We start from the raw sequence: 57671 nt of genomic DNA, 5'->3' as shown, positions 1-57671 counted from the left end.
CGGGTAATATTGTGAACTTGTCGGTTCCCAAGGTGCAATTGCATGTTCATTTAATGATAAATCCCAGTTCGGGATAACAAGCTCTAAATCTACCTCTAGCTTTGAACCAAGTCCATCACAAGAAGGACATGCTCCGAACGGACTGTTGAATGAGAACATACGCGGCTCTAATTCTCCGATTGAAAAACCACAATGCGGACAAGCATGATGTTCACTAAATAGAAGTTCCTCTTCTCCCATTACATCAATTAACACTCGGCCTCCGCCAAGCTTTAATGCACTTTCAAGTGAATCAGCAAGACGGCTTGCGATTCCTTCTTTTACAACAATACGGTCAATTACAACTTCAATGGAATGCTTCTTATTTTTATCTAACGTAATATCTTCAGATACATCAAGCATTTCACCATCAACACGTACACGAACATATCCTTGCTTCTTAATATCTTCAAGTACTTTCACATGTGCACCTTTACGCCCAGACACGATAGGAGCTAACACTTGTAATTTCGTACGTTCAGGATATTCAAGAACACGGTCTACCATCTGCTCTACTGTTTGTGATGTAATTTCAATCCCATGATTTGGACAAATTGGCGTACCAATTCGCGCAAATAATAAACGTAAATAATCATAAATCTCCGTTACCGTTCCGACAGTTGAACGTGGATTACGACTCGTCGTTTTTTGATCGATTGAAATCGCTGGTGACAATCCTTCAATCGTGTCCACATCCGGCTTATCCATTTGTCCTAAAAACTGGCGCGCATACGCAGATAATGATTCTACGTATCTGCGCTGCCCTTCTGCATAAATCGTATCAAATGCTAATGATGATTTCCCCGAACCAGACAATCCCGTTACAACGACAAGCTGATTTCTCGGAATGGTTACATCAATATTTTTTAAGTTATGTGCTCTAGCACCTTTTACAACGATAAAATCCTTGCTCTTACTCACTTTTTTCACCCTTCCGCTTTTAATTCTAATAGTAAATCTCTTAGTTCAGCTGCACGCTCGAAGTCTAACGCTTTTGCTGCTTCTTTCATCTCTGCTTCCATCTTCGCAATTGTCTTTTCGCGCTCTTTTTTCGTCATTTTCTTAGAAGGAGTTGCTTCGTATGTTTCTGCCTCTTCAGCAGCTGTCGTTGCACGGATAACATCACGAACGCCTTTTTGAATCGTTTTCGGCGTAATACCATGCTCTTCATTGTAAGCTTCTTGTATACTACGACGACGCTTCGTTTCTTCAATCGCAATTCCCATAGATTTCGTTATACGATCTGCATACATAATAACGCGGCCGTTTTCATTACGCGCGGCACGACCAATTGTTTGAATTAATGAACGTTCTGAACGTAAAAATCCTTCCTTATCAGCATCTAAAATAGCGACAAGTGATACTTCCGGAATATCTAATCCTTCTCGCAATAAGTTAATGCCGACAAGTACATCAAATTTACCGAGGCGAAGATCACGGATAATTTCAATACGTTCTAACGTTTTAATTTCAGAGTGAAGATAGTTAACTTTAATTCCTACATCTTTTAAGTAATCCGTTAAATCCTCTGACATTTTCTTCGTTAAAGTCGTAATTAATACACGTTCATTTTTTGCAATACGATCTTGAATCTCTCCTAATAAATCGTCAATTTGCCCTTCAATTGGTCGTATATCAATTGGTGGATCTAAAAGCCCTGTTGGACGAATAATTTGTTCTATTACTTCTGGTGACTGCTCTAACTCGTACGGTCCTGGCGTTGCTGAAACGTAAATAACTTGATTCGTTTTCTCCTCAAACTCATCAAACATGAGCGGTCTATTATCTAAAGCTGATGGCAGACGGAATCCATGATCCACAAGCACTTGTTTACGTGCTTGGTCACCGTTATACATCGCTCTTACTTGCGGTACTGATACGTGCGACTCATCCATAACGATTAAGAAATCTTTCGGAAAATAGTCTAATAACGTATACGGCGTTGCCCCCGCTGGACGAAGTGTTAAATGACGGGAGTAGTTTTCAATACCTGAACAAAAGCCCATCTCGCGCATCATTTCTAAATCATAACGTGTACGTTGCTCTATACGCTGCGCTTCTAACAACTTACCGTTATCATTTAACTCCTTTAAACGTTCTTCTAATTCTTTTTCGATATTTTCAATAGCGACCTTCATTTTCTTCTTCACGTGTAACGAAGTGAGATGCTGGGAAGATTGCTACATGATCACGTTCCGCTAATACTTCACCTGTTAACGCATTTACTTCACGAATACGATCGATTTCATCACCGAAAAACTCAATTCGAATACAATGCTCATCAAGTGATGCTGGGAAGATTTCAACTACATCTCCGCGTACACGGAATGTACCACGCTTGAAATCAATATCATTACGTCCATACTGTACATCAACAAGTTCACGAAGCAATTGATTGCGGTCTTTTTCCATACCAACTCGAAGCGAAACAACTAGCTCGCGGTATTCTTCTGGGGAACCTAAGCCATATATACACGAAACACTCGCAACGATAATTACATCGTCCCGTTCAAATAATGCAGACGTTGCCGAGTGACGCAATTTATCAATTTCATCATTAATCTGCGCATCTTTTTCAATAAACGTATCTGTTTGCGGCACATACGCTTCTGGCTGATAATAATCGTAGTAACTAACAAAATATTCAACTGCATTATTCGGGAAAAAGTCTTTCAACTCACTATACAACTGCCCTGCTAACGTTTTATTATGAGCCATAACAAGTGTTGGCTTTTGCACTTCTTTAATGACATTTGAAATCGTAAATGTCTTACCCGTTCCTGTCGCTCCAAGCAACACTTGCTTTTTCTTTCCACTATTAATTCCCTCTACAAGCTTCTCTATAGCTACCGGCTGATCACCTTGCGGGGAATACGCTGAGACAATTTCAAATTGACGTTCCAAGAAAATCCGACCTCCTCATAAAAATCTGTATTATTATTTTACCACGAATACCTATAAAAAACCTAAAAAAACGAACAGATATTCGGTAAAGTTTTCGACAATATACACATAGAAAAAGGAAGGAGTAAATACCTCCTTCCTCTACTAATTCTATTTTTTAGGTACATATACTAAGTCATATCCATTGCGCCCAGCTTCATTCATACAATCTATTAACCGATAAGTACTTTCTGATTCGCGCTGCTCTTTAACAATACCTTTACAACTATCTTTATGTAACCCTTTATCCTTCCCAGCAAATTTGTCTTTTCTATTATCTGACACATAAAATATATCGTTCCCACTATACTCTAACGTTTGAAAAATCGGGTCCCCTTCAAGGGTATACTGTACAATTCTTATTTTATCAACTTCCCTTTGCTCGACATTCAAAACGAACTTTTCAAATTTATCTAGATTGAGAATTCCTGCTCCCTTTACAATGACATCATTCTTCTTATCAATTGTAGTGCTAGATGGTGAACATGCTACTAAACTAAAGAGAAATAGACTTATAAAACTGGTTCTTTTTCCTATTGTCATCCTCTCCTATAAAAATTATTTGTATACCAGAAAAGCTACTTTCAACTATGAAAGTAGCTTTTCTTTTCCTTTCTCCTTCTTCGGAAAAATCACATATGAAAATGAAATCGCTGTATCAACTAAAAATATAATCGCCCACACTTGACTCACGCGACTTGCAGCTTTATTTAAAACGATTCCCGATTCTAACCAATTACCCCATTGTTCAAATGGAATAAATCCATACGCGAAGAAAAAGAATATGTGCACACCAACGAATAAAACAAGATGTAATACCCAATTTTTTATTTCCTGCTTTGCATAGGCCATACCTGTTAATTCTACCTGTTCTTCAATAATAGGCGCCGGTTCATTACGCCATTTCGCAACTGATTTTTGTACAAATATATCAAGCTTCTTTAAATCCTTTTTCCCGTAGAAAACTGCATATAATAAAATGATTACAGTAATAATCTGAAAGTTAGAGAACTTTCCTGTTTGATAATAGTCCACTACCCCTAAAGTTAAAATAAATACTTCATTTACGAGGAGTACAATCCCCATAATAAAACTCGCTCTTTTCAAACGGAATCCGTAGCGAAGTAAAAAGAAACCGATAGCTGATAACCAAAATACAATTTCTGCCCCAATTAAAAAATACCAACGATATTCTGCGAGTATACTCATTTATCCTTCTCCCTTTCATCATAAATACGAAAAGCCTCATCCATATATACTAAAAGTTCTTCTTCAATTGGATACATGCTCATTTTCTGTGAATCTTCCTTCGATTTTCTAACTTCCCATAACTTATCTAAAAATGCTTCATCACCATTGGCCATTTCTAAACACTTCTGCATTAATCTCTTCGTTGCCCGTTGTACCTCATCATTTGCAGTTTCTTTACAATCTTTCATAAAAGTGCGAAATTGCTTTAATAAATCTACCCACTCTAAAACATTCGGATCTTCTTCACTCATATTTGGCAAATTATGAAGCAATTTTTGTTCTTCCTTTGAAAATACATCATTTTGAAATATTTCACGTATACGAGAAGACTGTTTCGAAAGCTGGATTAGTTCAAACATAACTTTCCAATCGAGCTCTCCCTCCACATCTACCGAATAAACAACTGCTTGTAAAACGCGCTCCATTCGATTGAATTTCTTTTGTTCTTCCTGTACAAATCGAAGTTGTTTTTCAAGCGAATCCTTTAAGTTAAGCTCACCTTTTACTAACATATTCGCAGACTCTTTTAATGAAAATCCCATTTCCTTTAAAAATAAAATTTGTTGGAGACGTATTACGTCAGCTTCACTATATAAACGATGACCGCCTTCTGTTTTCCCGCTCGGCTTTAATAAATCTATTTGATCATAATAACGTAATGTACGTACTGTTACCCCTGTTTCTTTCGTCAATCGTCGTATTGAAATCACTACCATCACCTCTTCCCCTTCATTATAAAAGATGACGTAACGTCACTTTCAATACTTTTGTTAAAAAAATACAAAAAGCTGTTTATACTCTTCGTATAAACAGCTTTTACGGAAGTAATCCTTTTTGTACAGCGCGCCCACAAAATAAAATAAGTGCTCCAACGACAACACTCGTTGCTGTTTTATGATAATGAGCTGACACTAATAAATAATATGATAAACCTACAGTGCCAAGCATAATACAAATACTCGGTACTGGATTACGAGAGAAGTTCTGCATTCCCCAAAACAAAGCAAAAATAGCCGTAGCGACACATAATACCGGTAATCCCATCCCAGTTCCCCTTTTTCTATCTATTATTCTTTGTTGCTAATACGCTCGTTGATGCGATACTAATTAATAAATCAAAACCAATCCTTATATATTTAAACGTTTACTCTAATTGAAATCTCTCAAACTTATCGTTCATTTTCTCTCCCCTTGCTCCAACGTAAAGATTTCCTCCACCTTCACTCCAAAATACTTGGCGATTTTTAAAGATAACTCTAGACTCGGATTGTAATGATGGTTTTCAATCGCCACTATCGTCTGCCGCGTCACTTGCATCGCCTTTGCCATTTCAACTTGCGTTATATGATTTTGCTTTCTTAACTCTTTTATTTTATTTTTTACACCCATAGGCTCCACCTTCAAAAGTAAAGATATCTTTACTTGAATTATAAATATTTTCCAGTTACAAGTAAAGATATCCTTACAAATTTTAGAAAAATGTTTCATTAAACATCTACTCTAACGAAGTACAAGAGTAATTCAATTTATATCAGCGATTTTTTTAATATATCAGCGCAACTTAAATTATATCGGCGATTTCCCAAATATATCAGCGCAACTCCATTTATATCGGCGATTTTTCAAATATATCGACTTACCGACAAATATCGACATCCGTAGCGCTACTATAATCATAAGAAAAAGCTGTCCCCAAATACCTTCGGGAACAGCTTTCTCCTCTACTACATAAATCCTAGCACATATACAAGAACGTATCCAAGAACCGATAAGCAAACCGAGCCAATCAGCCCCGCCACGAACGCTTTGCTTCCTAACTTACGGAACGTTTTAAACTCTACATTTAAACCAAGTCCTGCCATCGCCATTGCGATTAGCATATAAGCAATGACAACAATGTATCCCGCAACAACTTCTGGAATAATCCCAAGCGAATGCACTGCACTCATCGCTAAAAATCCGAAAATGAACCATGGAATTGGAAGGTCGCGCCACGATCTTTTTTCCTTGCTTCCTTCACTCTTTCCAAACCATAATCCAATTAAAATTGCTACTGGTACGAGCATTGCAACGCGCGTTAACTTCACGATAACTGCGATGTCTACAGCTGTACTTCCTCCTGGCGCTGCAGCTGCGATAACATGAGCAATTTCATGCAGCGTGGCCCCTGAGAATACACCGTAACCGTATGGAGATAGGCCAAGCACTGGATATAATAACGTATAAATAAGCGTAAATATCGTACCTAAAATAGCAATAATTGCAGCCCCAACTGCCGTTTCATCATCTTTTGCTTTCACTTGCGGCGCAATTGCCACGACCGCTGCCGCCCCGCAAATTGCTGTACCACATGCTGTTAAAATCCCAAGTTTCTTTTCTACCTTAAATACTTTCGTTAGTCCATATACAACGAAAATCGTAAATGTAATAACAACCGCTGCGATGACCAATACTTTCGGCCCTGCCTTTGCAATATCAACAAGATTTAATCGCATTCCAAGTAAGATGATTCCAAAGCGCAGCAACTTCTTACTCGCAAAGTTCGTCCCTGCAATCGCATCTTGAGGGACTCCAATTGCCGCACGCCAAACCATCCCAATTAGAATAGCAATTACTAATTGTCCCATAATATTTAAAAATGGAAGCTCTGCTAAATATTTCGCGGCAATTGCGATTAATAGCGTAATCCCAATCCCTTGCGAAAATCCAAAACGCTTCTTCTTTTGTATAACAAGTGTTTGTTCCATTTTGAACCACTCCAATAATCGTATTGGAACATGCATGTTCTTTCTACTTACATTATAAGAGAGTTTCTATAATAAGTTTAATACCAATACCAAATCTCTATCATCAGAAATACTTATGATAAGATGATAGAAAAAGAAAGGAGCCTATTATATGAACGTAGACATTTTAAAAATTTTTGTTACTGTCGTTGAACAGAAACACTTCTCCCGTGCAGCAGAATTATTAAACCTTTCACAGCCTGGAGTAAGTATGCATATACGCAACTTAGAAAACGAATTTGGCACTACACTTATTCAACGCTCCCCGAAGCACGTCCAAGTTACGGAAGCAGGAAACATATTATATATACATGCAAAGCAAATGCTCTCTCTTTACGAAGATGCTAAACAAGAAATTAATGAACTACATAACGTTGTAACAGGAACACTTCGCATTGGTGCTAGTTTTACAATTGGCGAATACTTACTTCCAAAAATACTGGCTAACTATGCGAATGAAAATCCACACGTCGAAGTTCATACTTTCATCTCAAATACAGAAGACGTTTTGCAAAGCCTTCGCTCTAATCAAATTGATATCGGCCTAGTGGAAGGACAAGTCGTATACGCCGACGTAGATGTTGAAACATTTATGCAAGATGAAATGAAGCTCGTCGTCCCGCCAAATCATCCATTACTCCGCACAAATGAAATAAATGAAAGTACACTCCAAGATCAAGTATGGGTATTAAGAGAAAGTGGTTCTGGTACACGCGCTTATAGTGACCGCTTTATTCATCAACACCATTTAAAAATGAAACGATTCTTTACATTCAGTAGTATACAAAGCGTAAAGGAAGCCGTCGCTGCCGGGCTTGGCATCGCTATCCTTTCCGATTGGACTGTACGGAAAGAGCTACTGGCAAAAGAACTATTCCACGTCGAAGTTCCCAATGAACAACTAATCCGTCCGTTCTCCATCGTGCGCGGTAAATATTTCATTCCATCTAAAGCCATTCAAGTGTTCTTAAATCATGTAGATTTTTTTGCAAAAAAACAGAGTTGACCTTCACATTAGTGTGAAGGTTTACAATACATGTAAAAGGAGTGAAATACATTGCGAATTGGAGAATTATCAAAAGAAACTGGCGTTAGTGAAAGATCACTAAGACATTACGAAGAAAAGGGATTACTCCCTTCTAAGCGCCTTGCAAATGGCTACCGTGATTTTGATGAAAGTGCCATCGAAAAAGTGGAGCTTATTCAAATGTACTTACAAATTGGCTTAAATTTAGAAGAGACGGCAAGGATGCTGCGCTGCCTTGAAATTGAACCGCACCTGTACGACAATCCGTGCAGCAGTATCCTTACGCTTTACGAAGATAAACTCAATGAAGTAACAAAGCAAATCTCATTGCTTTCCAACATCCAAACGAATTTGCAAAAACACATTTCACTCCTAAAACATGCAAAAGAAAAGGGATGATTACATGTTTGTTATACATGGCAGTTCAAGACAAAACGGAAATACAGAAGCTTTAACACATATGATGATAGAGGGCATTGAAACAGAACAAATTTATTTGCGTGATCATACCGTCTATCCTATTACAGACCAACGTCATGATGCAGCAGGATTCCAACCTGTAAATGATGACTATAAGCAGTTAACCAACCGCATGCTAGAGCACGACACAATTATCTTTGCTACACCGCTATACTGGTATGGAATGAGTGGACATATGAAAAACTTTGTTGATCGCTGGTCACAAAGCTTGCGCGATACATCCCTTCATTTCAAAGAAAAAATGAAAGGCAAAAAAATGTACGTTGTCATCGTTGGCGGGGACAACCCAAAGCTAAAAGCATTACCGCTTATTGCTCAATTCCAATATATCTTTGATTTTGTTGGCTCTTCATTTGAAGGTTATGTTATTGGGGATGCGAATGGACTGGATGAAATTAAAAACGATGCTGAGGCGCTGGCAAAAGCACAATTGTATAATAATAAATTCAAAAATAGCGAACAGAAATAAGTTTGACAAACCCTTTTGTATGCGCATACAATAAAAGTAATATTATGAAAGGAAGGTACTTTGACCAATGAAGTTCTAATTCTCTTATTTATTTCATCCATCACAAATAGTGAACAAAAATGATGAAAACTAGCAGGGGATTAGTCTGTCCATTTGTCGATACTTTCTTTCGAAACGATCATGTAAAAAATCGTTTATTTATGTACGATTTTTTACATACAAGGGCGACGTTTATCCTCTCTAGTGAAACTAGGGAGGTTTTTTTATGACTATTTTATTCGCAAGTAATATTGAAAAGAGCTTTGGTGATCGCACACTATTTACATTACCATCACTGGAAATTCAAGCACAGGATCGCATAGGAATTGTCGGAGTCAACGGAGCTGGTAAATCTACGTTATTACAAATATTAAGTAAAGAAATAGAAGCTGACAGAGGCATAGTAACTCATCATAGTTCTATCAGCATCATTCCTCAGCTTAGCGAAGAACTACCGGAAACCGCTTCTTCTCTTGCAAAAGGAAAATGGAGTATTTCAAACGTTACCGACGCAATGAGCGGCGGTGAACGAATGCGGCTAAAGATTGCCCATGCTCTCGAACAAAATGCAGGCATTTTATTCGCTGATGAACCAACAAGCCACTTAGATATGGTCGGTACAGAGCAATTAGAAAAGGCACTTTCTTCTTATAAAGGAGCACTTGTTTTAATATCGCATGATCGTGAATTTCTAGATAATATATGTACCAAAATTATTGAAATTGAAGACGGTACTATTCAAGAATACAAAGGGAATTATTCAAACTATCGAAAACAAAAAGAACGTGAACGAATACAAAAACAAGCAGAATATGAGCAATATGTACAAGAAAAAAATCGTTTAGAACAGTCCATTCTACAAAGAAAGCAACGTGCTTCTAACATGACAAAAGTCCCAACACGGTTCAGTTCATCTGAATCTAGACTTTATAGGTTAAGTGGGGCTCACGGCCAAGAACAGGTTAGCAAAGCAGCGAAAGCATTAGAGACACGTCTCGAAAAACTAGAAAAGAAGGAAAAGCCAAAGGATCTTTCTCAAGCTCAATTTGACGCGCAATACCATACCCCCATTCATAGTAAGGTGGCAGTACAATTCAATAAAGCAACAAAGAAAATAGACGATCGCACACTATTTAAAAATATGAATGGAACTATTGCCCCTGGTGCAAAGCTTGCCGTTTTAGGGGCAAATGGAAGCGGCAAAACCACTTTGTTCAACATGCTTCTCACAAACGAGCGTGGCATGCAACTATCGAAAAGTTGTAAAATTGGATACTTCGAACAAACATTATCTATTTTAAAAACAGATAAAACCATTTTAGAAAATGTTCTAGAAGAAACAAACTATACAGAAGCATTCGTTCGAACAATACTTGCACGACTTCTATTCCGCCGTGAGGATGTTCATAAACCTGTGCACGTTCTAAGCGGGGGTGAACGAATGAAGGTTGCACTCGCAAAAGTATTTTTAGGAAACTATAATATGCTTCTGCTAGATGAACCGACAAACTATTTAGACTTAGCAACGCAAGAAGAATTAGAAACCATGTTACAAGAATATCCTGGCACAATACTTTTCATTAGCCATGACCGTGCCTTTATTCGCTCTGTTGCAGACCATATTCTACAAGTAGATGAGAGTGAACCAAGAATCTTCCACGGTAATTACGAGCAATACACAAAAAGAACCACCGGAGCTTCTGTAAACGTTACTGAGCAAGAATTGTTACGATTACAAACAAAATTAACAGAAGTCATCGGCCGGATTTCCATTCCAAATCATCACGATGACATCACATCTCTCGAACAAGAATACGCAAAATTATTAACTCAAATTCAAAAATGTAAAGAAGCGCTCTAATGTCTTCCCTATATATCGACGGGGCCTTCCACATTTCCCAAGAAATATTGAAACTTCGACATACAAAGTAAAAAGCCGTGCATCAGCACGGCTTTTTACTTTATATGCGGACAGCAGTCCCGCTCACCGCAACCATTAACATACCTTCGCGAACTACTTCGTAATCCACGTCGATACCAACAATTGCATTTGCATTTTTTTGTCTTGCGAAAGTTTTCATCTCTTCCATTGCGATGTCGCGTGCTTCTTTTAATTTACTTTCATAAGCACCAGCACGACCACCGACAACGTCACGAACAGAAGCGAAAAGGTCACGAACGATATTCGCACCCATAATCGCTTCTCCATTGACGATATCGATATACTCAATAATTTCTTTTCCTTGAATTGTAGACGTTGTTGTTACAATCATACTTTATAGCCTCCCATATGAGATTTTTACCTACTTATGGTGCACTAATTCAGTACAAATTATATTTACGAACTAAACTGAGCTTCGTATAACCTACTGTATCCTCCGCCTTGCTCAATTAATTCATTATGTGAACCTTGTTCTGCAATGCCATCTTTATTTACAACGACGATGCGATCTGCATTTTTAATCGTTGCAAGTCTGTGAGCGATAACTAGCGTTGTGCGACCGACAGCTAATTCAGCAAGCGATTTTTGAATCGCAAGTTCTGTCTCTGTATCTAGTGCAGAAGTTGCTTCATCCAATATTAAAATTGGCGGGTTTTTCAAGAACATACGAGCAATAGCTAGACGCTGCTTTTGTCCACCTGAAAGTTTCACGCCGCGCTCACCGATAACAGTATCTAAACCTTCCGGCTGTGAGTAAATTAAATCTTCTAACTGCGCACGTTTTACTGCCTGCCAAATTTCAGGCTCTGATGCCTTTAAATTTCCGTAAGCGATATTTTCACGAATTGTTCCTGAAAATAAGAACACGTCTTGCTGCACGATTCCAATTTGCTTACGAAGTGAAGATAATGTCATATCTTTCGTATCAATCCCATCAATTTGAATTGATCCAGATGATTGCTCATAAAAACGTGGTAATAGGCTACATAACGTCGTTTTCCCAGCTCCTGATGGTCCAACGAACGCAACCGTTTCACCTGCATGTATTTTCAAACTAATGTCATTTAAAATTGGTTCTTTATTTTCATATCCGAACGTAATGTTGTTATATTGAATATCACCATGTACATGTTTAACTTCCATTGCATCTTTAGAGTCTACAATGTCAGGCTCTGTTTCAAGAAGCTCTACATATCTTTTAAAACCGGCGATTCCCTTCGGATAGCTTTCGATTACCGCGTTAATTTTTTCAATTGGGCGGAAGAAAATATTCGTTAATAGAACGAATCCGATAAATCCACCGTACGTTAATTCTCCTTGCAGAACAAACCATGTACCGCATATTAAGACGAAGAGCGTTACGAGCCGCATGAGCATATAACTAATCGATGAATTTAACGCCATAATTTTATACGCCATTAATTTCGTTGTACGGAAACGAGCGTTGTTGACAGCAAATTGCTCTTTCTCAAACTTTTCATTTCCGAATGCTTGTACAACACGAATTCCCCCAACATTGTTCTCAATGCATGCATTAAAATCAGCAACGTCTGAGAATAAACGTCTAAATGTACCTGTCATTTTTTTATTAAAGTAAAGTGCTAACCATAATAGGAATGGAATGACGAAGAACGTTAATAACGCTAACTTCCAGTTGATCATCATCATAAATGAGAATGCCCCAACTAAAGTCATTACGGCGATAAATAGATCTTCTGGTCCATGGTGAGCAATTTCCCCAATTTCCATTAAATCGTTTGTAAGGCGTGAAATTAAATGACCAGTTTTATTATTATCAAAAAATCTGAATGATAGCTTTTGAATATGATCAAATAATTTCTGCCTCATATCTGTTTCAATGTTAACACCAAGCATATGTCCCCAATATGTAACGACATATTGTAAGCCTGCATTTAACATATAAACTGCGAGTAAACCGAAACAAGCCCATAAAATAAGCGTCCAGTTTTGCCCTGGCAATAACTTATCAATAAATTGATTTACGATAAGCGGGAAGCCGAGTTCTAATAATCCTGCGACAACCGCACAAGAAAAGTCGAGTATAAATAAACCTTTATACGGTTTATAGTACGAGAAAAATTTACGCAGCATATCTTACCTCCATTTTCCAAAATCAAAAAGACTCCCTAAATGATAACCATTATCAAATAATTATTCAAGTTATCCGTCTATGAAACTGAAAATAAGCTTTGCGATAGTTGTCGTTTTTTGCTGGAAAGTCGATATATTCGAATAATCGCCGATATATTTCGAGTTGCGCTGATATATTTGCAAAATCGCCGATATATTTCAAGTTGCGCTGATATATTCGGATAATCGCCGATATAAATTTCATTTACTAACTACTCTCCCCGCCCCCAAAAATAAAAAAGGTACCACCACAAGGTGATACCATTCCTTCTATTACATCGCTTCCGAATCCCACTCATGCTCCTGTTCAACGAATACAATACCTAATTCGTGATGTCCACCAGCATATAATGCAGTTTGTGCAAGACGAAGCTCACCATTTGTATCTAATACTTCTAATTTACAAAATGCTCCTGTCGTCTTCGTTTGAAGCGCATCATAAAATTCCTCGGCGCTTTTTGGAATGACTCCATTTACTTTCGTAATAATTTCTCCAGGCAGTAATTTTAGCTCTGCTCCAATTGTATTTGGAATTGTATCTAGTACAACGAGCCCATCATTGCGTGCAGCAAAATATGCTGGTCTTGTTTCATCGGCAATTTTCTCTTGCATCGAGATTGTGAAACGCCCAAGCATTGCGACTCCCATCGCGATAATTGCAAGTACGTGCCACCAATAACTTGCGATTCCTAAAACGAGCACAAATCCTGCTAATCCATAAACACGTCTTCCTGTAAATAATAAAGCTTCCGTCGGCTCATAACTTTTAATCTTTCTCATAAATCCAATTAAAAATGGAACGAGGAATAGAGAATATGTATTTGAACCGATTGAAACGACAGGCCACCATGAAATAAACTGCGTTACCGCATCACCCGGTACAAGAATAAAAATAGGAACGATCCATAAACGCTTTGATTCGTGTAAACCAATCTTTAATCCACGCTTCCCCTTCCTAATCCTCGGCGTCGAATATCCTACTGCGTTTTTAGAAATCAATAAGCCTTCTACAATAAGCATAACGCCTAGTAAAATAACAAGGGATACAATGGTACTCTCTTCACCTTCTCGAAGCTGTAAAAAGGAAACTGGTAGCTTAGAAGATAATAGAACACATACAATCGCAATGCTAAATGTATAAGCTGCCGATAAATATCGATACATAGCCGTTAATCCAAATAGTAACGTCCAAATTAAAATGGCCCATAAGCTCGCTTTAGAAACAACAAGTCCAAGCCCAATCGTAACAATAGATACTACTAATCCGTATCCAATCCCTGCAAATAGAGAGGTTCGCAGTTCAAACCAAATATCATAAACTTTAAAAGAAAAATCTTTTCGTTCTCTTAACATACGTAAGTATCCAACGAAGATACTACTTATTACAAATATATAGACAGCAGGGTGTAAGAAAAAACGTCCAACTGCCCGCATTATTTCAAAAATCCACGCCTCCATGAACTCATTCACCACCATTTATATCATTCTTTCTTTTTATATTATCATAACTAAACAAACGTTTGTTTAACACAAAAAAATACAGGCAGCAAACTGCCTGTATTTCTTCTTATTTTGCCATTAATTTTAATGCTGACTGTAATTGTAGATCATTTTCTCCAGAACGAATTTTTTCGATAATTTTAGTTTGAATCGCTTCAGCTGTCTTTTTATCAAGCTGTCCTGTCGCTTCCATCTCATTTGCATTTTGGAATGCTTTCAGAGCCGATTCTGTCTCTTTACTAAAGTATCCATCTTCACGACCTGGTACATACCCTAAGCTCTTAAGCATTTCTTGAGCATGTTTTACTTGTACATCATTTGAATTGTATGAAAGTGTTTTTTCAATTTGAATTGGTGTCGCATGATAATAATTTGGTTGCTTCACTTCTACTGTTGGCGCGATTCCTTTTTTATGAATCCAGTTCCCATCCGGTGTTAACCATTTAAACATCGTTAATTTAATGTTGCTGCCGTCTTTAAATGGAACAGCTTGCTGGACAGTACCTTTACCAAATGTCTTTTCACCAATTAAATCGTATCCTTCTCCTTCTTTCAGCGCACCCGCTAAAATCTCTGAAGCAGAAGCACTTCCATTATCAATTAATACTGAAATTGGATATGGTTTTCTCTCTTTCAGTTCTGTAGAGAATTTCTTCTTCTCACCATTTCGCTGTTCTACTTGTAGCATCGGCTTTTTATTCGTCATAATTTCTCCTAGTATATCTTCTACACTATTTAAATAGCCACCAGGATTACCACGCACGTCAATAACTAAGCCTTTTATATTTTTCTTCTCTAACTCTTTTAACTGATCCTTAAATTCTTTCGCTGTATTTTCAGCAAAAGAAGTGATTTGCATATAACCGATATCTTTTCCGCTCTCTTGCTTCACAGAACTAAATACTGTAAAGATTGGAATCTTTTCACGCTTAATTTTAAATACGATCGGATCAGTTACTCCCGCACGTTTAATTTCAATTGCGACAGTCGTTCCCTTTTTACCACGAATTTTTAATACTGCTTCTTCACGTGATAAGTCTTTCACACTGTTTCCATCTACAGATAAAATTTGGTCATTCGGTTTAATTCCTATCTTTTCTGCTGGTGAACCTTTAATTGGCGATACGATAATAAGCTTACCGTCCGTCTTGTTCACCTCAGCCCCAATCCCCTCTAATTCGGGATCAAGCGATTCACTAAACTGTTTGGCTGTTTCTTTATCCATATACGTGGAATAAGGGTCCTTCAGCGTAGACAACATACCTTGTATTGCACCTTCAACTAACTTTTCATCTTTCACGTCTTCCACATAACGTGAATCAATTAGTGCATACGCCTCATTAATTTTTGCCAAATTCCCTTGCGCAGTGCTAGCATTCCCACTCGAAATTGTTTGCGTTACTTCTGATGGGTTAACCCCAAATACAGACATGCCTGCAAACATTCCGCCAGCACCAATTAAAAATGCAACAACCATTCCAATAATTGCAACTCTACGTTTCAATGCGGAATTCCCCTTTCCAAAACACACAGGTGGTGTAGCAAAAGGCATCACACAGTGTGTGATGCCTTTACCTATTTCTACTATATGATAAGCTTGTACGAATTATGTTTGCAACTTTTTATACTTTTAAGAAGCGACGAATTGACATTACACTTCCCCACATACCGATTAAAGCACCGATTAACACTAGTAAACCAGCTAATTGGAATACGAACGGACTGTATGGTAGAAGCTCGAAAATTGTTCCGCCAAGTTTTTCATTAAACACACCTTGCAACGAATTATACGTAATTAGAATTAGGCCAATTGGAATAATTGATCCTAATACTCCTAAGAATAATCCCTCTAGCAAGAATGGCCAACGAATAAACCAGTTTGTTGCACCAACAAGTTTCATAATTTCAATTTCTGTACTACGAGCATAAATTGTAATTTTAATTGTATTAGAGATTAAGAACATCGCTGTGAATAAAAGGCCAGCAATTAACGCAATCCCAATGTTACGACCAGTTTTTACAGTATCAAATAATCGTTCAACTTGCCCTTTTCCGTACTGAACATTACTAACAAACTGCATTTTTTCAACCTTCTTCGCGATTGTCGCTGTATCGGTTGGTTCTTTTGCTTTTACAACGAATACGTTTTTAAGTGGGTTATCTTGTTCAAATAACTCAAACGTTTTTCCACTATCACCTAAGCTTTTAATTAAACGTTTTAACTCTTCTTCTTTAGAAGAATATTTAATAGAATCTACTTTTGCAATCTTACTCATATCTTCTTCTAATTTCTTTTGATCCGCTTCTTTTGCAGCTGGATCAATGTGTACACGAATCTCTACATCTTGCTCTACTTTCGTCGCAAAATGGTTCATATTCATAATCGCTGTTAAAAAGACACCTACAAGTAATAATGTAACTGTTACTGCACTAACAGAAGCAAATGTCATCCATCCGTTACGTGATAGATTCTTTACACCTTCTCGCAAATGTCGACTAAGGGTCTTAGCCTTCATATCCGTATCCTCCCTCAATCTCATCTCGAACAATTTTTCCGCCTTCAATCGCGATTACACGATGACGGATTGTATTTACGATATCTGCATTATGCGTCGCCATAACGATCGTTGTGCCGCGCTCATTAATGCGAGTAAAAATATTCATAATATCAAGAGCTGTTTCAATATCTAAGTTACCTGTTGGCTCATCGGCAATTACAACCTTTGGTCTATTTACAATTGCTCTTGCAATAGCCACACGTTGTTGCTCCCCACCTGAAAGCTCACTTGGAAGTGCGTCTGCACGATCTTCAAGGCCTACAAGACCTAGCACTTCTGTTACACGCTCACGAATTGCATCCGGTTCTTCTTCAATTACTTCTAAAGCAAACGAAACATTCTCATATACCGTTAATTTAGGTAGCAATTTAAAATCTTGGAAAATTACGCCTAATTGACGACGAAAATACGGAACGTCTCTTTCTGCCAATGTTTCGATAGTAAGTCCATTTACATTAATAGATCCTGTAGATGGTTTCTCTTCACGATACATCATTTTAATAAATGTAGATTTCCCGGCTCCACTCGGTCCAACTACGTATACGAATTCACCTTGTTTAATGTTAACTGTAAGACCAGCAATGGCTTTCATACCATTCGGGTACTCCTTATAAACATTCGTCATTTTTATCATTATTTATCACCCAATACTTAATGATTTTTTTCGAAATACTTTTCTGTACATCTGAAAATAAAAGACATCCTTCATTTTCATTTAGTCATCCTTGTTGAAGGTAGTTTACTTATGCTTTCTCATAAGCAATACCACTCTATGTAATATATTTCAGCAAAATTCTACAAACCCCATTGTAACATCAAACGGTTTCCAATTTGGATACATTTTTGTTACAGTTATGTTACATACCAGAAAAAAGGAAAACGAGCTGACTATATTATCAACTCGCCCATTTCACCTTTTTATTTATGTTCAGCTAACCATTCAGATACTTTTTTCGCATCTTCACCTTGAATAAGTCCTGGTGACATTGAACCACGGCCTTTTTTAATAATCTCTTCAATATCTGCAGCGTCGTACTTACCGCCTACTTTTCTTAAATCAGGTCCAGTTGCCCCTGATAAATCTGTTGCGTGACATCCCGCACAACTTCTTTGGAAAATTTGTTCTGCGCTGTCTGTGCTTGCAGACTGTTTCGAAGACTTACTCTCTTCTTTATTTCCGCATGCTCCTAAAGCAAAAACAACCGATGTCCCTAGCGCAATAGCCAACAATTTCTTTTTCACTTCTATCGCTCCCCATTGTTGATATTCTTTTTATTCCTAACACACTCATTTTCATTATAAGCATTATCTTTATATAGAAAAACTAAGGTGTATTTCATATTCCTCAAAAATACAGTGAGAACCTTGATAAAATAAAGCTTTCATAAGTTGTTTCAATTCTGTGAACAACTTAAAAAACTTCTATAAAGTATCCTTTTTAAAAGAAAAATTAGAAAAGTTCTATATAAATCTTTACCCTATTACCGCTCTATTTTATTATTCTCTACTTTTTACAAAACAATATACAGCATTGTAATCTACATATAATCCCATCAAAAAGAGAAGTTGTCGTTTCCAACTTCTCTTCCTCTTTACTTCATCTATAAAAATAGAATCAAATTCTTTATATCCTCTATTGTCCTCAGCATGCGCCAACAATTTCGTTGGCTTTTTTTACGCTTATTAGATGCGAGAACGTAAGTAAGCATCAATAAATGGATCAATCTCTCCATCCATAACAGCTTGTACGTTACCAACCTCCGTATTTGTACGATGGTCTTTTACAAGAGAATACGGGTGGAATACGTAAGAACGGATTTGGCTACCCCATCCGATTTCTTTTTGCTCTCCGCGAATTTCATCTAATTCTACTTGTTGCTCTTCTAGTTTCTTTTGATATAATTTCGCTTTTAACATTTTCATCGCATGCTCACGGTTTTTAATTTGAGAACGCTCCGACTGACATGTTACAACCGTATTTGTCGGTGTATGTGTAATACGAACTGCTGAATCTGTCGTATTTACGTGCTGCCCACCAGCTCCACTTGCTCGGTACGTATCAATTTTTAAGTCTTCTGTACGTACTTCGATTTCAACTTCATCATTGAACTCTGGTACAACTTCACAAGATACGAACGATGTATGACGGCGCCCTGAAGAATCGAATGGTGAAATACGTACAAGACGATGTACACCTTTCTCTGCTTTTAAGTAACCGTAAGCGTTATGACCTTTAATTAATAAAGTTACACTCTTAATACCAGCTTCATCACCTGGTAAATAATCAACCGTTTCTACTTTGAATCCGCGTTTTTCAGCCCAGCGTGTGTACATACGTAATAACATAGAACCCCAGTCTTGTGACTCAGTTCCACCTGCACCTGGATGTAATTCTAAAATCGCATTATTTTTATCATAAGGATCACTTAATAGTAACTGAAGCTCATACTCATTCATTTCTTGAATTAAGCCTTTTACTTCTGATTCTAATTCCTCATGTAAATCTTCATCATACTCTTCTTTTAAAAGCTCATGCGTGATTTCTAAATTTTCGAACGTCTCATCTAACTGACGGAACTTTCCAACCATATCTTTTAACGCATTCGCTTCATTAATTACAGCTTGCGCGCCTTGTTGGTCATCCCAAAATCCTGCGCCCATCATTTTTTCTTCTAATTCTGCAATTTGTTTCTCCTTAGTAGGGAGGTCAAAGAGACCCCCTAAAAGCCGCTAATCGCTTAGCCATTTTCTCTAATTCCTGTCTAATTTCTACTAATTCCATTTCCTTCACCTCTATGTAATTGCTGTTACTTTCGTATGAAAACAAGGGAAACTCTCTCCACTTATTACGGAGAGAGTTTAATCCTTCTTAATTATACATTTTTGATATAAAAGTTTGCAAAACAGCCAAAGCTACCGTCCTATATTACTGAACGATACCACAGCAGTTTTTATATTTTTTACCGCTACCACATTTACATAAATCGTTGCGGCCCACTTGGTCACCTTTTACAACTGGCTTTTTCTTTGCTTCTTCGCCATCGCTAGAAGGATGAACAGCTTCACCTTGAACAACTTCTTGACGTTCTAAGTTTTGTTCAATTTCAGCTTTCATAATGTAACGAGAAATTTCCTCTTCAATAGAGGCAACCATTGACTCGAACATCGCGAACCCTTCCATTTGGTACTCACGAAGTGGATCGATTTGACCGTAAGCACGTAAATGAATACCTTCACGAAGGTGATCCATCGCATCAATATGCTCTGTCCATTTCGTATCTACAACGCGGAATACAACAACCTTCTCAAACTCACGCATTTGCTCTTCTGGCATAAGCTTTTCTTTTTCATTGTATCGCTCTATTAATTTCGCGATAATCGGTTCGCTCATTTCCTCAGGAGCAAGGCGACGTAATTCTTCTTCTTTTACATCTCCGTCTTGAAGAAGGTTTGTATTTAAGTAGTCAACAAGACCTTTAATGTTCCAATCTTCTTCAATTTCCTCTTGTGTATGAAGGGCAACAGCACGTTCTACTGTAGATTTCATCATACCTTCAATAATGCCGCGTAAGTTGTCAGACTCCATTACCTCTTGACGCTGTTTGTAAATAACTTCACGTTGTTGACGAAGTACATCATCATATTGCAGTAACTGCTTACGTGCATCATAGTTATTTCCTTCAACACGTTTTTGTGCAGATTCTACCGCACGAGAAACCATTTTACTTTCAATCGGCTGAGAATCATCCATACCAAGGCGGTCCATCATTGCTTTCATATTATCTGAACCAAATCGGCGCATTAATTCATCTTCCATCGATAAGTAGAACTGCGTAACACCAGGGTCCCCTTGACGACCAGCACGACCACGTAACTGATTATCAATACGACGACTTTCGTGACGCTCTGTACCGATAACTGCTAAACCAACGTTTTTCACATCGTCTCCAAGCTTAATATCTGTACCACGACCTGCCATGTTCGTCGCGATTGTTACAGCACCTTTCATACCAGCCTCTGCAATGATATCTGCTTCACGAGCATGGTTTTTCGCATTTAAGATGTTATGACGTACACCTTTACGCGTTAACATTTTTGAAATAAGCTCTGAAGTTTCAATTGCAACTGTACCTACAAGAACAGGTTGTCCTTTTTTATGACGATTTACAATATCCTCAACAACAGCATTGAACTTACCTTCCATTGATTTAAAGATTAAATCGGCACGATCATCACGAATAATCGGTTTGTTGGTCGGAATTACAATAACGTTCATATTGTAAATGTTACGGAATTCCTCTTCCTCTGTTTTCGCTGTACCAGTCATACCAGATAATTTTTCATACATACGGAAGTAGTTCTGGAATGTAATTGTTGCAAGCGTCATGCTTTCATTTTGAATTTCTACACCTTCTTTTGCTTCAATCGCTTGGTGTAATCCTTCGCTATAACGACGACCTTTCATAAGACGACCAGTGAATTGGTCTACAATTACGATTTCGCCTTCTTGTACAACATAATCTGTATCACGGTGCATAACAACGTGTGCACGAAGTCCCTGATTAATATGGTGAAGAAGTGCTACATGTTTTAAATCGAATAAGTTTTCAATATGGAAAGCTTTCTCTGCTTTCGTAATACCATCTTCTGTTAGCATTACATTTTTCGTTTTCACATCAAATGAATAATCTTTTTCATTTTCTAACGTACGAACAAATGCATTTGCAAACATGTATAGCTCTGTTGATTTTTGAGCTTGTCCTGAAATAATAAGCGGCGTACGTGCTTCATCGACTAAAATAGAATCGACTTCATCGATAATAGCAAAGTGAAGTGGACGTTGAACGCACTGCTCTTTATATAAAACCATGTTATCACGTAAGTAATCGAATCCAAGCTCATTATTTGTGCTATACGTAATATCAGCAGCATAAGCCTCTTGTTTCTCTTCGCGTGACATACTATTTAAGTTAATCCCTACCGTTAAGCCAAGGAACTCATGAAGTTGTCCCATTTCGCTCGCATCACGTTGTGCTAAATATTCATTGACTGTAACAACATGAACACCTTTTCCTGTTAAAGCATTTAAATATACAGGTAATGTAGATGTTAACGTTTTACCTTCACCCGTTTTCATCTCAGAAATATTCCCTTCATGTAAGGCAATACCACCCATTAACTGTACGCCATATGGACGCATTCCAAGAACACGAGTTGCCGCTTCGCGAACAACCGCGAAAGCTTCAGGTAGTAGATCATCTACTGTTTCACCTTTTGTTAGACGTTCTTTAAATTCAAGCGTCTTTCCTTTTAATTGTTCATCAGTTAGTGGCTTAATAGATGACTCTAATGCATCAATTTGCTCAACTGTCTTTTGCATACGTTTAATTTGGCGTTGATTTACATCAAACACCTTTTTTAAAATACCGATCATAGGAAATACGCTCCTCTTTTTATTAAAATAAAACTTCCGATTGTTTTTCTTTTTCTCTATTACAATCAGTCGTTATAAAAATCAAATGTATGTTATGCCAATTTTTCTCCTAATTAAAAAAACTAAAATGTATATACCTAATGATAATTGTAACACTTGTCTTATAACTATGACAACAATCGGCAAGATGTCGGGCCTTATATTCAAAAAAAGTTTTTATTTCATTTGTTACGTTCCTTTTCTCTGTCTCGCTATTTCAATTTCACGTTACAAATTTCGTATTAAATCTAAGTCATATTCTTTCAAGTTTCCTTTTAAAGAATATGACTACCAGAAGTTCCTTAATAAAATCTAAATCAACAATTACAAAAAGCCGGAAACTTTGCAGGTGCAGCATCCATAGATACTTACACCTACAAAAAAACTCCGACTTTAAAAGATATTGTTATGTTGCAAGATCTACAAACACCATTAAAATATAGCTGTATCAATCATAAATTTTATTAATTTATCGGTATTTCTAATTCATGATATTTCCCTTCCTTATCTTTTATACAAGAAATGAATTTCACTTTAGTTGATTCATTTGAAAAGTTTTTATAATTTTTATAAGGGTCATCTCCTATAAAATAATTTGTCCCTATATACCCTCGTACTGTTTTACCAGCAGGTATTACAGGATCAAACTGATATTTTTTAGGTAATTCCATTGAATAAGGGATTAAATTATAAAACTCACCTATTTTAGAATAAAACATTGTATCGGAAATAGACTTATTACTAAGCAAGTTAATATCTCGATTTGTTGTATTTGTAATATCTAAAGGTAAAACATACGTCACTACTTCACGGTCTTCATAGGGATCATAAACTTTTGTAGGATCAAGAGGATTGAGTGCATGAAACGTAACTCCTTGCCCATCTTCAAAAGTTCTATTAGATAAAAACTCATCTTTTACCACTTTATAAGATTCATTATTAAGATTTAATGTTTTAAATCTTAATAAACTAGCAAATATACATAGCAACAGACACAATCCAATACTTATTAAGATATGTTTTCTCGTCACTCTTAATCTACCAACTTTCCATTATTAACATGTACAATACGATCTACCATTTCATTATCTAGAACATGCACATCATGACTGGCTACAACAATAGTCGTTCCCTTGGCTTTTTCTACTTTCAAAATATCTAAAACATCTTTTATCCCATCACTATCTAAAGCATTAGTTGGCTCGTCTAATAACAGTAATTTTGGTTGTTCCATTAAAGCTTGCGCTATCCCTAAACGTTGTTTCATACCTAAAGAGTATCTTTTATACTTTCTCTTATCTGTTTTATCAAGTCCAACCCTTTGAATAATATTATAAATCTCCTCATCGGAGATTTTATTGTTAATCGATGATAAAAATTTCAAATTCTGAAAACCAGTATACCCTGGAATAAAACTTGGATATTCAATCAATATTCCCATAGAATCAGGAAATTGCTTTTGTTTTCCAATTATTTCATTATCTATATAAACAACTCCAGAATTCAAGCGCATTAACCCTGATATAGCGCGTAAAATCATCGTTTTACCAGAGCCATTATGCCCCTTCAAAACTAAAAATTCGCCTTTTTTTACTGACAAACTAATATTATCTAACACAATATTTCCTTTTAATCTTTTCGTCATACATTCACATTTAATATAATTGTCCATAAATTATTCACCTATCACATCTAGTTTTTTAAAACAAAAACTACCTAATAAAATCATTACAACAACAATTACTACTCCTATTAAAAGTAAATCATTATATTGAATAGATTGATTATTACCTAAAGTCAATTGAATTGAACTGTGATCAACAAAATACCAACGATTTGGCATAACAAAAGAGCCTAAAAAATAAATACTATGAAAGAAAATAGACAAAAATAGGTACAACAACATTAGTACAAAAACAATAGTTATCGGTATATAAAAAGTTAAAAACTCAAAAATCAAAGCTAATAAAAAGCTTATAATTATTTGAATTAGCATAGTACCTAATATCTTATAAGGAAATTGACTATATAAATTTAAAAAATTATACTCGCCTAAAGAAAGCAAATAGTAAGCGCTAAACCAAATAAAATACATACCAATCCAAATAATAATTATATAAAAAAACAAAGATAATATTTTCGTTAACCACAGGAAATGCTTCTTCTTAACACGAGGAAATAAATAAACACCATTCTGTTGAATATCTGAAAAAGCAAAATTCCCTACAAGCAACAAAGGAGTGATTTGAAAGAATATCCAATAAAAAGGGATAGAAAATCGCCCCTCCTTATAAAAATAAGATAAATCCACAAAATCTACTCCATGAAAAAATCGATAAAAGGTAACATCTACTAATACAGATTCTTTACCATTACTAAGAGGCTGATTGTATAAAAAGGCAATTGCAATAATAGCGTAAATTAAGAATAAAAAAACCATTATCTTGATGGAATCTCGAAACCTTACATATAAATCTCTTTTTAACAAATAATATAAGATCATAATGTAAACTAGACCACCTCTGTCTCATCATTCATAGAAATATAACTTTTTTTAGATAAAATCCATACACTTATAAAAAGATAAAAAAACAGCCAAATAAGCGTATAAATAAACCAGTAGCATCTTCAAAGACATTTATATAAAAAGCATTTGTAAATAAAAATCCATGTAATATAAATCTATCTAATAAAACAGCAGTAATCATACATATTATTACAAGTAAACTAGGTAAAAATAATTGCAATAAAGCACTTATCATACATATAAAAACACTCGCAAATAATTGAATGCAAAATAATAATGGATAATTTACATCAACACTAGTTACAGCCATCATAGTTGACATCAAAAACAACTGTAAAATCATACTCCCAGCAAAAAAGTAAACAAAAACGAATAGTTTTAAATAATATATAGAAACTAATTTCAATGCATTATTCACTCTGTAAACAACATAAATACTAAAAAAGTTCGACATAGAATATACAGAAAAAACAATTGTTAAAGGAATAAATATAGTCGACAAATTATACAACGACATAACCTTATACAAAGCTTCCAATTCGTTCATTTTCTCTTTTACAATTCCGGGTTCAAAATAATTGAACAAGCAACCAATGATACTAACATTAAGTACAAAAAGAATACTTAACCAAACATATTTCATCCTTATAGTTTCTTTCATAACATTATAAAAGAACATGCTTCCTACTCCCCCGTAAATAAAGAACTACAGAACAAAACCAAATACATAACAGTACACTAAGAAAAATTTGTAATTCAAAAAAGCCAAAATCTTTAATTAAATAATCTTTAGGATTGAGAATCCCTTTTCCAATACCAAGCCAAAAAATATGTAAAATAAATGGAACTAAATAAATAAAATAAACTCGTTTTATAAAAAACGAAACTGATAAAGCTAAACTCGAAAAAACCGCACCGTATAAACCATTTAAAAATACATACATTAGAAAATATAAAGTAGGGTACTTATAATAAACTATATGAAATTGAGCTGTTGGCGAAACAGTAGAAGCCATATAATTTAATATTGGATGCGGAGCAACTGTTGGATAAGTCATCACATATAAATAAAAATTAAATAGTAAAGGGACACTTATAATAAAAAAAGATACAATAAAATTAATAAAATAAAGCAGCTTAAAATAATAACATGTTCCCATCTTAGAAATAACAGGATAAATAAATCCATAATTTTTATCAATTCTATAAATCCCTGCTACAGCCATTGCGGAAAGCATAGGAAATATAAGTAAATAAAACTCACTATAAAACGATAATCTATTAAAATATAAAATATTAGATAAATATGGGGATACCTTTATAATCCCAGCATCGTTAAATCCTTTAGTTGTCACAAACATAGCAATATATTGAGCAATAACAATTACTAACATAATAAATAAAGACAACCAAAACATCCTACCTTTTAAAATCCTTCCTAAAAAGTAACTCATCTATAGCTCCTCCATAAACCATTAAATTTAAATCTTTTTTAATATGAACAATTGATCCGCAACACCATAACATTTCTTTTCTTTATTTAACCAAATGTAACGAAAAGAAACATTTGCTCTCTCTCCTTCAAATTTAGGAAACTCAACTTCATACTGATAAACATCATTTGTGCCTTTTCTTTTTACACTCTTAACTTCTTGTTTCCACTGAATTACTTCTCCATCAGTTTGTTCAATCCGTCCCAAGAGATACGTTGGTTTTTTCTTATTCGTAACACCCGTCAAAAAAACATAATAATTTTCTGGTATAACTCCTAATTTCAATTTTTTATTTGAAAGCTTATCCTCTATTAAACTATCATTTTTTTCTATTTGTCCTTGAAAGAAATCATCACCATTTTCACTTTCCAAAAACACTTGTTCAAAAATAGTATTTTTGTTAATTCCTTTTAATTCAATACTTTTCAAATTATCTTTTTCCGTTAAAGTATCTTCAATATGTACAATAGGTTCATCTACTTTCTTTTGACAAGAAACTAAGAAACTAATACTCAATATAAAAAAACAAACTAAAATATATTTTGAAATAAACCTCATTACAGCTCCTCCTATTTTAAAAATGAAATAGCAGGAAAAGTCGTATAATCCGGATTTGAAACCATACGACTTTTTCTAGCACTATAAAATAAATAATTTCAATTTATAATTTCTAAATCAATATTCAATGTAAGGTCCACTAGGTCTTACACTATCAGGACTCCAAGCAGTAGGATAAGCATTATTTTCTCTAGAATAACCACCAAATCTCACAGGCACATTTTTCCCATGGTTTTCATATGCATAATTTTGAAAAAGATATGTTCTACCTGGTATCACTGTTCCTTCATGCTTACCTGAAACATTTACCCATTTTCTATCTTCTGCATTTTTATTTTTATCTGCTTCTGTCCAAACATTGAAAGAACCTCCGCCCTTCTCACTGCTCTTCACACGCATATACATAGAGGTAGGCGTCTCTTTAGGACGTGCATTAGTATAATCATATGGACTCCAAAGTCTAAAGGTAAAATTCACATGGTCATCCCTTGTACTAGCCTTAGCCGGTTCGGTTAAAGCGAAAGTACTAGCTAAAATACCTAACGATAAAACAGATCCAAACATAAAACGACTTTTTTTCTTAATTCCCACTAAAAGCACCTCCGATAATTTGTAGCATTATATTGATTGTATTTTTCCACTGAAGGAACGAAATCAATATAATACAATATTATGGTAACAACACCTCAACACACCTTCAATGGATTTCAGAATATTTAATATTACTTTTACACTTGCGAACATTTCGTTAAATTTTTAAAAACAATACTATATCCCTAGCAAAGAATTACTTGTAAAGGTAGCTATATTCCTATGCTTGTTCCAAATAATAAAGAGTAACTCACCTCTCTAAATTTCGAATTTTCTCCTGCTGTTTTGAGGAAATACCGCCTAAAAATCATTTCTTAATGAAATCGGCTACTTATAAAACTTTTTTAACCTTGCTGCGAAAAATACAAAAAAAGCGCAGCCATTTCGGCTGCGCTTTCGAATTATTATTTAGTTTCGATTAAACCGTATTTCCCATCTTTACGGCCATATACAACATTAGTTTCGTTTGTATCAGCATTTGTGAAGACGAAGAAATTATGTCCTAGCATATCCATTTGTAGGATTGCCTCTTCAACGTCCATCGGTTTTAAATCGAATCGTTTTGTACGTACAAGTTCTAATTCATCTTCTTCTACCTCATCCAAAACAGCTACTGCTTCTGGAAGGATAAAGTTCGTTTTCATAGAACCTTTCTCACGTAACTTACGATTTACTTTTGTTTTATGTTTACGAATTTGTCGCTCAATTTTATCAACTACTAAATCGATAGCAGCGTACATATCGCTATTAGTTTCTTCTGCACGAAGTAATAAATCAGTAAATGGTATTGTTACCTCGACACGTTGCTTGTCAGAGTATACTTTTAAATTAACTTTAATCTCTGGGAATGTATCAAAATAACGCTCTAACTTACTTAGTTTTTTCTCTACATATTCCTTTAATGCTGGAGTTACTTCAATATTTTCACCACGAATGTTGAATTTCATAGATGAATTCCTCCTTTCAAGCCTATGTATTATAATTTCGACATTGGCTTAAAAACTCCTTCTAACTTTTTTAAAAAAATTAGTAGAATTGCAATTTTTTTATCGTTTTTTGTTGAAATGAAAAGATGCATCGTTTCTATCTTTATTTTATCCTATTAACATCGTGAATAACGAATGTTTCTGTGGACAATTCGTTACAGAAAAGAAACAACTTTTTGACAACTTACCCTATAACAAAAACCCCTTGCGAAAAACAAGAGGTTCTACTACATATATATAACGTTGCCACAAACGCAGCTTTCTCTTCCAAAAACAATATCCCCTACAGTTTCACAACATTAGCTGCTTGTGGTCCACGTGCTCCATCTACAATGTCAAACTCTACTTGTTGCCCTTCTTCTAATGACTTATATCCATCTTGTTGAATAGCAGAAAAATGGACAAATACATCGTCACCATCTTCACGCTCAATAAACCCAAATCCCTTTTCTGCATTGAACCATTTCACTCTTCCTTGCATGTTCATTCCATTCCCTTCACTCTAAAAATCAGGGCATTCGCCCCATATTTTGACTATAACGAATGACAACATATGAAGTCAAAGAAGACTTATCGCCTTTTTATTATCCCTTTCGACACTGCCATATTAACTTCTACAAAGTGTCAAACTAGATACTTCTCTTGCCCCTCTTTCATATAACAAACTTCCGATTTGCCTAACTGTAATCCCTGTCGTATACACGTCATCAACGAGTAAAATATGTTGCCCAGAAAACATCTCTTCTCCCTGAAAATAAAAAGGATTGCTTCCTGACACCCTTTCTTTACGTGTCTTCTTACTTTGCTTTTCTGTTTCCCTTCTTCTTAATGATGGATAAGAAATTTTGACAGGCAAACAAGTTGCTAATAGCTCAGCTTGATTAAAACCACGTTCAATTTCCCTTTCCTTACTAAGCGGAACAGCGATAACAGTTGAAACATTGGCAAAATGCTTTTGAAATAAATTTCGAAAAGGACGATAAAAAATGTGCACTAACTCTGCATCCCCCCGAAACTTAAACTGCGCTACTATTTCTTTCATCTCATCATCATACATATATAACGAACGGTTTTTAAAAGAACGATACTCCTCCTCTTTCATCCACCTTATACAATCTATACAAATACCGTCTTCTTGAAATGAGGCAGGAACAAATTCTAAAGGCCGCCCACATTCCATGCAAATTTCTCCTATAATATAGGAAAGTTTCTGCTCACATCTATCACATATATATTTTCTATGACACTTTACAAAAAAAGTGTACCAACTAATCTTTTCTACAAAACACTCATCACAAAGTAAACAATGCATTAATCGATCAATCCTTGTTCTTTCGCATTTTTATTCATACCTTGAATATGTTTTTTCGCGCGCACCATCGCCTCTGTCTTGCCATAGTGAAAATAAATGACCTCTCCATACGGTGCTTCAAAGCTCCGCCCTGCTCGGCCCGCAATTTGTACGAGCGCACTTTCTGAAAATATTTCTTCTTCCGCCCCTAAAACTGCAACTTGCAAATTTTTCACCGTTACGCCTCGCTCTAAAATTGTCGTTGTAACTAATAATGGGATTTCTCCCTTTCTGAAAGCCGCTACTTTTTCTTTTCTCCCTGGATCTTCTGCATGTACACCTTCAATTCGATTGTTTAATGGTTTTAACAACAAGCTTATTTCTTCTATATATCGCACATGGGGGACGAATAAAAAAATAGGGAATTTTTTATTTAAGTATGTTTGTAACCACTGTAGTAAAACTCGAGGAATTCTTTTATGAATGAGGTTTTTTTTCCAATTCCCGCACCAACAAAATAAAGGAACTGGCAAAGGATGACGATGATATCGTCCAGAAACAATAACACCTTTTTGTTTACCTTGTTTAAGTTTTCGCTTCCACGTTTCATCTGGAGTCGCAGTTAAATAAATACACGCCGCTTTTTCTTTCATCGCTTGTTTTACCGCGTACTGTAACATTTGATCTGCACAATATGGAAACGCATCTATCTCATCTACAACCATGACATGAAACGCCCTATAATAACGTAATAATTGATGCGTAGTCGCAACGACTAGTACTGCATCTTTTTCTTTATCCACACTCCCTCCATATAAAGCCGCTACCTTTATATATGGAAATACTTCTTGCAATCTCGGCGCTAATTCCAGAACAACATCCGTTCTCGGCGTTGCGATACAAACTCTTTCTCCTTTTTGAAGCGCTTCGTTAATTCCGTAAAACAACATCTCTGTTTTCCCAGCCCCGCATACAGCCCAAATAAAAAATGATTCTTTTTGCTTAATAGCCTCTATAACCCCTTGCGCCGCCAAATTCTGGCCAGTAGACAACGTCCCGTTCCACTGTAACAAATTTGAATTCTTTTCTCTCTTTCTTTCAGCAATCCCGCGAACAAGTACAGCACATTCACTTACTCTCCCCATCGTTATACACTTCCGGCAATATGCGCACACTTTACTGCACCTTTTACATAAAAACGACGCAAATAGCCGCCGATCTACATTTCCGCAGCGTTGGCACATATATTTAGAATTCTTCTTTTTTACACCTTGTACACATACGATCTCTCCCTTCTTTTTCAAATCGTTTAATTCCCTCTGTAAATCTGAAGAAAGTTCTTCTAATAGCAACTGTTTCCCCGCTAGCATCAACAATCACCTCCAGCACTACTATAAACCTTTCTCATCATCTCGTAAAAACTTAAAAAAGCCGATAACCTACTTATAAAATAGTAAGCTATCGACTTTATACACATGTTTTATTCTTTTATAAATCCTAGAATCGACCGTATCCTAAGAAATGTTTTTTGTTATACGAACTGTTAATATCACCGTACGCAATTCCTTTATCGCTAGCATGGATCATTTGGCCATTACCAACGTAAATACCGATGTGAGATGGGCCTGCTTTATAAGTACCTTGGAAGAATACTAAGTCTCCTGGTTGTGGGCTACCTACTTTAGAAACTGAGTTCCAGTAACCTGCAACGTCTTGACGACCTACACCAAAGATGTAAGAAATGAATCCACTACAGTCAAAACCACCATTTGATGGAGATGCACTTCCCCAAACATATGGTAAACCTAAGTAGCTTTGCGCTTTACCAATTACGCCACCCACATTTGGAGCTGGTTTTTTCTCTTCTTGTTTAGGTGCTTCTTTTTTAGGCTCTTCTTTCTTAGGCTCTTCCTTTTTAGGTGCTTCTTTTTTAGGCTCTTCTTTTTGAGCTTGTCCACCATTGTTTGCCGGTGCAGCTTGCTCTGCAGGTGCTTGTGCTGGTTGAGCTTGCGCAGCTTTAGCAGCTTGCTCTGCTTGTTTTTGAGCAGCAGCTTCTTGTGCAGCTTTTGCTTGTGCTTCTTCTTCGGCGATGCGTTGTAATTGTAATGCTTGTTTCTCAAGCTCTTTCAATTGACCTTCCGTACTTGTCATTGAAGTTACAACTGTATCCATTTTACCGCTTAAATCGTTTACCGCTGTTGCTTTTTTCTCTTTTTCAGCGTCAAGTTCTTTCTTAGCAGTTTCAATTTGAGCTTGTGCTTCTTTTAATTCTTTTTGTTTTTCTTTTACCGTTGCAACATCTTTTTTCACACTAGCTTGGTCTTCTTGTTGTGTTTTCATGATATCTTCATCAGACTCAAGAATTTTAGAAACAGAAGTTAAACGATCAACTAAATCTGCAACGTTTTTAGAGTTTACAAGAACTTCTGTTACAACGTTCGTATTTGGTTGTTCTTGAAGTGCAACTAAACGCTTTCTTAATAACTCTTCACGTTTTGCAATCTTTGTTTGTAATTCTGCAATATCTTTATTTTTCTTTTCAATTAATTGCTCAGTATCAGCAACTTTTTTCATTGTTTCATCAAGCTTTGCAGCATTCTCTTGAACAGATTTATCTAAACCTTGAATTGTTTTGTTTAAGTCATTCATTTGCTTTTGTAATTCATCACGTTCTTGTTGTTGTTTATGTAAAGTGTCATTTTGTGTGTTAATTTGTGATTTCACGTCAGAAATTTTATCTTCTGCAAATACATTTGGTGTTAGCCCAGAAAACATTAATCCTGCAACTAATGCACAAGATGCCATTTTTAGCTTTTTCATTTTATTTTTTACACCGCTTTCTTTTTTCTTTTTCCGTATATAACCTATAAAATTTATACCATAATTCGGGATTTTTTTTGCTAATGTTACGTTTTTGTAAAACAAATGTAATATTATATGTAGCTCTAGCGCAAAATGCGTATATTTTTGTATGTATTTGTAGAAATTTATATACTTTTCTCACTTCTATAAACAAAGAAAAAACGTAAGGAATTCCTTACGTTTTATTAAATATACGAATACAAATGAAATACTACTTCATCCATTTCTCAGCCCAATTTTGGACCTCATCCATAACACTTTCTAACGCTTTTCCCTTGTCAGTTAAGCCATACTCGATTCGAACTGGTACTTCTGGATAGACATTACGAACTACAATGCCCTCGCTTTCCAATTCCTTTAAACGCTCTGACAACATACGATCGCTCATATTTGGGATAATATCTGCGATTTCTCTAAAACGTTTCGACTCTTCAAGCAAAGATTTAATAATTAAGCCAGTCCACTTCTTACTAAGCAGAGTAAAAGCTGACTCAAACTTTGGACATAAACAAGAATTATGCTCCATATGTTTCACCTCTCTTCTATTATAATATAGTTTCTTGTAAAAAGTAAGTTATAAAACTTTCCTCATTATTTTATTTTACGTACATTTTACCATTTCCAAATATTAACTTGTCAACTAAACGTAACATACCCGTAAAAAAACCCTCTTAAAAAGAGAGCTTTTATATCTTTATTACTTCGTATACCATCCAAGACCTAATGCACCTTCACCTAAGTGCGTACCAATTACAGCTCCAAAATAACCTGTACGAATTGTGACGTGAGGATATTTTGCTTCTAATTCTTTCTTCCATTCATTCGCTTCTTCTTCACGTTGCGCATGAATGATAACTGCTTCCATAGGTACACCTTTACTTGCTTGCTCATCAAAAATTTCAATGATACGTTTTAATGCTTTTTTACGTGTACGAATCTTTTCAAACGGAATAATGATTTTATCTCTAAAATATAAAACTGGCTTCACTTGTAACAGACTGCCGATGAAAGCTTGCGCGCTATTTAATCGACCACCACGTTGTAAATGATGTAAATCATCAACTACAAAATAGGCGTCCATCGTTTTCTTCATTTCATCAAAACGAGCGATAATCTCTTTCGGGTTCTTTCCTTCACTTGCTAACTTTGCACCTTCACGCACATAAAATCCTTGTACTTCACAACTAATTTCAGAGTCATACGTGTATACATCAATACCCTCTACCATCTGTCCAGCTGTCGTTGATGTTTGATATGTACCACTAATTCCACTTGATAGGTGAATACTAATAACTGCATCATAATCTTTAGCTAGTTCTTCATATAGCTCAACAAACTTTCCGATTGCTGGTTGAGAAGTTTTTGGAAGTTCCTCTTGTTCACGTACTTTCACATAAAAATCATCTGCTGAAATTTCAGCTTCTTCTTGATAAGATTCTGTTCCAAACACAACGTTTAATGGAATCATATATATATTGAGTTCATCACGAATTTGCTTCGGTATATATGCCGTACTATCAGTAACAATAGCTATTTTCATTTTCGTACCTGCCTTATAAAAAGTTTTATTTCCTAATTTTACACGAAAACTACAAATGGTGCATCCATACATGAAAATGCCGGTTGAAATTATACCTACCATCTCGACAAATTACAACAAAAAGATAAAATACTCACCAAAAACTTCAGCATATTTAGAAAAAATGTTTGAATATAAAAAGGCTCGCTTTTAAAATGGAAAGTACTAGTCATTTTGATAGATAGGGGCGTACACAAGTGCTATTACAATATTTTACAATCAAAGACTACGGCGAACACGAAATCGTCATTCAAAAATCAAGATTTATTTGTTATATTAGCCGAGCAACGACTGAGGAAGAGGCTCAAGAATTTATACAAAAAATAAAAAACAACATTGGAATGCAACACATAATTGTTCCGCTTATTTAATTGGCGAACAAGATCATATTCAAAAAGCAAATGATGACGGCGAGCCTAGCGGTACAGCTGGCGTACCAATGCTAGAGGTACTTAAAAAACGTGGACTAAAAGATACCGTTGTTGTCGTAACACGCTATTTTGGTGGCATTAAACTTGGCGCAGGTGGATTAATTCGTGCATATGGAAAGTGTACAAGCGAAGGCATTAATCATGTCGGTGTTGTCCAGCGAAAACTAATGCGTGTGATGCAAACCGAGATTGATTACACATTACTTGGCAAAGTGGAAAATGAATTACGCACTTCAAAATATGCCATTAAAGATATACATTATCTAGAAAATGTCACATTTGATACGTATGTAGAAGAAGATGGCAAACAAGCATTTACAGATTGGATGATTGAATTAACAAACGGGAAATGTACAATTACAGAAGGAGATATGTTGTACTTAGAACAAGATGTTATCTAAGCATAACCCATTTATCCCCTTCAAAGATTAATGTAGTGAATTACTTCCCTACAAATGAACTAACGAACTAAGGAGATTATATATGGAAGAACGTTATTATCATCTCCAAAATAGCAGAATAAAAAAGAAGCGAAGAAGGAAACTTTTCTTCTTCCTTATTTTCGCATTTTTATTTGGCAGTATAGGAGTTTATGTGTTAAATTCTTACTCTTCTCTTATGGGGATGTATAGTGGTTTTACTCGTGAAAAATCAGATTTAAGAAACAAAGATGTAGAAATTACAAAGGAACCTTTTACAATTCTCATTATGGGTATAGAAGATTATGCGACAGATGGTCAAAATGGTCGTACAGACTCATTAATGTTCGCAACAGTCAATCCAAAAACGCAAAAGATTTCACTTATGAGTATTCCTCGTGATTCTCGAGTTAAAATTGTTGGCAAAAATAAGGAAGACAAAATTAACGCTGCCCATGCTTACGGCGGAGAAGAAATGGCAATCAAAACTGTCGAAGGCTTTCTAAAAGTTCCTGTAGACCATTATCTGAAAATTGATTTCCAAGGCTTTAAAGGTATCGTTGATGCTGTTGGCGGCGTTACCGTTGACGTACCCTTCGATTTCTGGGAGCGCTCTGACGTGGATTACTACAAAAAAATTCAATTTAAGCAAGGACAGCAAAACTTAAACGGTGAAGAAGCACTTGCTTACGTCCGTATGCGAAAGCAAGATCCAAATGGCGATTATGGTCGAGCTGCTAGACAAAGACAATTACTGGCCGCTGTTGCTCATAAACTAAACTCCACCTCTACTGTATTTAAAATTAAAGATTTAACAGCTGTCGTTGGAAAATATATAAAAACCGACATTCCTATTTCAGACGGACTTGCTCTTTACAATAAACTTTCTGGATTTGATCCTTCTACAATGCAAACGTTAAAGCTTGAAGGCGAAGACAAAAAGATAGGCGGTATTTATTACTTCCTTCCAGATCCAATCAGTGTAGAAACGGTGCGTAACGAAATTGAAAAAGAATTAGGAGAAAAAGCAAAAAACCCAACTACAAAAAACAACTCAAATCCTGATTCAAATTCAAGTTCTAATTCTAACGAACAAACAAAAAAAGCAACAAACCAAAATAAAACACCAACTGATCCGCCACCTTCTACAAATGCTCATGCAGAGTGGATTATGCGCAATCAGCCGTAACAAAAAGGCCCAATCTATCCGATTGGGCCTTTTTTATTTACTTATTAAAGTGCTGTAAAATCGCTTCTACAATACGCTCTGATGCACGACCATCACCGTAAGGGTTAGATGCTTTCGCCATCTTATCATGAGCTTCTTTATCTGATAACAGCTCATCAGCAAGACCAAAGATTGTCTCTTCGTCTGTTCCTGCTAATTTCAGCGTACCTGCTTCAATACCTTCAGGGCGCTCTGTTGTATCACGAAGAACAAGAACTGGTACACCAAGTGATGGAGCTTCTTCTTGTACACCACCAGAATCCGTTAACATTAAGTATGAACGAGCTGCAACATTGTGGAAATCAATTACATCTAGCGGCTCAATTAAATGAATACGGTTATGTTCACCTAAAATTTCATTTGCTATTTCACGAACAACAGGGTTCATATGAACAGGGTACACAACTTGTACATCTTCATGTTTGTCAACAAGACGCTTAATTGCACGGAACATATTACGCATCGGTTCACCTAAGTTTTCACGGCGGTGAGCTGTCATAAGTACAAGACGATCATTTCCAAGTTTCTCTAGTACAGGATGACTATATGTTTCTTTTACAGTCGTTTGTAGCGCGTCAATCGCTGTATTTCCTGTGATGAAAATACGTGACTCATCTTTATTTTCCTTCTGTAAGTTCGTTGCTGATTTTGCTGTCGGTGAGAAATGGAGATCCGCCATTACACCTGTTAATTGACGATTCATCTCTTCTGGGTATGGAGAATACTTATCCCACGTACGAAGGCCCGCCTCAACATGACCTACTGGAATTTGATTATAAAAAGCAGCTAAACTTGCAATAAATGTTGTTGTTGTATCACCATGTACAAGTACAATATCCGGCTTCGCTTCTTTCATTACTTTATCCAAACCTTCTAAACCACGCGTTGTAACATCAATTAAAGTTTGGCGGTCTTTCATAATATTTAAATCGAAATCTGGCGTAATTCCAAAGATACTTAATACTTGATCTAACATTTGGCGATGTTGTGCTGTTACAGTCACAATCGATTCAATTTTTTCTGGGTGTTTTTGCAACTCTAATACAAGAGGTGCCATTTTAATTGCTTCTGGACGTGTCCCGAAAATTGTCATTACTTTTAAACGTTCAGTCATGTGATTGCCTCTTTTCTTTCACTAATTACAGCTTCTATTATGACATATAAAAATATGCATGAGTACATCCCTTTTTAACGCATAACAGAAACTTTTCTATTACAAATACTTTTTCTTCCCACCGAGTAATAATCTATCTTTTGTTTCTTAACATCTTCATCAGTATAACAATTTCTCCCATCAAATAAAATAGGCTCCCTCATAAGTTGTACGTACTTTTCTAACGGATAAGTTTGAATATCTCCCCATTCTGTTACGATAAAAACCGCACTCGCATCTCTAATCGATTCATCTATACATCTACTATATTGTATAGCATCTCCAAATATATTCTTTACATATTGAATTGCTTTTGGGTCATAAAGAACAATATCTGCACCTATATTAATTAATGCTTCTATTATAATAAGAGATGATGCCTCTCTAATATCATCCGTATTCGGTTTAAAGGATGCGCCAAGAACTGCAATCCGCTTTTTATTCATGTTCATAACTTTTTTCGCTTTTTCAATCAATAGCAGCTGTTGCTTATTATTTACTTCAATAACTGCTTTTAACAAACGAAAATCATGAGCAACATTTCCCGCAATTTGTACCAGTGCTTTCGTATCTTTCGGAAAACACGACCCTCCGTAGCCAATGCCCGCATTTAAAAAAGATGCACCGATTCTCTTATCCATTCCCATCCCTTTGGCAACATCCAATACATTCGCGCCTACCTTCTCACATATATTTGAAATTTCATTAATGAAACTAATCTTTGTAGCTAAAAAGGCGTTCGACGCGTATTTAATCATCTCCGCACTTTTAATATCTGTAACATACGTTTCTAAGCATAATTGACTATACAAACTCTCTACTCTTCTTGCTACTTCCTTACTATCCGCTCCAATTACAATACGATCTCCATGAAAGAAATCATAAATACCTGAACCCTCGCGCAAAAACTCTGGATTCGATACGATATGTACTGTATGCCTCCCTTTTAACTTCTCCTCAATCCATCCCTTCATTACATCATTTGTGCCTACTGGAACTGTACTTTTCGTAACAACAATAATATCGTTCGTCGCATATAATCCAATATCGTTACAAGCACTCTGAATATACGTTAAATCTGCCGTCCCATCTAATAAAGGTGGTGTTCCAACTGCAATAAATATAAACTCTACATCATCAAATGCCTCTTCTTTATTTGATGTAAAAGTTAAAGCATTATTCTCATATGCATAATTTATTAATTCATGTAATCTGTCCTCATAAATAGGTAAATCCCCTTGTTTTATCCGTTCAATTTTTTCATCATCTATATCAAAACATGTAACTGAATGCCCTAATTTTGCCAATCCTACTCCTGTAATCAATCCAACATATCCAGTACCTACTATCGTAATTTTCATTTCCTTTCCGCACAGGAATTTACAATAGAAAAGATATGAAATATAGAACTCTTCCTGTGCTTCCTCCTCTCATATTAAAAATGAGAAAACCCTTTTCCTTCTTCATTATATGAATTACTTCCCTTATTTTTTTAAAGTTTTTGTAAAATTAAATGCACTATAAAGTAAAACTTAATCAGTGAGAATCCGGCTGCCAGTTCACGCGTGATAAATTCCCACATTTTAACACGAAACTTACTCATTTCTACGTGCAACACTTATAATACTGAAATAAAAGTATTCACTATTGAAGAAAAAGAGGAAATGTTACATTCCAAAGCCCAGTACGATTAACCTTCTTATATGATTCAACATTCTATATACAATTGTCATATATTCTATCCGCTTCCATTAACCGTAAAAAGAAAAAAAGATTGAATTCTAATCTTTTTGTGATACCATATGTTATGAGCCTGTAAATAAACATCATAATTTTCAGATAAATATATTTTCAAAAAAATTACGTTAGACTATAAAGGGTGGGGTATTAATGGACTCACAAGTGATTTATGCCATTTTGGCATCTTTCATCACTGTACTCGTCGTTACTCCTTTAGTTATTAAATTAGCTTTTAAAATAGGAGCGACAGATAAGCCAAACGCACGTAAAGTGCACCAAAAGATTATGCCACGTCTTGGCGGGTTGGCAATATTTATTGGTGTAGCTGTAGGATTTGTTGTCGGCGGCTTATATGAACAAAGAATGTTATCGATAACGCTAGGTGCGATTATCATTGTAATCATCGGAATTTTAGATGATATGTACGAGTTATCTGCGAGAGTAAAATTCGGTGGACAACTGTTAGTTGCCATTATGATTGTAAAAAGTGGATTATTAGTGCAAGTATTATATATCCCATTCCTTGGGGATACTGAACTTGGATGGCTTGCTTATCCAATTACAGTATTTTGGCTTGTAGGTATTACGAATGCAATCAACTTAATTGACGGCTTAGATGGATTATCTGCTGGGATTTCATCTATCGTACTTGCAACGCTAGCATATATGGCCTTCACTAGCCCATGGGGTACTGGAACAGCTATTATCTTGCCACTTGCATTAATTATATTAGCAAGTACAATTGGATTTTTATTCTACAACTTCCATCCAGCAAAAATTTTCATGGGAGATACAGGAGCACTATTTTTAGGATACTGTATTTCTGTTATATCGTTACTTGGATTATACAAAAGTGTAACGTTATTCAGTTTTATCGTTCCAATTATCATTTTAGGTGTACCTATATTTGATACGATATTTGCAATCATCCGTCGTATCGTAAATAAAAAACCTATTTCAGCACCAGATAAATCGCATTTACATCACCGCTTACTTGCAATGGGATTCTCTCATCGCAAAACGGTACTAATTATATACGCATTCGGTATTTTCTTTAGTGTAAATGCCATTATTTTCACTAGTGCAACGTTATGGTTATCCATTATTCTTCTTTTCGCTTTGATTTTCTTCACAGAAATCATCGCTGAAATAATCGGGCTTGTACATGAACGCTACAAACCAATCATTTCCTTTTATAAAAAAGTGAAAAAACGCGAAGACTAATTGTAGTATAGCCTTTTCAATTATGAAATATTCAAATAGCATCCTCTTTCTTATAAGAGGATGCTATTTTTTATTCTCATTTTATATTTCCAAAATATAGATTGTTTGAGAGTTCCTCTATTGGAGAAAGATATACATAATAAGAAAAGTATCAAGTTTTCTTTTTTACATCTTGATTGTCAAACTGAGGGTGAATGTTATGATCAAGCGAGTATTTCAATGTATTATTTTATTTTTAACGATTACTATGTACGTATCATCTAATACTGAAGCAACAACTGTTATTCCTGCTGAATATCATCCAAATACTGAAACAACTTCTCCTACACAAAAAATTGCGTACTTAACATTTGATGACGGGCCAAACAAATACACTACACAAATTTTAAACATCTTAAAAGAAAAGAACGGAAAAGCAACTTTCTTTGTTATTGGCGGAAAAGTGCCGCATTACAGAAAAACGATGCAACGATTAATTAAAGAAGGACATTATATCGGGCTCCATAGCATGTCACATGATGTAAAACGCCTTTACACTGGTGACCCTTCCACTTTAATTGGAGAAATGGAACAAACACAAAGTATTGTCCAGCAAGTTACGAAATTAAATACACATCTCGTTCGCGTTCCATATGGTAGTATGCCTTACTTAAAAAAGAATTACCGTGACGCACTTGTATCGGCCCAGTATAAAATGTGGGATTGGACGATCGATACATACGACTGGAAAAGCTATGACAATCCTTCTGCCATACTCGAAAGAGTACGTAATCAAAGTGATGAACAAGTCGAAGTCATTTTAATGCATGATTCGAGTGTAACCGTACAAATACTGCCAAAAGTAATTGATTATTTACAGTCACAAGGATACAAACTTCTTCCCTATAATCCTTCTTCTCATCTCAAGGTGAATTTTTGGAAAGACACAAGATTGTAACAGCTTTAGTGCCTATGTGCTAAAGCTGTTTTATTTTTCTCTTCCCACCCTTCCCATTTTTGTGTAAAATTTTAAATAGTGATGAAGTTTCGAGGTGAATAGAAATGAAACGAATAGATCTCATTTTTAACGCAATACAAAAAGGCAATTATACAGAAGGTGTAACCGCATCAGAACTCGCTACATTTCTGCAACTAGATCGCGCCAATGTAAGTAGCGATTTAAACAAACTTGTAAAAGATAAACGTTTATTAAAAACAAATACGCGACCTGTTCGTTTTTACATAGAAACGAACACTTCGTTGGAAACGCATTCAAAAGACATAACTTCATTAGATACATTTGCAATTGAAAATACGAGCCTTAAAATTGCAATTGAAAAAGCGAAAGCTTCTATTCTCTATCCTCCAAACGGTATGCATACTTTACTACTAGGAGAAACAGGGGTCGGAAAGTCTATGTTTGCTTCTTTAATGCACGAATATGCAATTGAAGTTGAACAGCTTCCCAAAGATGCACCATTTATCGTATTTAACTGTGCTGATTATGCAAATAATCCACAGTTACTACTCGGGCAATTATTTGGGATTAAAAAAGGAGCTTATACAGGAGCAAGTGATCAAAAAGGGTTAATTGAAAAAGCACATGAAGGAATTCTTTTCTTAGATGAAGTACATCGCCTGCCTCCAGAGGGACAAGAAATGCTTTTCACCTTTATTGACCGCGGAGTATACCGCCGCCTTGGAGAAACAGAGAACGAACGTAAAGCACAAGTATTAATCATTACTGCAACAACAGAAGAACCAAATTCATTTTTATTAAAAACATTTACAAGACGTATACCAATGACAGTTACGCTGCCACCACTTCGTGAGCGTACACATAAAGAGCGCTTTGCTTTACTACAGCTATTTTTCACAAATGAAGCAATTCGTCTGCGAAAAGACATTCACGTTAGCCCAAATGCAATGCGTGCTTTCGTCTTTTACAATTGTCCCAATAACATTGGTCAATTAAAAACAGATGTTCAAATTGCCTGTGCGAAAGCCTATTCTGATTTGGTCACAAAGAAACGTGATTCTGTCTATGTTTCAAGTACAGATTTACCTTGGTATATGAAAGAAGGGTTGTTCATTGAAAGGAAGAGCCGTCACTTATACCAAATACCAAATGAAACATTTGTATTTACAGGTGAGGAAGGTTGGAGTAATCATAAAACAGAAGATGAAAAACGCTCTTCTATTTACGATTATATTGACTATAAATACGAAGAACTTCAAGCACGTGGTATTGAAGAGGAAGAATTAGAATTACTAATAGAAAATGATGTTCAAAGCTTTTTCGTACAATATTTTAACCAAATATCAAAAAAAACAAGCCATGAAAATGTTTTTAAAATTGTGGATCGTAATATCGTTTCCGTATGTGAAAAAATAGCGGAACTTGCTGAAAAGCATTTATCTAAGACGTTTGATGAAAAAGTCTTTCTCGCTTTAAGTTTACATGTACAGACAACTCTACAACGTTTACAAAGCGGAAAACAAATACATCACCCACAATTAAATCAAATTCGTACGAAATATAAAGAAGCTTTTTCCGTAGCTATGCAATGCATTCAACTACTGGAGGAAGAATTACAAATAACAATGCCTATTGATGAAGCTGGCTTTTTAACAATGTTCTTCGTTGTTGATCCAATTCCTGCCTCACAAACCGAAGTAAAAGTATTAATATTAGCACACGGTAATGGCATCGCAACTGAAATGGCAAACGTCGCAAACGAACTTCTCGGCATTGAGGAAGTAACCGGTATTGATATGCCGTTACACGAATCACCGAAAGATTTCTTGGAACGTGTGAAAGTGTATATGAAAACACTACAAAATGTAAATGGGCTTCTCTTACTTGTCGATATGGGGTCACTTGCTTATATCGGTGACATATTAGAAACGGAGTTCAAAATCCCTGTACGTGTTCTCTCGATGACGAGCACACCACACGCACTAGAAGCAGCTCGAAAAGCTCAGCTCGGTTATTCATTAGATGCGCTGTATGAAACAGTAAAAAATTTAACACCATTTTACTTAAACGTACAAGAAGAAAAGAAAAAACCTCTCTCTCCAATGAAATCTGTTATTTTAACAGCTTGCTTAACTGGTGAAGGAAGTGCTTTAGCTATTCAAAAAATGTTAGAGAACTATTTACGATTTGATAAAGACTTAATTGAAATTATACCAATTAGTATCGTCCATGAAAAAGATTTAACGAAAATGATTGAGAACATAAAAAAAGAGCGTAACATCATTTGTATTGTCACAAATTTCGATGTGCAAGTACCATGCTTAACATATCATTTCCAAGACATCGTAAACTACACAGCGATTCAGCCAATTCAAGAATTAATTACGTATGAAGAAACATATGCAAAAATGGCGGATATTCTTGAACAACAAATGCAGCGTAACGATGGAGCATTACTTATCAAAACAATTCGTTACGCATTAAATACAATTCAGGAATTAATTTCCTTACAGCTAACTCCTGATAGCTTAATGGGTGTTATTCTGCATATGAGCTGTATGGTTGACCGTCTTCAAAAAGGAGAAAGCCTTCTTCCTCACCCTGATAAAGAGAAAAGAAGACAAGATGAGTACTGGATGTATATGAAAGTAAAAAAAGCGTTGCAACCAATTGAAAATACATTTGAAATACAAATACCTGATGACGAAATATTTTATGTTATGGACTTCTTTATTAAAAATCAGCCTGTGAAAAATTAATCGAGGCAGTTTTTAAAAATATCGACAGTAACGCGAGTTATATCAGCGATTATTGAAATATATCGGCGCAACTCAGATTATATCAGCGATTTTCAAAATATATCGGCGCAACCCAGATTATATCAGCGATTTTCAAAATATATCGGCGCAACTCAGATTATATCAGCGATTTTCAAAATATATCGGCGCAACTCAGATTATATCAGCGATTTTCAAAATATATCGATTTACCGACAATAATCGCTAAAACTAGCACCTTATATAATGAGAAAAGGCTGTTCCAACATATGGACAGCCTTTTCCTCTATTTCTTTACTTTTCTAACTCGCCCTCTTATTTCTCCTCTTTTTTGTGATTTCGTATGGACATTAACATATACATTTGCTTGAATAATTTCTTGAAGTAAATGTACAAATGATTTCCCTTGTAAAGGTCCCTCAAAATCCTCCACATTCACTACACCAGTAATACTTCCCTCGTTCAAGCTAATCCCTTGCTCCAGTGGACCATACAAATATAAAACAACAGGACCAATTTGAGTAGACTTCCCTAAATGAATTTGACACGATGTAACCTTTTCTATATTTTTTAGTATTACTCTGTAATGCAATTTCGTTAAATCATCACTAAAAATAAACTCTGCTACCCCAAAAGCTTCTGTATTTACAGGAGGCACTTCCCTCTTACCTGTTAACCTGGCAAAGAAATGTGTTGTCATAAGGCATTCTCCTTATATAAATTTCCCAGCACTACTTCTACTACTTTATGGTTTAGACATAATCATTTATGACTTTTTCAATTTTAATTACAAAGAAAAGATTCACAAAATCTTTACATTAGATTTGTTCCTTTTGCTTTACCACTTCTTGTATAATGCACATAGCAAAAACATTCTAGGAGGTTATTTTGAAAAAAACAAACACACCTTTCACACATTATTAGAGATTTTTCTCGTCTCATTTAAATTAGGACTTACTTCATTCGGCGGTCCTGTCGCTCATCTTGGTTATTTCCACCACGAATACGTGCAAAAAAGAAAATGGATGGATGAACGAAGCTATGGAGATTTAGTAGCACTATGTCAATTCCTTCCCGGTCCTGCCACCAGTCAAGTCGGTATGGGGGTTGGATTATTACGGGGCGGTCTATTAGGAGCTATTATTTCATGGATTGGATTCACTTTACCGTCTGTCCTTGTTTTAGTTTTCTTCGCCTCATTCCTTAATCAGTTCGATCTTGGAAGTGCTGGCTGGATTCATGGACTAAAACTTGTAGCAGTCGCTATTGTCGCTCATGCCATATGGGGAATGGCGCGAAAGTTAACTCCAGATCGAAATCGTGCAACGATTGCGATTGTAACTGCCGCAATCGTCTTATTATGGCCAAGTAGTTGGACACAAGTCATCCTTATTATAATATGTGGCTTTATCGGTTGGTTTTTATATCGCAACCAACCAATTAGCCAATCTCAAAATATAAGAGTACCTATTTCAAAAAAGATAGCAGTTTCTTGCCTCGTCTTATTCTTTGGACTATTACTACTGCTACCAATATTAAGACCGTTCTCTTATTACATCGCTTTATTTGATAGTTTCTATCGCTCTGGCGCACTTGTATTTGGAGGAGGACACGTCGTGCTGCCCCTTCTTGAAGGTGAGTTCGTACAAAACGGCATGATGACGAAAGAACAGTTCCTAGCTGGATACGGATTAACACAAGCAGTACCAGGACCACTATTTACATTCGCCTCTTATATAGGAGCAGTGTTAAACGGGACGCTTGGGGCAACAATCGCAACAATTGCAATTTTCCTCCCTGCTTTCTTACTCGTTATTGGTGTTTTACCATTTTGGAACAGCGTGAGAAAAATATCATTCATACAAGGCGCACTACTTGGAGTCAATGCCGCTGTTGTCGGTATTTTAATTGCCGCTTTTTACGATCCCATTTGGACGAGTACAGTTATGAATGCTTCAGATTTCGTTTTCGCTTCGCTTCTTTTTTGCTTACTAGCTTTTTGGAAAACACCACCTTGGGTTATCGTTATACTCGGGGCATTTGGCGGATATATTCTATCCATTTTGTAAATAAAAAACGACGGCATGATGTAGCCGTCGTTTTTCTATTAAAACTTCACAAGTTCTATCCCTTCAGGCAACTCACTCTCTGTTAAAATACGCAATTCCTTCACACGATCCATTACGTAAGAAGAACGCTTCACAAGCTCTGGATCAATATAAGCTGGATGAACCATAATTTCTACCGTTTGTTCACCTTGTACTCTTTCTTTTAACTTCACAAAGTAATCTTCCTTCACACCATCCGCATAAAAGTCACTGTAAAATACATCAGAAAATGGATGCACCGCTCTATCTTCCCCACAACGACGAATTGGAACATTATATTTAGCTGCTAATCTCTCAAGAACATCGTGTAAGATCGGTAATCCGTGTACATGATGATGACTATCTAAATGAGTTGGTGTTAATCCGTAAGATAGGAATTTCTCAATTTGAGCAGCCCACTCTCTCTCAACTTCTTCTGGATTTATATTCCCTTCCCTTACAACACTTTGTTTATGAAACGATCCGTCGCTACCTACAAGTGATGGTACGTCTCCAAGAAGTGGTTCCCCTGCTGTTAATACGAGATGTACGCCTACTCCGAGTAGGTTATACTCTTTCGCTAAGCGTACCGCATGCTCTGTTCCTGGCATATTCATCATCATCGTCGTTGAATTTACAAGTCCATTTATATGCCCATCAATAATGCCGTAATTTGTACCTTCTGTAAGACCGAAATCATCTGCATTTACAATTAACTTAATCATCATAATACCTCCTAATAGAATAAAAAAAGCGGGCTAAATAGCGCCGCTTTTACTTCTCTACCTTTTTAAAGAACTGTGGAAGATACTCTTTATGTGCTTCCAACATTTCATCTAAAATTTGTTTTGCAACTTTATCTGATGGTACAAGTGGATTGATTGTCATAGCAAGCAGCGCCTTATGATAATCCCCTGTAACAGCAGCTTCAATTGTTGTGCGCTCGAATGATTTAATTTGTTGTACTAAACCGCGAACTGGTACTGGAAGATCTCCAACTGCAATTGGTTTTGGGCCTTCTTTCGTAATAATACAGTTCACTTCAACAGCTGAATCATGTGGTAAGCTTGCAATTGTTCCGTTGTTTCGTGTATTAACAGGCTGGATATCACCTTTATTATTGTAAATAGACGTAATTAAGCTACATGCTGCATCACTATAATAAGCTCCGCCACGTTTTTCTAATTGTGGTGGTTTAATATCTAAGTTCGGGTCTTTATATAACTCAAATAAATCATTTTCTAATTGTTTTACTACTTCTGCACGTGTACCTTTTTCAACAGAAGCCTCTTTCTCTTCTTCTAACATTTCACGTGTTTTGTAGTAGTAACGATGGTATGGACATGGAATTGCACGAAGGCCGCGAATAAAGTCTGGTTCCCAGTTAAGCGCTGCGATATTTTCCATCGTAATTTGCTTTTCTGGATCTGTCACAAGCTCTAACACACGATCCATTACACTTACGCCATCTAAGTATACATCTAGTCCGTATACCATATGATTTAAACCTGCGAAATCAACGTGGACACGACTTGCATCTACTTCAAGTAATCTTGCAAGACCCATGCGGATTCCGATTGGAACGTTACATAGACCAACTACTCTTTGAATATTTGTATAACGAAGGACAGCCTCTGTTACCATACCAGCTGGATTTGCAAAGTTAATTAACCATGCATTCGGACAGAGCTCCTCCATATCTTTACAAATATCTAAAATAACAGGAATCGTTCTCAACGCTTTAAATAAACCACCAGGACCATTTGTTTCCTGACCGATTACATCATATTTTAACGGTATTGCTTCATCTTTTGCACGTGCTTCTAATAAACCAACGCGAAGTTGTGTTGTTACGAAGTCTGCATCTTTTAATGCCTCACGGCGATCAAGTGTTAAATGTACCTCGATTGGTAAACCTGATTTTTTCACCATACGTTTTGCTAAGTTACCAACGATTTCTAACTTTTCTTTTCCTGCCTCAATATCTACTAACCAAATTTCACGAACAGGAAGCTCATCATAACGCTTAATAAATCCTTCAATTAACTCTGGTGTATAACTAGATCCACCGCCGATTGTAGCAATTTTAATTCCAGTCATGCTTTATTCCCCTTTCGCTTCAAACTTTTTATAAAGATCGATAAACTCTGCTGCTAATTCTTTTACTGTAATCGCATTCATTAAATGATCTTGTGCGTGAATTAAAAGAACACTAACCTCTGTTTTTTCTCCTCTTGCTTCTGATTGTATGAGCTCTGTTTGGAAATGATGCGCTTCATTAATCGCTTCTTTCGCCTTTACCATCGCTTCATCTGCTTCTACCATTTTCCCCTGTTTGGCAAATTGAAGTGCCTCCATCGCAAAGCTTCGTGCGTTACCACTATTTAAAATCAATTGGAATGGAATTTGTTCTGCTGTAGTCATCATAATTACCGCCCTCTCTATAAGGTTCAACCGATTTAAATACCCCTTCAGTTTGAACATGTCTATTAAAGTATGAATTTATTAATGATAGTTTAGTGTTCATATAGATGTTTTTCATCTTTTTGAACATGATATAAAGGTAATTATTCTGACGAGCTATAGGAACTCGCCAGAATAATATTTTTTAAAGTGATACTGAATTGTCGCTTCCTTTTGTTTCAGCTTTTGCAGCCTGTACATAAGTACGGTCACACATTAATACGAATGGATAGTAAATTACTATCGCAATAGCAAAGTTCACCACTTGTAGTGCTGCACCAGCGATGCTTCCGCCCGATACAAGATAACCACTAAAGATTGGTGGCATTGTCCATGGAACTAACGCAACTGTTTTTGGTACCCATCCTAAAGTGATTGCTGTATAAGAAGTAATAACTAATACAACTGGTGTAAGTACGAACGGGATAATTAACGTTGGGTTTAATACAATTGGCGTACCGAAAATAACTGGTTCGTTAATATTAAAGAAACCAGGACCGATAGATACACGGCCTACACCGCGAAGCTGCGCACTTTTCGCTACAAGCATTACTGCCACTAAGAATGCTAACGTTGCACCCGATCCCCCGATATATACGTATACATCAAAGAATGGTTTTGTGAAGATATGCGGTACGTCATATGCAGACATACCATCATTAAATAATTTCATATTTTTCTCTAATGCTGGTAAATAGATTGGGTCAATAATCCCCCCAATAATATTTGGACCATGTAATCCGAAGAACCATAATACGTGAATAAGTAGAGCAATAATAATTGCACTTGGTAATGTACCCGCTAAACCTTGTAATGGTAATTGAATTGTTTCAAATACCATTTTATGAATGCTTGTTCCCGCAAGTTTCACAGCTAATTGAATACCTGCTGTTACAATCAAAATAACGAATGCTGGAACTAACGCTGCGAATGATTTCATTACTGCCGGTGGAACACCATCTGGCATTTTAATTGTAATATCCCTTTGAACAAAGAATCTAAACACTTCTGTTACAAGAAGAGCCACTATAATGGAAACGAATAGACCTTGTGCCCCTGTCCACGCTAAATCAATACCGCCTTCTTTTGGCGTTGTCGGAGAAATAATAATTAATGCACCGAATGTAATGATTGCTGCTGACAACGCATCGACGCCGTAAGATTTCGCTAAATTGTAACTTATCCCAACTGCGACTATGAGGGCGAGTATAGCAAAGGAACCAGTCCACATACCGCCACCGACATCTTTCCAAGCGTCACCAAATGTGCCCTTCATAAAGTTTTGGAAAGCATCAATTGGTAAGTTATTTATAAGTACTGCAAATGATCCAACTAAAATAAGAGGCATAACTGCGATAAATCCGTCACGGATTGCAACTAAGTGGCGCTGCGATCCAATTCTACCTGCGACTGGAACTAAATATTTCTCCATAAATGCAATAAACTTTTGCATTTCGCTTCCCCCCTAATTATTTTTTAAGTGTTAATGCGTGATCTAAAACTGCTTCTCCATTCATCATGCCGTAGTGCATTGGATTGATAACGTCGATTCCAACATTTTTCTCGTCAGCAAGCGTTTTCATTGAAGAGAGCATGTAACGAACCTGTGGTCCTAGTAATAACACATCTGCTTGGTCGATATTGTTTTTTACTGCATCCCCAGATACAGCCCAAATCTTTCCTTCTAGACCGCGAGCTTTTGCAGCCGCTTCCATTTTTGTAACTAGTAAACTTGTAGACATCCCTGCTGAACAACATAATAAAATATTCATTTGAAAATCCCCCTTGTGTAGTATAAAAAATTTATGTTTATTTATTTTTCTTTACGCTATTTATTAATGCAATTAGCGTGCCAACTTTTTAAAACCACTAAAATCAGTGCTTTTTCGAGCATTTTCTTTGTGTGTTAACGCTTTCAATTAGTGTGTCGTCCAAAAAACACACAGTGTGTTATAAAACAACACGCTTTTAACACATAACTGTATGAAAATAGATTAGTGTTTAGTCGTCTAGTTGTGTTTAATATGAAAAAACACTAAAAAAACTTTTTCAATGAAAAATAATTCATTATTTTAACCCACTATTTAGTGAAATAAAAAAACCTTGCATAAGCAAGGTTCATTCATCCACCGACATCTTCCTATATAACTCTACAAACTCACTCGCTAATTCTTTCACCGTAATTGCATTCATTAAATGGTCTTGCGCGTGTACCATTAAAAGAGTAACTTCGGTCTTTTCGCCACCAGCCTCTTTCTGGATAAGCTCCGTTTGTACGCGGTGCGCCTCCTTTAATTCCTCTAGTGCTTCTTGTAATTTAGCTTCAGCTTCTGTAAACTCCCCACGCTTCGCACAATCAATTGCTTCCATTGAACAACTTCTCGCGTTTCCCCCATGCAAGATTAAATGAAAAGCTTTCGTCTCTATCGTATCCATTGTAGTTCTTTACTCCCCCTTTTCTTCCGCCAGTTTTTGTTTATCCCATATTTTTAAGAACGGTAAATAAATGAAGAATGCTAGCGCAAAGTTAACAAGTTGCAAAATAACACCTGAAATTTTCCCGCCCGATCCTAAATATCCACTAAAAAGAATAGGTGTCGTCCAAGGTACAGCGGCCCCACTCGGACGTGCAACCCATCCCCATTCCATTGCAAAGTAAGAAACAATTGTTAGCACGACTGGAACTAATATAAATGGAATTAGTAAAAGTGGGTTCATCACAATTGGCATACCAAAAGTTACCATCTCATTAATATTAAATATACCAGGTGCAATTGACAATCTCCCTAAACTTTTTAATTGTTGACTTCGCGCAAATAGTAACATTCCGACAACTAGAGCAAGCGTTGCACCAGAACCGCCCATATAAATCCATAAGTCAAAAAACTGTGCCGTAATCGTATTTGGTACATCTTGCCCAGCTTGAAAAGCAACTCGGTTTTGATCCATTAACGACAACCAAACGGGGCTCATTACACCACCAACAATAGTAGCACCATGAATTCCACAAGACCAAAGAACATGAACGAGAATAACTGCTATTATTGCGCCCCAAAGACTAGCACCAAGTACACTAAGCGGTTCCTGTAAAATTTGTCCTACAATATTATGGATACTGCCAAAAGAAGTATTTTCTATAATTAAGCGTAAAATCCAAATAACTGTTACAACAATAAATCCTGGAACAAGTGCTGCAAATGAACGCGTGACAGCTGGTGGAACTGTCTCTGGCATCTTTATAATTATCTTTTTTTGTACAATAAACCGATAAAGTTCAGTAGATATAAGTGCAATAATCATTGCTACAAATAACCCTTGGCTTCCCATTAATGCAGCTGGGATAGCGCCTTCTACAAGTACACTTTCTTTTGTACTTGGTATAATATATGCAACTTGAAATGGAGTCGCAAGTAAAAACGTCACAAGCGACAATGCCCCGGATGCTAAAGCATCTACTTTATAATACTCTCCAAGTCTGTAAGCGATTCCAAAAACAGCTATTAAAGCCATTATATTAAAAGTTGCACTAACTGGATACCCTAAAGCTCGCTGCCAATTCTCCCCAAACAAACCTGCCATAAAATCGTTATATCCCGGTATCGGCAGTGCACTAATAATGAGGAAAAACGATCCAATAATTAAGAAAGGCATCGTTAAAATAATTCCATCTCGAATTGCTTGTAAATGCCTCTGCTCTGCAACCTTCCCTGCTACCGGCATCACATACTTCTCTAAAAACCGTATCATCTATCCCACTCTCCTCATGGTTTCATTAACAAAGCTGCTTGCAAGATAGCTTCTCCATTACAAAGTCCGTAATGAACAGATTGAATGACATCAACAGGTATCCCTTTATCCTTACATAGTTCTTTCATTTTCGGTAATAAATAACGTACTTGCGGTCCAAGTAAAAGGACATCAGCTTTATCAATATGACTATTCACTTCAGAACCTGATACTGCCCAGATTGTTACTTCTATCCCTCTTGCCTCTGCTGCTTTCTCCATCTTTGTAACAATCAAACTGGAAGACATTCCCGCTGCACAGCAAAGTAAAATATTCATCCCGCTTCCCTCCCCCTTTTTCTCTACCTAAGTTATGGTGCACTCCTTGCCACCACTAGGTTACAAATATATATGTCTAGATTTCCTGCTGTATGCCGAGCTTAAAAACAAAAATTTCTTGATTTTCACGCTATTCCATTTATCCGTATTCTCCTAGTAAAGGGGCCCCTAACTCGCTATAATGATTCAGTATGATTTTTTTAATTGATAGGAGGATATATTTATGAAGGCATATCGCTTTCCACTTATTTTATTATCTTCTATCCTAATTGGTGGTTTCATTGGTTATTTCATGGGTGCCGATGCAGTTGCTTTAAAGCCGCTTGGTGACATTTTCTTAAACTTAATGTTTACGATTGTTGTACCTCTAGTGTTCTTTAGCATCGCATCGTCTATTGCTAATATGGATGGATTAAAACGTTTCGGTAAAATTATGTCTAGTATGGCTGGGACTTTCTTATTTACAAGTATTTTAGCTGCTATTTTTATGATTATTGTCGTGAAAGTATTCCCGCCAGCACAAGGTGTTGTACTAGAACTAACACAACCTGACAAAGCCGGCAAAGCTGTTAGTGTTGCAGATCAAATCGTCGGTATTTTAACAGTATCTGACTTCTCGAAGTTACTATCTCGTGAAAATATGTTAGCTCTTATTTTCTTCTCTATCTTAATGGGGATTGCAACTTCAGCAGTTGGCGAAAAAGGAAAGCCATTTGCTACATTCCTACAAGCTGGTGCAGAGATTTCAATGAAGGTTGTATCTTTCATTATGTACTACGCTCCAATCGGACTTGCTGCTTACTTCGCAGCATTAGTTGGCGAATTCGGACCACAACTTCTTGGAACTTACTTCCGAGCAGCAATGGTATACTATCCTGCTTCTCTCATTTATTTCTTTGTATTCTTCACATTCTATGCATACCTTGCAGGTCGCAAACAAGGTGTACAAGTATTTTGGAAGAACATGGTCTCTCCTACAGTTACATCACTTGCAACTTGTAGTAGTGCCGCAAGTATTCCAGCAAACTTAGAAGCAACAAAGAAAATGGGTATTTCTTCAGACGTTCGTGAAACAGTTGTCCTTCTTGGTTCTACTCTTCATAAAGACGGCTCTGTTTTAGGCGGCGTATTAAAAATTGCTTTCTTATTCGGTATTTTCAACATGGAATTCGAAGGACCGAAAACATTAGCAATCGCACTTGTTGTTTCTCTATTAGTAGGAACAGTAATGGGCGCTATTCCAGGCGGCGGTATGATTGGTGAAATGTTAATCGTTTCTTTATATGGCTTCCCGCCAGAAGCATTGCCAATTATCGCAGCAATCAGTACAATCATTGATCCTCCTGCAACGATGTTAAACGTAACAGCAGATAACGCTTGTGCCGTAATGACAGCTCGCCTTGTAGAAGGTAAGAACTGGATCAAAAACAAATTTGCTTAATAAATACAAAGAGGATGCTCCAAACGAGCATCCTCTTTCTTTGTTGTTAATCCATTCCGCCACAAATTTGTTAAAACCTTCACAAATATTCCACATCCATTATCCATTCTCCGTACTATAATCATGTATGGAACAGGAGATGGAAATAATGACACAAAGCGCACCAGAATTTAAAGTTTTGCAAAGCATTGCATTTCTCGCTGTCGTTTTGCAAAGTTCCTTATTATATACAATGAATCAAGGAAATGTCTTACTTGAGCAATCCCTCATTATGGGCATGCTATTTAATCTTGCAAAATTCTCAGCACCAGCATTCATATTTATCGTTGGATTTCACTTAATTCGTCACTATACAAAGCAATTAGTATATAAAGAATATATTTCCGAAAAAGCGATACACTTACTCATTCCGTATTTCTTTTGGTCTATTCTTTACTTATTAACAACAAACGATCTTATTACATTACAAAGCGGAATAAAAAGTTTATTACTCGGAACAGCCGCTCCCCATCTTTGGTACGTTATTATGATGTTCCAAATTCACTTATTGTTCCCTTTACTATGCACACTTTTTTATTGGTTTCAAAAACGAACAGAAAATAAAAAAGACATATATAAATATATGACCTTTTTCGCTTGCCTATATTTTCTATTAATGTGGTTCTCTTCTCACTATATTTTTAATGGAGAAAAATTAACAAGTTCAACAATTTTACATTATACAGATCGATCATTTCTATTCTACTCATTCTATTTCGTTATGGGCGGCATTGCCGCTGTAGCACTAAAAACTTGGCGTCTATTCGTCATGAAACATATCCCGCTTATAACAATATTATTTTTCATCTTATTTTTATTCATCAATTATGAGTTGTTTAGTTTTTACGGAGCAAACTCTATTCATTTAACTGTTTCTACCTATTTAAAACCATCTATGTTTTTATATATCGTATGCGAAATTATCATACTGTATGTGTTATCTATTATGATAGTACAGCGTCGTGGTTTCTTATATAAAACGTTACGTTTCATTGGTAATTACACGTATGGTGCTTATTTAGCTCATTTATTCTTCTTGCAACTATGCACAAAACTTCTTTCCTTATTCACACTGCAAGAAAATACTATATTATATGCCCTATTACTATTTGTGTTAACGGCCATTATCTCTATTTCAACAATGGTCATTTGTAGCACAATACCATTTCATACTTGGATTACAGGGCCTTCTCCTACAACAAAGATGAAATGGACGAAGGTTGTATTACGAAAAAATCATAAAAAACTATTCAAGCCATATATTTGATATAATAATACGCATATAAAAAGAAAGCGAGAGACACCTATGATTAATCAAGTTGGACAAATTATGCTATATGTAAATAACCAAGACGAAACAGTACAATTTTGGACAGAAAAAGTAGGGTTCCAAATCATTGCGGAAGAAAATAACGGAAACGGATTCCGCTGGATTGAAATTGCACCGGCGAAAGAAGCAGGAACAAGCATCGTCCTTCACGATAAAGCGTTAATCGCGAAGATGCAACCTGAACTAAACCTAAATACGCCTTCACTTATGTTCTTCTCAAATGACTTAGACCGTCTATATAAAGATCTTTCTGAGAAAAATGTCACAGTTGGACAGGTTGTAGATTTACCTACTGGTAGAGCATTCAACTTTGCTGATAATGAAAATAATTACTTTGCAGTAATGGAACGCAAATAAAAAATAAGCTATCCGAAAAAATCGGATAGCTTATTTCATTTTAAGAAACTTGTTCTGCATTCGTTTCTCTATGCTGTATATGGCTCGTGACCCAAGCAATTCCACCGGCAACAACGAGATAACATAACAATATTAAAATTTGCATTTGTAATTGCGACCAATCTCCTAAAGAGATAACATCTTGTAATCCTCTAAGAGAATGAGACATTGGGAGAAACTGTCCAATTTTGCTAAGAACAGCTATGTTTAATTCTCCTGGGAAAGTACCTCCGCTCGTCGCTAATTGCAGGACAAGAAGCGTTACCGCTAAGAACTTTCCAACAAGACCAAATACTGTTACTAGCATAAGAATAAATGTCATAAACGTAAAGGAAATAACAATACTTGATAAAACAAAGAGTGGCACACTTGCGACTTCTAATTTCATAACACCTAGCACAACTACATCTACGAGTAGAGCTTGAATAAGTCCAATTAAATATACCAATCCTAGTTTATTAATAAAATGTACCGTTCCGCTTACCTTCATGTTTTGTCTGCGGCCAAGAGGTAAAATATTCGATGCCATAATTCCGCCAACATAAAATGCAAGTGATAAGAAATATGGTGCAATGCCTGAGCCGTAGTTAGGAACGTCAGAAACTGTTGACTTCACTAACTGAACTGGCTCTGAGAACATCGTATTGCGTGCATCATCATTACGAACATCCGCTATCTTCTCTGCGCCCTCTCCTAATTTCGTAGAAAGTTCTTTCGCACCATCATCAAGTTTAACAAGTCCATTTGTTAATTTACTAGCACCGTTATTCAGCTCCGTTCCACCACTCGCAAGCTGGTTTACACCTTCTTGCAATGATGTAAATCCATTTCCCCACTTCGTAAATCCATCAGCCAAATTCGATGCACCATCTGCTATCTTTTTCGTTCCAGCAGTAGCTTCATTTAACTTAACTCCGAATGTATTCATGCCTTCTTCAATCTTATGTTGACCATCAGTTAGCTTCTTCGCACCTTGTGTCAATTGTTGTTGGCTATTATTTAAAGTACTTGTTGCTTTAGCTAGTCCATTAGACGTAGCAACAATTTTTTGAAAAGCGGGATCTTGCTGCACTTCCGGATGATTTTTCACGTACTCTTCTAATTGTTGTTTTACACTATTTGCCGCATTGTCCGCTTTCGCTTGCCCTTCAGCAAGTTTTTCATTTCCATTCACCCATTCATTTGTACCAGCACTTAATTCACTAATTCCTGATTGTAACGTTTTTTCACCTTGTGCTAATAACTCCATACCACTATGAAGTGATGTCGCTCCTTGACTCAGCTCATTTGCTCCCCCGGTTAAAGCAGATTGACTGGATGCAAGCTTTTCACTTCCTTCTTTCAATTTCGATGTCCCATCACTTAAACGATCAATA

General features: G+C 36.2%; 53 protein-coding genes and 3 pseudogenes (2 of these 56 running past the window's edge). 13 read left to right on the top strand and 43 right to left on the bottom strand.

Going from position 1 to position 57671, the window contains the following annotated elements:
• The 8 genes and pseudogenes from uvrA to HMPREF1014_RS22335 all read right to left on the bottom strand — a co-directional run.
• A protein-coding gene (uvrA, locus tag HMPREF1014_RS22370) for an excinuclease ABC subunit UvrA (RefSeq protein WP_000045580.1) crosses the window boundary here: on the bottom strand, window positions 1-960 show its start. The gene continues 1917 nt to the left of window position 1, outside the view; 960 of the gene's 2877 nt are visible here — the first part of the coding sequence; it begins with the start codon at window positions 958-960; its stop codon lies beyond the left edge, outside the window.
• Between the two features lie 5 nt (window positions 961-965).
• Window positions 966-2943: pseudogene (uvrB, locus tag HMPREF1014_RS22365) on the bottom strand (excinuclease ABC subunit B).
• 150 nt (window positions 2944-3093) lie between these two features.
• On the bottom strand, window positions 3094-3525 hold the full coding sequence (locus HMPREF1014_RS22360) for a DUF4362 domain-containing protein (protein WP_000152001.1): 432 nt from the start codon (window positions 3523-3525) through the stop codon (window positions 3094-3096).
• A 45-nt stretch (window positions 3526-3570) separates the two neighbouring features.
• A complete protein-coding gene (locus HMPREF1014_RS22355; protein WP_000025225.1) occupies window positions 3571-4191 on the bottom strand; it encodes a hypothetical protein in 621 nt (206 codons plus the stop codon).
• Window positions 4188-4949: a MerR family transcriptional regulator gene (locus HMPREF1014_RS22350; RefSeq protein WP_000260375.1), complete on the bottom strand. Its 762-nt coding sequence runs from the start codon at window positions 4947-4949 to the stop codon at window positions 4188-4190. The genes HMPREF1014_RS22355 and HMPREF1014_RS22350 overlap by 4 nt, the downstream gene beginning before the upstream one ends.
• A gap of 100 nt (window positions 4950-5049) precedes the next feature.
• Window positions 5050-5277 (bottom strand): hypothetical protein, encoded by a 228-nt coding sequence (locus HMPREF1014_RS22345; RefSeq protein ID WP_000524125.1) that lies wholly within the window; start codon window positions 5275-5277, stop codon window positions 5050-5052.
• Between the two features lie 132 nt (window positions 5278-5409).
• Window positions 5410-5622, bottom strand: coding sequence for a helix-turn-helix transcriptional regulator (locus HMPREF1014_RS22340; protein WP_000538365.1), 213 nt, complete (start codon window positions 5620-5622; stop codon window positions 5410-5412).
• A 335-nt stretch (window positions 5623-5957) separates the two neighbouring features.
• Window positions 5958-6980 carry a YeiH family protein gene (locus HMPREF1014_RS22335; RefSeq protein WP_000438440.1) on the bottom strand — a complete coding sequence of 341 codons (1023 nt, stop codon included), beginning with the start codon at window positions 6978-6980 and terminating at the stop codon, window positions 5958-5960.
• A gap of 151 nt (window positions 6981-7131) precedes the next feature.
• Between HMPREF1014_RS22335 and HMPREF1014_RS22330 the strand changes: the two genes are divergently transcribed.
• The 4 genes from HMPREF1014_RS22330 to abc-f all read left to right on the top strand — a co-directional run bounded on the left by HMPREF1014_RS22330 (window position 7132) and on the right by abc-f (window position 10895).
• Window positions 7132-8025: a LysR family transcriptional regulator gene (locus HMPREF1014_RS22330; protein ID WP_001099984.1), complete on the top strand. Its 894-nt coding sequence runs from the start codon at window positions 7132-7134 to the stop codon at window positions 8023-8025.
• Window positions 8026-8076: 51 nt separating this feature from the next.
• Window positions 8077-8445, top strand: a complete 369-nt coding sequence (locus HMPREF1014_RS22325) for a MerR family transcriptional regulator (RefSeq protein ID WP_001219198.1) — start codon at window positions 8077-8079, stop codon at window positions 8443-8445.
• 4 nt (window positions 8446-8449) lie between these two features.
• Complete coding sequence (locus tag HMPREF1014_RS22320) at window positions 8450-8995, top strand: flavodoxin family protein (protein WP_000497627.1); 546 nt, start codon at window positions 8450-8452, stop codon at window positions 8993-8995.
• Between the two features lie 265 nt (window positions 8996-9260).
• Complete coding sequence (abc-f, locus tag HMPREF1014_RS22315; RefSeq protein WP_000153782.1) at window positions 9261-10895, top strand: ribosomal protection-like ABC-F family protein; 1635 nt, start codon at window positions 9261-9263, stop codon at window positions 10893-10895.
• 100 nt (window positions 10896-10995) lie between these two features.
• Here abc-f and HMPREF1014_RS22310 read toward each other — a convergent pair whose 3' ends face one another.
• From HMPREF1014_RS22310 to HMPREF1014_RS22195, 23 genes and pseudogenes are all read right to left on the bottom strand, one after another.
• Window positions 10996-11307 carry a heavy metal-binding domain-containing protein gene (locus tag HMPREF1014_RS22310; RefSeq protein WP_000637523.1) on the bottom strand — a complete coding sequence of 104 codons (312 nt, stop codon included), beginning with the start codon at window positions 11305-11307 and terminating at the stop codon, window positions 10996-10998.
• Window positions 11308-11372: 65 nt separating this feature from the next.
• Window positions 11373-13088, bottom strand: coding sequence for an ABC transporter ATP-binding protein (locus tag HMPREF1014_RS22305; RefSeq protein WP_000944624.1), 1716 nt, complete (start codon window positions 13086-13088; stop codon window positions 11373-11375).
• Window positions 13089-13400: 312 nt separating this feature from the next.
• Window positions 13401-14585, bottom strand: coding sequence for a PDZ domain-containing protein (locus tag HMPREF1014_RS22300; protein WP_000388613.1), 1185 nt, complete (start codon window positions 14583-14585; stop codon window positions 13401-13403).
• Window positions 14586-14694: 109 nt separating this feature from the next.
• Complete coding sequence (locus HMPREF1014_RS22295) at window positions 14695-16131, bottom strand: S41 family peptidase (RefSeq protein ID WP_000830313.1); 1437 nt, start codon at window positions 16129-16131, stop codon at window positions 14695-14697.
• A 118-nt stretch (window positions 16132-16249) separates the two neighbouring features.
• Window positions 16250-17143, bottom strand: a complete 894-nt coding sequence (gene ftsX / locus HMPREF1014_RS22290) for a permease-like cell division protein FtsX (protein WP_000645027.1) — start codon at window positions 17141-17143, stop codon at window positions 16250-16252.
• On the bottom strand, window positions 17133-17819 hold the full coding sequence (gene ftsE / locus HMPREF1014_RS22285; protein WP_000594321.1) for a cell division ATP-binding protein FtsE: 687 nt from the start codon (window positions 17817-17819) through the stop codon (window positions 17133-17135). Before ftsE ends, ftsX begins: the two co-directional genes overlap by 11 nt.
• A gap of 284 nt (window positions 17820-18103) precedes the next feature.
• The gene (cccB, locus tag HMPREF1014_RS22280; RefSeq protein WP_000727971.1) at window positions 18104-18427 is read right to left on the bottom strand and encodes a cytochrome c551; all 324 of its coding nucleotides are present in this window, start codon (window positions 18425-18427) and stop codon (window positions 18104-18106) included.
• Between the two features lie 441 nt (window positions 18428-18868).
• Window positions 18869-19967 (bottom strand): peptide chain release factor 2 gene (prfB, locus tag HMPREF1014_RS22270; RefSeq protein ID WP_157466031.1). Its coding sequence is split into 2 segments (ribosomal slippage): window positions 18869-19894 and window positions 19896-19967, totalling 1098 coding nucleotides; the frame shifts between segments, so codons are not numbered across the junction.
• Between the two features lie 144 nt (window positions 19968-20111).
• Window positions 20112-22619, bottom strand: a complete 2508-nt coding sequence (secA, locus tag HMPREF1014_RS22265; RefSeq protein WP_000579387.1) for a preprotein translocase subunit SecA — start codon at window positions 22617-22619, stop codon at window positions 20112-20114.
• A gap of 503 nt (window positions 22620-23122) precedes the next feature.
• Complete coding sequence (locus HMPREF1014_RS22260; RefSeq protein WP_033671094.1) at window positions 23123-23650, bottom strand: hypothetical protein; 528 nt, start codon at window positions 23648-23650, stop codon at window positions 23123-23125.
• 41 nt (window positions 23651-23691) lie between these two features.
• The gene (locus HMPREF1014_RS22255; protein WP_000371027.1) at window positions 23692-24330 is read right to left on the bottom strand and encodes an ATP-binding cassette domain-containing protein; all 639 of its coding nucleotides are present in this window, start codon (window positions 24328-24330) and stop codon (window positions 23692-23694) included.
• A gap of 3 nt (window positions 24331-24333) precedes the next feature.
• Window positions 24334-25098, bottom strand: a complete 765-nt coding sequence (locus tag HMPREF1014_RS22250) for a hypothetical protein (protein WP_033667451.1) — start codon at window positions 25096-25098, stop codon at window positions 24334-24336.
• 71 nt (window positions 25099-25169) lie between these two features.
• Window positions 25170-25864, bottom strand: a pseudogene (locus tag HMPREF1014_RS22245) (hypothetical protein).
• Window positions 25851-26639 carry a hypothetical protein gene (locus HMPREF1014_RS22240; protein WP_000120044.1) on the bottom strand — a complete coding sequence of 263 codons (789 nt, stop codon included), beginning with the start codon at window positions 26637-26639 and terminating at the stop codon, window positions 25851-25853. The pseudogene HMPREF1014_RS22245 and the gene HMPREF1014_RS22240 overlap by 14 nt, the downstream one beginning before the upstream one ends.
• Before the next feature lie 27 nt (window positions 26640-26666).
• A complete protein-coding gene (locus HMPREF1014_RS22235; RefSeq protein ID WP_001211058.1) occupies window positions 26667-27236 on the bottom strand; it encodes a hypothetical protein in 570 nt (189 codons plus the stop codon).
• A 117-nt stretch (window positions 27237-27353) separates the two neighbouring features.
• The gene (locus tag HMPREF1014_RS22230) at window positions 27354-27827 is read right to left on the bottom strand and encodes a DUF2712 domain-containing protein (protein ID WP_000511548.1); all 474 of its coding nucleotides are present in this window, start codon (window positions 27825-27827) and stop codon (window positions 27354-27356) included.
• A gap of 404 nt (window positions 27828-28231) precedes the next feature.
• Complete coding sequence (hpf, locus tag HMPREF1014_RS22225; RefSeq protein ID WP_000671186.1) at window positions 28232-28774, bottom strand: ribosome hibernation-promoting factor, HPF/YfiA family; 543 nt, start codon at window positions 28772-28774, stop codon at window positions 28232-28234.
• A gap of 322 nt (window positions 28775-29096) precedes the next feature.
• On the bottom strand, window positions 29097-29294 hold the full coding sequence (gene cspC / locus HMPREF1014_RS22220) for a cold shock protein CspC (RefSeq protein WP_001990088.1): 198 nt from the start codon (window positions 29292-29294) through the stop codon (window positions 29097-29099).
• A gap of 126 nt (window positions 29295-29420) precedes the next feature.
• On the bottom strand, window positions 29421-30125 hold the full coding sequence (locus HMPREF1014_RS22215) for a ComFC family protein (protein WP_033685746.1): 705 nt from the start codon (window positions 30123-30125) through the stop codon (window positions 29421-29423).
• Window positions 30125-31474, bottom strand: coding sequence for an ATP-dependent helicase ComFA (gene comFA, locus HMPREF1014_RS22210; protein ID WP_000879426.1), 1350 nt, complete (start codon window positions 31472-31474; stop codon window positions 30125-30127). Before comFA ends, HMPREF1014_RS22215 begins: the two co-directional genes overlap by 1 nt.
• Window positions 31475-31601: 127 nt before the next feature.
• Window positions 31602-33029 (bottom strand): C40 family peptidase, encoded by a 1428-nt coding sequence (locus HMPREF1014_RS22205; RefSeq protein WP_000499466.1) that lies wholly within the window; start codon window positions 33027-33029, stop codon window positions 31602-31604.
• Between the two features lie 148 nt (window positions 33030-33177).
• Entirely contained in the window at window positions 33178-33492 is a 315-nt protein-coding gene (locus tag HMPREF1014_RS22200; protein ID WP_000400857.1) for a winged helix-turn-helix transcriptional regulator, read from the bottom strand.
• 171 nt (window positions 33493-33663) lie between these two features.
• On the bottom strand, window positions 33664-34506 hold the full coding sequence (locus HMPREF1014_RS22195; RefSeq protein WP_000684725.1) for a DegV family protein: 843 nt from the start codon (window positions 34504-34506) through the stop codon (window positions 33664-33666).
• Between the two features lie 236 nt (window positions 34507-34742).
• On the opposite strand from HMPREF1014_RS22195, the pseudogene HMPREF1014_RS22190 reads away from it, so the two are divergent.
• Window positions 34743-35377 (top strand): annotated as a pseudogene (locus tag HMPREF1014_RS22190) (YigZ family protein).
• A gap of 82 nt (window positions 35378-35459) precedes the next feature.
• Window positions 35460-36584, top strand: coding sequence for an LCP family protein (locus tag HMPREF1014_RS22185; RefSeq protein ID WP_000392796.1), 1125 nt, complete (start codon window positions 35460-35462; stop codon window positions 36582-36584).
• A gap of 37 nt (window positions 36585-36621) precedes the next feature.
• Here HMPREF1014_RS22185 and wecB read toward each other — a convergent pair whose 3' ends face one another.
• Both wecB and HMPREF1014_RS22175 read right to left on the bottom strand, forming a co-directional pair.
• Window positions 36622-37737, bottom strand: coding sequence for a non-hydrolyzing UDP-N-acetylglucosamine 2-epimerase (gene wecB / locus HMPREF1014_RS22180; RefSeq protein WP_000140145.1), 1116 nt, complete (start codon window positions 37735-37737; stop codon window positions 36622-36624).
• A gap of 74 nt (window positions 37738-37811) precedes the next feature.
• Complete coding sequence (locus HMPREF1014_RS22175) at window positions 37812-39137, bottom strand: UDP-glucose dehydrogenase family protein (RefSeq protein WP_000704921.1); 1326 nt, start codon at window positions 39135-39137, stop codon at window positions 37812-37814.
• A gap of 529 nt (window positions 39138-39666) precedes the next feature.
• Here HMPREF1014_RS22175 and tagO point away from each other — a divergent pair.
• The 3 genes from tagO (at window position 39667) to HMPREF1014_RS22160 (ending at window position 44457) form a co-directional block, all read left to right on the top strand.
• Complete coding sequence (gene tagO, locus HMPREF1014_RS22170) at window positions 39667-40740, top strand: UDP-N-acetylglucosamine--undecaprenyl-phosphate N-acetylglucosaminephosphotransferase TagO (RefSeq protein WP_000378319.1); 1074 nt, start codon at window positions 39667-39669, stop codon at window positions 40738-40740.
• 199 nt (window positions 40741-40939) lie between these two features.
• Window positions 40940-41677, top strand: coding sequence for a polysaccharide deacetylase family protein (locus HMPREF1014_RS22165; protein WP_000597151.1), 738 nt, complete (start codon window positions 40940-40942; stop codon window positions 41675-41677).
• Between the two features lie 104 nt (window positions 41678-41781).
• A complete protein-coding gene (locus tag HMPREF1014_RS22160; RefSeq protein ID WP_000820966.1) occupies window positions 41782-44457 on the top strand; it encodes a sigma-54-dependent transcriptional regulator in 2676 nt (891 codons plus the stop codon).
• A gap of 304 nt (window positions 44458-44761) precedes the next feature.
• On the opposite strand, the gene exsM is transcribed toward HMPREF1014_RS22160, so the two are convergent.
• Entirely contained in the window at window positions 44762-45175 is a 414-nt protein-coding gene (gene exsM, locus HMPREF1014_RS22155) for an exosporium regulatory protein ExsM (protein WP_000207046.1), read from the bottom strand.
• A gap of 172 nt (window positions 45176-45347) precedes the next feature.
• Here exsM and HMPREF1014_RS22150 point away from each other — a divergent pair, with 172 nt between their 5' ends.
• The gene (locus HMPREF1014_RS22150; protein WP_043308785.1) at window positions 45348-46544 is read left to right on the top strand and encodes a chromate transporter; all 1197 of its coding nucleotides are present in this window, start codon (window positions 45348-45350) and stop codon (window positions 46542-46544) included.
• A gap of 38 nt (window positions 46545-46582) precedes the next feature.
• Here the strand turns inward: HMPREF1014_RS22150 and chbG are convergent, their stop codons facing one another.
• The 8 genes from chbG to HMPREF1014_RS22110 all read right to left on the bottom strand — a co-directional run bounded on the left by chbG (window position 46583) and on the right by HMPREF1014_RS22110 (window position 53089).
• On the bottom strand, window positions 46583-47287 hold the full coding sequence (chbG, locus tag HMPREF1014_RS22145; RefSeq protein ID WP_000593485.1) for a chitin disaccharide deacetylase: 705 nt from the start codon (window positions 47285-47287) through the stop codon (window positions 46583-46585).
• A gap of 49 nt (window positions 47288-47336) precedes the next feature.
• The gene (gene celF / locus HMPREF1014_RS22140) at window positions 47337-48662 is read right to left on the bottom strand and encodes a 6-phospho-beta-glucosidase (protein ID WP_000145762.1); all 1326 of its coding nucleotides are present in this window, start codon (window positions 48660-48662) and stop codon (window positions 47337-47339) included.
• A gap of 3 nt (window positions 48663-48665) precedes the next feature.
• Window positions 48666-48989: a PTS lactose/cellobiose transporter subunit IIA gene (locus HMPREF1014_RS22135; RefSeq protein WP_000989058.1), complete on the bottom strand. Its 324-nt coding sequence runs from the start codon at window positions 48987-48989 to the stop codon at window positions 48666-48668.
• A 181-nt stretch (window positions 48990-49170) separates the two neighbouring features.
• Window positions 49171-50478, bottom strand: a complete 1308-nt coding sequence (gene celB / locus HMPREF1014_RS22130; protein WP_001168847.1) for a PTS cellobiose transporter subunit IIC — start codon at window positions 50476-50478, stop codon at window positions 49171-49173.
• 16 nt (window positions 50479-50494) lie between these two features.
• The gene (locus HMPREF1014_RS22125) at window positions 50495-50797 is read right to left on the bottom strand and encodes a PTS sugar transporter subunit IIB (protein WP_001023563.1); all 303 of its coding nucleotides are present in this window, start codon (window positions 50795-50797) and stop codon (window positions 50495-50497) included.
• 346 nt (window positions 50798-51143) lie between these two features.
• Window positions 51144-51461, bottom strand: coding sequence for a PTS sugar transporter subunit IIA (locus HMPREF1014_RS22120; RefSeq protein ID WP_000379645.1), 318 nt, complete (start codon window positions 51459-51461; stop codon window positions 51144-51146).
• Between the two features lie 9 nt (window positions 51462-51470).
• Entirely contained in the window at window positions 51471-52772 is a 1302-nt protein-coding gene (gene celB, locus HMPREF1014_RS22115) for a PTS cellobiose transporter subunit IIC (protein WP_000617782.1), read from the bottom strand.
• A 14-nt stretch (window positions 52773-52786) separates the two neighbouring features.
• Complete coding sequence (locus HMPREF1014_RS22110) at window positions 52787-53089, bottom strand: PTS sugar transporter subunit IIB (RefSeq protein WP_001023554.1); 303 nt, start codon at window positions 53087-53089, stop codon at window positions 52787-52789.
• Window positions 53090-53312: 223 nt separating this feature from the next.
• Here HMPREF1014_RS22110 and HMPREF1014_RS22105 point away from each other — a divergent pair, with 223 nt between their 5' ends.
• The 3 genes from HMPREF1014_RS22105 (at window position 53313) to HMPREF1014_RS22095 (ending at window position 56256) form a co-directional block, all read left to right on the top strand.
• Entirely contained in the window at window positions 53313-54530 is a 1218-nt protein-coding gene (locus tag HMPREF1014_RS22105) for a dicarboxylate/amino acid:cation symporter (RefSeq protein WP_000649376.1), read from the top strand.
• Between the two features lie 148 nt (window positions 54531-54678).
• On the top strand, window positions 54679-55836 hold the full coding sequence (locus HMPREF1014_RS22100; RefSeq protein WP_000194317.1) for an acyltransferase: 1158 nt from the start codon (window positions 54679-54681) through the stop codon (window positions 55834-55836).
• Between the two features lie 39 nt (window positions 55837-55875).
• Entirely contained in the window at window positions 55876-56256 is a 381-nt protein-coding gene (locus HMPREF1014_RS22095) for a VOC family protein (RefSeq protein WP_000610162.1), read from the top strand.
• Between the two features lie 40 nt (window positions 56257-56296).
• Here the strand turns inward: HMPREF1014_RS22095 and HMPREF1014_RS22090 are convergent, their stop codons facing one another.
• On the bottom strand, window positions 56297-57671 hold the 3' portion of the coding sequence (locus HMPREF1014_RS22090; RefSeq protein ID WP_000676208.1) for a YhgE/Pip domain-containing protein. The gene runs 626 nt beyond the window's last position; only the last 1375 of its 2001 coding nucleotides appear in the window; its start codon lies off the right edge, out of view; its stop codon occupies window positions 56297-56299.

Origin of the sequence: Bacillus sp. 7_6_55CFAA_CT2 (genome assembly GCF_000238655.1) — a bacterium.
Classification (GTDB): Bacteria; Bacillota; Bacilli; order Bacillales; family Bacillaceae_G; genus Bacillus_A; species Bacillus_A cereus.
The sequence above is the reverse complement of the archived record's forward strand: the minus strand, read 5'-3'. Positions and strand labels throughout refer to the sequence as shown.

Coding starts and splice junctions, on each gene's coding strand:
- HMPREF1014_RS22360 (WP_000152001.1), bottom strand. CDS start 3,525: ATGACAATAGGAAAAAGAACCAGTTTTATAAGTCTATTTCTCTTTAGT.
- HMPREF1014_RS22355 (WP_000025225.1), bottom strand. CDS start 4,191: ATGAGTATACTCGCAGAATATCGTTGGTATTTTTTAATTGGGGCAGAA.
- HMPREF1014_RS22350 (WP_000260375.1), bottom strand. CDS start 4,949: ATGGTAGTGATTTCAATACGACGATTGACGAAAGAAACAGGGGTAACA.
- HMPREF1014_RS22345 (WP_000524125.1), bottom strand. CDS start 5,277: ATGGGATTACCGGTATTATGTGTCGCTACGGCTATTTTTGCTTTGTTT.
- HMPREF1014_RS22340 (WP_000538365.1), bottom strand. CDS start 5,622: ATGGGTGTAAAAAATAAAATAAAAGAGTTAAGAAAGCAAAATCATATA.
- HMPREF1014_RS22335 (WP_000438440.1), bottom strand. CDS start 6,980: ATGGAACAAACACTTGTTATACAAAAGAAGAAGCGTTTTGGATTTTCG.
- HMPREF1014_RS22330 (WP_001099984.1), top strand. CDS start 7,132: ATGAACGTAGACATTTTAAAAATTTTTGTTACTGTCGTTGAACAGAAA.
- HMPREF1014_RS22320 (WP_000497627.1), top strand. CDS start 8,450: ATGTTTGTTATACATGGCAGTTCAAGACAAAACGGAAATACAGAAGCT.
- abc-f (WP_000153782.1), top strand. CDS start 9,261: ATGACTATTTTATTCGCAAGTAATATTGAAAAGAGCTTTGGTGATCGC.
- HMPREF1014_RS22310 (WP_000637523.1), bottom strand. CDS start 11,307: ATGATTGTAACAACAACGTCTACAATTCAAGGAAAAGAAATTATTGAG.
- HMPREF1014_RS22305 (WP_000944624.1), bottom strand. CDS start 13,088: ATGCTGCGTAAATTTTTCTCGTACTATAAACCGTATAAAGGTTTATTT.
- HMPREF1014_RS22300 (WP_000388613.1), bottom strand. CDS start 14,585: ATGGAGGCGTGGATTTTTGAAATAATGCGGGCAGTTGGACGTTTTTTC.
- ftsX (WP_000645027.1), bottom strand. CDS start 17,143: ATGAAGGCTAAGACCCTTAGTCGACATTTGCGAGAAGGTGTAAAGAAT.
- ftsE (WP_000594321.1), bottom strand. CDS start 17,819: ATGATAAAAATGACGAATGTTTATAAGGAGTACCCGAATGGTATGAAA.
- secA (WP_000579387.1), bottom strand. CDS start 22,619: ATGATCGGTATTTTAAAAAAGGTGTTTGATGTAAATCAACGCCAAATT.
- HMPREF1014_RS22255 (WP_000371027.1), bottom strand. CDS start 24,330: ATGGACAATTATATTAAATGTGAATGTATGACGAAAAGATTAAAAGGA.
- HMPREF1014_RS22250 (WP_033667451.1), bottom strand. CDS start 25,098: ATGGTTTTTTTATTCTTAATTTACGCTATTATTGCAATTGCCTTTTTA.
- HMPREF1014_RS22240 (WP_000120044.1), bottom strand. CDS start 26,639: ATGAGTTACTTTTTAGGAAGGATTTTAAAAGGTAGGATGTTTTGGTTG.
- HMPREF1014_RS22235 (WP_001211058.1), bottom strand. CDS start 27,236: ATGAGGTTTATTTCAAAATATATTTTAGTTTGTTTTTTTATATTGAGT.
- hpf (WP_000671186.1), bottom strand. CDS start 28,774: ATGAAATTCAACATTCGTGGTGAAAATATTGAAGTAACTCCAGCATTA.
- cspC (WP_001990088.1), bottom strand. CDS start 29,294: ATGCAAGGAAGAGTGAAATGGTTCAATGCAGAAAAGGGATTTGGGTTT.
- HMPREF1014_RS22215 (WP_033685746.1), bottom strand. CDS start 30,125: ATGCATTGTTTACTTTGTGATGAGTGTTTTGTAGAAAAGATTAGTTGG.
- comFA (WP_000879426.1), bottom strand. CDS start 31,474: ATGCTAGCGGGGAAACAGTTGCTATTAGAAGAACTTTCTTCAGATTTA.
- HMPREF1014_RS22200 (WP_000400857.1), bottom strand. CDS start 33,492: ATGGAGCATAATTCTTGTTTATGTCCAAAGTTTGAGTCAGCTTTTACT.
- HMPREF1014_RS22195 (WP_000684725.1), bottom strand. CDS start 34,506: ATGAAAATAGCTATTGTTACTGATAGTACGGCATATATACCGAAGCAA.
- HMPREF1014_RS22185 (WP_000392796.1), top strand. CDS start 35,460: ATGGAAGAACGTTATTATCATCTCCAAAATAGCAGAATAAAAAAGAAG.
- wecB (WP_000140145.1), bottom strand. CDS start 37,737: ATGACTGAACGTTTAAAAGTAATGACAATTTTCGGGACACGTCCAGAA.
- HMPREF1014_RS22175 (WP_000704921.1), bottom strand. CDS start 39,137: ATGAAAATTACGATAGTAGGTACTGGATATGTTGGATTGATTACAGGA.
- tagO (WP_000378319.1), top strand. CDS start 39,667: ATGGACTCACAAGTGATTTATGCCATTTTGGCATCTTTCATCACTGTA.
- HMPREF1014_RS22165 (WP_000597151.1), top strand. CDS start 40,940: ATGATCAAGCGAGTATTTCAATGTATTATTTTATTTTTAACGATTACT.
- HMPREF1014_RS22160 (WP_000820966.1), top strand. CDS start 41,782: ATGAAACGAATAGATCTCATTTTTAACGCAATACAAAAAGGCAATTAT.
- exsM (WP_000207046.1), bottom strand. CDS start 45,175: ATGACAACACATTTCTTTGCCAGGTTAACAGGTAAGAGGGAAGTGCCT.
- chbG (WP_000593485.1), bottom strand. CDS start 47,287: ATGATTAAGTTAATTGTAAATGCAGATGATTTCGGTCTTACAGAAGGT.
- celF (WP_000145762.1), bottom strand. CDS start 48,662: ATGACTGGAATTAAAATTGCTACAATCGGCGGTGGATCTAGTTATACA.
- HMPREF1014_RS22135 (WP_000989058.1), bottom strand. CDS start 48,989: ATGATGACTACAGCAGAACAAATTCCATTCCAATTGATTTTAAATAGT.
- celB (WP_001168847.1), bottom strand. CDS start 50,478: ATGCAAAAGTTTATTGCATTTATGGAGAAATATTTAGTTCCAGTCGCA.
- HMPREF1014_RS22125 (WP_001023563.1), bottom strand. CDS start 50,797: ATGAATATTTTATTATGTTGTTCAGCAGGGATGTCTACAAGTTTACTA.
- HMPREF1014_RS22120 (WP_000379645.1), bottom strand. CDS start 51,461: ATGGATACGATAGAGACGAAAGCTTTTCATTTAATCTTGCATGGGGGA.
- celB (WP_000617782.1), bottom strand. CDS start 52,772: ATGATACGGTTTTTAGAGAAGTATGTGATGCCGGTAGCAGGGAAGGTT.
- HMPREF1014_RS22110 (WP_001023554.1), bottom strand. CDS start 53,089: ATGAATATTTTACTTTGCTGTGCAGCGGGAATGTCTTCCAGTTTGATT.
- HMPREF1014_RS22105 (WP_000649376.1), top strand. CDS start 53,313: ATGAAGGCATATCGCTTTCCACTTATTTTATTATCTTCTATCCTAATT.
- HMPREF1014_RS22100 (WP_000194317.1), top strand. CDS start 54,679: ATGACACAAAGCGCACCAGAATTTAAAGTTTTGCAAAGCATTGCATTT.
- HMPREF1014_RS22095 (WP_000610162.1), top strand. CDS start 55,876: ATGATTAATCAAGTTGGACAAATTATGCTATATGTAAATAACCAAGAC.